Below are 42,852 nucleotides of genomic sequence, written 5' to 3'. Positions count from 1 at the left end.
CCTTTTGTGGTTAAATTTCAAATTAGTTTAAACAGCTTTGTTATCTATTTCAAATCGATTAGTTCAAAAACTCAGAAGTGTTGATTTTTACACAATATTCGCTCCCAAGATATAATGGATCACCGTGCTTCTCTGACCAGAAACCATCCAACACATTCTCATTAATACAGCGGTAAACAGCAACTCCTTTATAAAGATGAGAGTCTTCACCTTGGTAATTAAAATTGATAACTAAAATGTCATTTTTAAAAAATCCAGTTCCGTTCTGCTCGTGGTCGCCAATCAGCCACTGTGCAATAATTCGTTTGTTTTCATCGAGAGATAATGTTAATATACCGTGATAACTGATATTTTCACTCGCCTCTTGATTGCTTCCCTGAACAGAATAGTTGCCCACTAAATCCTCTATTGTCATTGATTTATTTTTAAGGATAACAAATGTAGAAACTTTTTATCTTGTTAAGATCAGAAGGTAAACTGTTTGATATTTATTTTTGTTTTAGATTTGCCGTTATGTTGTATGTATTTTTAATAATGAATCTCATCGCTTTCACTATTTTCGGAGTAGATAAATGGAAGGCAACCCAACACAAAAGAAGAATCTCAGAGTTTTCTTTGCTGATTCTCACGTTTTTTGGAGGAACGGTTGGTGCTATTTTAGCCATGATGATTTTCAGACATAAAGTGTCAAAAAAAAGTTTTCTGTGGAAATTTGGAATTATTATTTTAATACAGATTTTTATTATTTTATTTTTTAAATTAAAATATTGAATATTAAAATGTGTTGATACTTTAACATTTTTTAAATACCACATCACCCTTTCACGGCATTATATTTTCTTGGTCATTAGTATATAACACCAAAAATAAAATATTATGTCAAAGAAAATTGCAATTTTAGCAACGCACGGATTTGAAGAAAGCGAATTAAAATCTCCAAAAGAACATTTAGAACAACAGGGTTGGACAACTCATATCGTCAGTCCAAAGTCAGGAACCATCAAAGCTTGGGCAGAAAAAGACTGGGGAAAGGAATATAATGTTGATAAAATTTTAGATGAAGTTTCCGCCTCAGAATATGATGCATTGGTACTTCCGGGCGGAGTTATTAATCCGGATCAGTTAAGAACAAACGAAAAAGCTTTGTCTTTCGTTCAGGATTTTTTCAAACAACATAAACCTGTAGCTGCCATCTGTCACGGTCCACAAATTCTGATCAACGCAGGTGCTGTTGAAGGTAGAAATTTAACTTCGGTCAATTCCATCAGTATTGATCTTAAAAATGCAGGAGCAGTTTGGGAAGACAGTGAAGTGGTTGTAGACAATGGTCTGGTTACAAGTCGTACGCCGGAAGATCTTCCGGCTTTTAATGCTAAAATGGTTGAGGAAATTAATGAAGGGAAGCATGAAGATCAGAATCTTTAATTAATTTGTCCATTAGACTCGTTACAGTCATCGAACCACTTCGTTAGGTTTTGACTTGATGCAAAACGAACCAAAATCAAGACTCGAAGTATTAGCTAAAATTTAAATTAGTATTAGAAGCTTTTTCCCGCTTTCCACTATATCTTTTGTTCCGCTTTGCTGCACAAAAGGATGTCGTTGCAATCGGGGCTAAGATTTTCGTTGTTCTTTAAAATGTTTTTAAAATATCTAAAGAGGACAACAAATACGAAATGGAAAATAAAAGACGTAAAGCTTTGTGTGAATGAAGTTGGTGATGAGTTTTAAATGCAGCGAATATAAAGTCACAAAAACTACTTTAACGTATACTGTTTTGAATTCAGAAATTATTTATACTGGTAAATAATACATTTTAGTAGATAACTTATTAAAAATAAAAATGCCCGAAAAAATTCGGGCATTTGTTTTATAAATATATAATTAAGTTTACTTCAAAGTAAACTTTACCTTAGTTTTAATTGCATCAGAAGAATTCCCGATTTGCGCTTCAAAATCTCCAGGTTCTGCAACCCAGTCGTGCTTTTGAGCATCGAAATAACTTAAAGCAGTTTTATCGATAGTGAAAGTTACCTCTTTTTGTTCACCAGGATTTAAAAATACTTTTTCAAAACCTTTTAATTCTTTTGCAGGGCGCTCAACTGATGATTTTACATCGGTAATGTATAACTGAGCTACTTCTGCACCAGCTTTTTTACCTGTATTTTTTACAGTAACAGTGAATGTGATTTTATCATCCTGATTCATGCTCGTTTTGTCGGCTTTTGCTTTTCCAAACTCGAAAGTGGTATAACTTAAACCATGACCAAAGCTGAACAAAGGTTTGATCTTTTTGGTGTCGTGCCAACGATAACCTACGAATATTCCTTCGTTGTAAGTAATGTTAATCGGGTTCTTCTGATCTTTACCTTTTCCGGCAGCCAATTCTTCTTTGTTTCCAGGATATTCACCCATTGTATGAGCCGAATTGTCTTCAAGCTTTACTGGGAATGTAAACGGTAATTTTCCTGAAGGATTGGCATCACCTGCCAAAATAGAAGCGATAGAGTTTCCTGCTTCAGAACCCAAATACCAACCTTGAACTACAGAAGGTACATCTTTAATCCAAGGCATTGCTACTGCATTTCCTGTAATCAAAACAACGGTAAAGTTCTTGTTAGCTTTTGCTAAAGCTGAAATCACATTATCCTGATTGTAAGGAAGTCCATAACTTTTTCTGTCGTTTCCTTCGCTATCCTGAAAATCGGCTTTGTTTAATCCACCTACGAAAATAACGTAATCAGATTTTTTTGCCAATTCAACAGCTTCGTTCAGCAATACTTCCGGAGAACGCGTGTCTTTCAAATCCTGACCAGATTTTACACCGTTGTATTCTCCACCGATATCTCCTACATAACCTCTTGCATATTGTACGTCTGAATTTTTACCGAATTTAGCCTTAATTCCATCTAAAGGTAACGTTTCATATTTTACTTTTAATGAAGAAGAGCCACCACCAACTGTCATTACTTTGATTGCATTCTCACCAATTACCGCAATTTTCTTTGCCTTATTAATGTCGATTGGTAGTACGTTTTGGTTTTTCAACAAAACAATTCCTTCTTCACCGATTTCTTTTGCTACCGCTTTATGTTCTTCAGAAGCAATGTTTCCAAAAGGTTTTTTGGTGTTCATCGTAGTTTTATACGCTAAACGTAAAAGCCTTGTCACTTTATCGTCAAGCTCTGCAGTACCTACTTTCCCAGATTTAATAAGGTCTAAATATGGTTTTGCTAAATAGTAGTTGTCGTATGCATTTCTTGTTCCTGCAGAAAGACCGTTTGTCCAGCTTCCGAATTCTACATCCAATCCGTTATGAATGGCTTGTTCGGTATTGTTTACTGCACCCCAATCTGAAACCACAACCCCTTTATATTTCCATTCTCCTTTAAGAATATCATTTAAAAGATACTGGTTTTGGCTTGCATACTGATTTTTGTACATATCGTAAGCTCCCATAATCGTCCAGGAATCTCCTTCAGTTACTGCTGCTTTGAAAGGCGGAAGGTAAATTTCATACAAAGTTCTGTCATCAACAATAACGTTGCTTGTATGACGGAACATTTCCTGATTGTTTAGTGCGAAATGCTTTACAGAAGTTGCCACTCCGTTAGATTGTACTCCCTGAATATAAGGAACTACCATTTTAGAAGTTAAGTATGGATCTTCACCCATGTATTCAAAGTTTCTTCCGTTTAAAGGAGTTCTGTAAATGTTTACTCCAGGTCCTAAAAGAATGTCTTTCTTTCTGTATCTTGCTTCTTCACCCAATGCTTTACCATAGTTCCAAGACATTTTCTTGTTCCATGTTGCTGATAAAGCGGTTAAAGCAGGGTAAGCGATAATGGAGTCATTCGTCCATCCGGCTTGGTCCCATTCATCCCACATTACTTCGGGGCGAACTCCGTGTGGACCATCGGTTGTCCAAAATTCAGGGATTCCTAATCTTGGAACACCAGGAGAACTGAATTTTGACTGTGCGTGAAGCATTGCTATTTTTTCTTCCAGGGTCATTCTGGAAAGTGCGTCCTGAATTCGCTGTTCAACAGGTTTAGATTCGTCTAAATAAACAGGAGTCGTATTGTTTTGAGCCATTGCAGAGGCAGATATTAACGTAAACAAACTTAGAAGTACAGTTTTCTTCAACATAAAAAACTTTTTATTGATTGTTTACAAAAATAGGTAAAATATTTATTATCTCAAATTGAGAAAATGTGTTTTTTGAGAAATGATTAATTTTAACTAACAGTTTATAAAATTCGGAGGTTTTGAAAGTTTATTACTTGTGTTAAATTCGAGCCAGAAGAGTATTAAGTTGTTAAGATTGATTAAGAAACATCAAAGATATTTTTTAGAAAGCACAATGTTTGGGCTTTATTTTGACTAATTAAATTTCTATCATTTTTCTGAGTACTTCAAAATAAAAAAATACCGCTCCGGAGGCAAAGGTTTTTCCGAAGCGGCATCGCATATAATAATAGAATTTTTTTGTAGGAATAGGAAATCTGAACTACCCCGTCTTTTTGCTGGTGCAAAAATCCACCCCTTCAGGGAAGGGGAATTTAACCATCAACTGACAACTATCAACTAATAGCTCCATTAATTCCAGCCTTTCACAGCACCGCCTTTGAAGATCTCTTTGGCTTTATCTTCAACTTCTTTCGACTGATAAGCTTTCAGGAAATTTTTCACTTTATCTGTATTTTTATTGTCTTCTCTTGAAACCACAACATTCATGTAAGGAGAATCTTTATCTTCTTTGAAAATTCCATTTTTATCGGCATCCAATCCGGCTTGAGCAGCAAAATTATTGTTGATGATGGCAATGACAACTTCTTTATCATCTAAAACTCGTGGCAATTGTGGCGCTTCTATTTCAAGAATTTTCAATTGTTTAGGGTTTTCAGTAATATCAGTTACTTTGGGCAATAAACCAATCCCATTTTTTAATTTTAATAATCCGTTTTTTTGTAAAAGTAGGAGAGAACGACCGCCGTTTGTAGGGTCATTTGGAAGGACAATCGTACTTCCATTTTGAAGTTCACTAATATTTTTAATCTTTTTTGAATACGCCACAATCGGATAAACAAAAGTATTTCCAATTACGGCTAATTTATAACCGCGCTGTTTCGACTGCTCGTTAAGATAAGGAACATGCTGAAAAGCATTTGCATCAATATCTCCATTATTCAAAGCTTCGTTAGGAATGACGTAATCGTTGAAAGAAACGAGTTCTACTTCCAAATTATATTTTTCTTTAGCTACTTTTTTAGCGGTTTCGGCAATTTCTTGCTCAGGTCCGGAAGTGATCCCTATTTTGATGAAATTTGGGTCATCTTTTTTAGGAGAATTACACGCTCCGAATAACAACAAACCCGCTGTTAATCCTAAAATTTTTATTTTTTTCATTGTAAATTATTTTTTATTTTTTTAAGTTGGATGTTGGATGATGGAAGTTGGATGTTTATTCAGTAATACCGTAGGATTAGAGATTGTATGATTAAAAATTTTGTTAATCGACTTTTCATTCTCCATACCGCTAAAACTCTCCAATACTCTAACACTCAAACTCACCTATGGTCAAATCTCTTCGCCAATCGATCACCTGAAAACTGAATGATAAATACCAAAGCGACCAACAAGCCAAGAACAAGATTCATGATTAATGCATCATAACCGATATATCCGTATTGATATCCTATTTGTCCCAATCCACCGGCTCCGACAGCGCCACCCATTGCAGAATATCCTACAAGAGTTATTAAAGTAATTGTTGCATTATTGATGAGCGATGGTAAAGCTTCGGGTAACAAAACTTTTTTAATAATCTGAAACGGAGTTGCCCCTAAAGCTCTTGCAGTTTCAATTAAACCATTCGGAATTTCCAAAAGACTGTTTTCAACCAATCTTGCAATAAATGGTGCTGCTCCAATGCTTAAAGGAACGAGTGCAGCGTTCATTCCGATAGAGGTTCCTACCAAAGCTCTTGTGAAAGGGATCATCCAGACGATCAAAATAATAAAAGGGAGCGACCTGAAAATATTTACTAAAATTGACAGAATTCTGTTATAAATTGTGTTTTCTAAAAGCTGTCCTTTTCGGGTTACAAAAAGCAGAACTCCAACAGGAAGACCCAAAACAAAACCGAAAAATCCTGAAACAAATGTCATATAAACCGTTTCCCAAATTCCTTTTGATAGAAGCGAAATTACCGTATTACTAAGCATAACCTTTTACTGTATTTTGAATGTTATTCTGATTAAAATAATAAATCGCTTTTTGGTTTTCATCAGCTTCTCCCTGTAACTGCAAAAGAAGTTTTCCGAAATTGGAATCTCCCAAATATTCTACATCCGCTTTCAGAAGTTTGTACGGAATTTTATATTGATCGTAGATCACAGAAAGCAGCTTTTCTACGCTGATACTTTCGTTCAGTTCGATTTCAACCAACGGAAACAAACCATCTTTTGGCTCTTTCTGTAGTTTTTTGTTGAGTTCTTGCGGTATGGTCATAACACCTGAGTTTAAAAATTGTTTGATGATAGGATTTTCTTTGTTGGAGATAATTTCACTCAAAGTTCCTTTTGATATTAATTGTCCTTTATCGATGACAGCAACGTGATTGCAAACGGTTTTAATAACATCCATTTCGTGGGTAATCAGTAAAATAGTGATTCCTAGGCGATTATTAATGTCTCTCAATAATTCTAAAATAGATTGCGTTGTTGCCGGATCGAGCGCGCTTGTCGCTTCATCACAGAGCAGGAGATAAGGATCATTGGCTAAAGCCCTTGCAATCGCAACTCTTTGTTTTTGCCCACCTGAAAGACTTTTTGGATAATCATGGGCTTTATCCTCAAGAGCTACAATCTTTAAAAGTTCATTTACTTTTTCTCTGATCTCATCTTTACTTAAATTGTCCAATTCAAGCGGAAGTGCAATGTTTTCAAAAACTGTTCGTGATGAAAGAAGGTTAAAATGCTGAAAAATCATTCCGATTTTTTTCCTTTCGTGGGCTAACTGTTTGGAATTTAATTTTGTAAAATCTTTCCCGTTAATAATAATTTGTCCTTCATCAGGTCTTTCCAATAAATTAACGGTTCGGATTAAAGTACTTTTTCCGGCTCCCGAAAAACCGATAATTCCTACAATATCACCCTTTTCAATAGTTAAATTGATATTATGTAAAGCTTTAAAAGCTTGTTTTTTCTGATGAAATGTTTTTGAAATATTCTTTATTTCTATCATTTTTTCTCTGTAATTTTTAATAAAAAAAGGCTCTACAACGTGGTAAAGCCTTTAAAAATATGTTATAATAAAAGTAAGGTCAGCCACTAAAATTTTCACACAAAGGCATACAGCAATACATCATCATATAATTGATGTTTATCTTCGACATAAAATTGCAGGTGAATTTTGATTTCATTTCCATTTCCTAACTTGAATACGATTGCAAATATAAAACATATATTTTTATTAGTCCACTAAAGTAATAGACTTTTTTAAATTTTAATTTTAAATATGTGTTTAAGTGATTGTAAATCAGTGTTTTATTTTTGTGTTTTAATTTGGTTAGATTGAAAAATGTTTTAATTCTTAGAATAATCTTATTTTAGCCCTCATGAAAATTCAGATCATCAGCGATTTGCATCAGGAATTCGGACTATCTGATTTATCTTTTGATAGAGCAGATGTTGTTGTATTGGCGGGAGACATTAATTTAGGGACAAAAGGAATTGAGTGGATCAAAACTAAAATTCCTGATAAACCGGTGATTTATGTGTTAGGAAATCATGAATATTACAAAGGTGCTTACCCGAAAACTTTAAATAAAATAAAAGAAGCCTCAAAAAACTCCAATGTAAAGGTATTGGAAGATTCTTACGTTGACATTGAAAATATTAGATTTCACGGTGCTACTTTGTGGACAGATTTTTCGTTATTTGGAAGTCCGATGGCTTATGGAAGCCTTTGTCAGACTCAAATGAATGATTATAAAATGATCAGAAGAGATCCTTCTTATTCAAAAATGCGAAGTATTGATACCTTTAAGATTCATCAGTTTTCAAGACAATGGCTCAAAGAATGTCTGGAAAATTCACAAGGATTAAAAAACATTGTGGTTACGCATCACGCTCCAAGTTTACAATCGGTTCCTGAGCATTTTAAGAAAGATCCGGTGACTTCGGCTTATGCTTCGAATCTTGAAGATTTTATTTCAGAATATCAACCTCTTTACTGGGTTCACGGTCATATTCATACTCCTTCGAGATATAAAATAGGAGAAACAGAAATTATCTGCAATCCGCACGGTTATATTACTGAAAAGTATAATGGCTACGATAAAGAATTAATTATCGAAGTTTAATTTAAACTTTCCTTAATTCCACAACATCCATCCTTAATTCTGTAACAGCATTTTTCATCAATGAAGGATATTTGTAAAATATTCAAAATTATGAAAGGGAAAATATTAATTGTTGGCGGTTACGGTGTAGTGGGAAGCTTTATTGCAGAATGTTTAATGAAAATGTATCCGCATCAGGTTATTATTGCAGGGAGAAGTTTTTCGAAAGCTCAGGCAAAAGCTGAGGAGTTTCAAAATAAAGTTATTCCACAGCAGTTGGATATCAATAATTTGAAAGATTTTTCAGTTTTAAATGAAGTAGAGTTGGTTATTATGTGTTTAGATCAACAGAATACTGATTTTGTTGAGTATTGTATTTCAAAAGGAATTTCATACATTGATATTTCCGCAGATTACCAGAATTTACAGGAAATTGAAAAGTTGCATTGTTTAGCAGAGCAAAATAATTCAACGGTAGTTTTAAGTGTAGGCTTAGCTCCCGGAATTACCAATCTTTTAGCACAATATGTCGTTTCCCAAATGCAAAATGTAGAATCAATTGATATATTTGTTCTTTTAGGTTTAGGTGAAAAACATGGTGATCATGCCTATCGATGGACATTTGATAATGTAGATTCCAATTATACACTGAAAATACATGATGAGGAGAAAACCCTAAAAAGTTTTACCCAGCCTCTGAAAACCAATCTTTCAGGAAGCAGAAATTTTTATCTTTTTAATTTTTCAGATCAACACGTTTTGCTCAATACTTTGGATGTTCCGAAAGTGCAGACCAGAATGGCTTTTGATGTAGAATGGTTTACAGAGCTTACAGCATTTCTCAGAAAATTAGGGATTACCAGACTTTTTAGAAATAAAAAAGTTCAGGATCTTGCAATTCAGAGTTTTAAAAATTTTCCGATGGGAACAGATGTTTTCGGAGTAAAAGTCATAGGTAAAAACAAAAATGGAAACTCAAAAGGGGTAAGCGTTACAGGAAATAATGAAGGTAGAATTACAGCATCCGTTGCTGCAGAAATTGCAATTTTAATTCTTAATGAAAATCTTCCAAAAGGTGTTTTTCACAGCCATCAATTGGTGAAAGATATTCCGGTGTTTTTAAATAAGCTTAAAAACTATGATTCTGGTTTTCAATTAAACTTATGAAAAATAGAAAATTTTAATCGTTAATTTTGCTGAAATTTCTTCTACATGCAACGAAAATCAAATTCTGGATCAAAAAATTTTATCTCGCTTTTCACCTTTGAGGAGCTTCTTCAGGAGGTAGAATTCGATTTACGAATAAAAGAATTCGTGGTCATGGAAATCGAGACTGTAAATCACGCGGTAGAACTTAATAAGCCTTTCCGCTCAGATTATTTTGCTATTTTTTTGATTCAAAAAGGAAACATTGGTTTTAGATTAGAAAATACCAGTTACGAAGCGAAAAAAGGAGATATCATCTTTTCTCCTATTTCAGAAACCGTGTGTATTGAGAAGGTTTCGGATGATTATAAGGCAAAATATATTTTCTTTTCTCACAATTTTATTTCAGAAGCTGGTTTCAATTATAAATCAAACGATGTTCTGAAAAGTCTTTCTTCGGATCCAATCCATGTTATTCGAAACGAACAGGATGTATATCGAAGATTAAACTTTCATCTGGATGAATTAAAGGTTTTAAACGACACAGAAAAAGAGAATTATTATTTCAATGAAATGATTTGGCATCACTTTTCTCTGGTCATTTACGAGATCGACAATTATTTTAAAAAAATCGACAGACAAAAGCCTGTTACTTATCGCGAAGATGATATTACGACGAGCTTTTTCATTCTTGTCCGCGAACATTTCAAAGAACAGCATAATGTGCAATTTTATGCTGATCAGCTTTTTATCAGCCGAAAATATTTAACAAAAGTCATCAATAAAACGATGTATAAATCTCCCAGAGATATTATTCATCAGGTTTTAGCTGTAGAAGCGAGAATGTTGCTTCGGAATTCTAATTCCAATGTCAATGAAGTTGCTTCACAATTGAAATTTTCTGACCAGGCTTCTTTCAGTAAATTTTTTAAAAAACACGTTGGAAAATCTCCGTTAGAATATAAAGGAAGTGATTTATATTAAGGTTTAATTTTTAAGATGTCTTTTCGGAAAATTAATACCATTTCTTTCATTAACTTACTGTCTGATTATGAGCGCTCTATTTTATCTATTACTCATATTAAAGATAACTATTGCTAAAATTTTATTCTTAAAAATTTTGTTTTAAGAAAATAAATTGTAGATGTCTTTTTGACAAATTAAGTCGTTTTTTGAATATCTTCCTTCGCTTTTTTTTGGACGAATTTTGCACTGAAAATTTAATTGAAAATTGTTATGCAAAGATTCTCTATTCAGAAATCATCTATGCTTGGCGTGGCTTTATTGGTCTTGGTCGGGTGTAAAAAAGATAATCAGGGGCAGGCTTATCAGCAACAAGCTCCACAACTTCCGGTAGAAACAGTAAAACAGGGAAATGCTTCCGTAGAAAATGAGTACGCTGCTTCTGTAGAAGGTATTTCCAATGTGGAAATCAGACCACAGGTTACAGGATATTTAAGCAAAATTTTTGTGGATGAAGGCGATTATGTGAGAGCCGGACAACCTTTGTTTAAAATTGAAGACCAGATTTTCCGTGAGCAGTTGAAGTCGGCTCAGGCGACTTTGATTTCGGCTCAGGCAGGTCTTGCCAATTCTAAAATTGATTTGGAAAGAAAAAAGGAATTGTTGAAAAACAAAATGGTTTCAGATATTCAGGTAAGAGAAGCGGAGGCAAATTATAACTCAGCGAGAGGTTCGGTAAGTCAGGCAACTGCAACCATCGAATCAGCAAAAATTAACCTTAATTTCTCTACCATCAAAGCTCCGGTTAGCGGATATATCGGGAGATTCAATTACCGTTTGGGAAGTCTTTTGACGCCATCCAATCAGGCGGCGATTACTTTATTGTCAGATATTCATCAGGTTTATACGTATTTCAGTTTAAGCGAAAATGATTTTAATAATTTCCAGAAACAAAATCCGGGAGGCAATATTGATGAGGTTTTAAAGAACACGCCAGCAGTTTCTCTATTACTTTCAGGCGGAGAAAAATTTTCTGAAGTCGGAAAAATAGATGCCGTTGAAGGTCAGTTTAATAAAACAACCGGAGCCATCACTTTAAGAGCGAAATTCAACAATCCAAATAATATTTTGAGAAGCGGAAATACCGGAAAAATTTTGATGAAACAGGATTATTCAAACGTTGTTTTATTACCGATTGCTTCTACACGTGCGATTCAGGATAAGACTTTTGTATTCACGATTAAAGACGGAAAAGCGGTTATGCTGCCTCTCGAAATCAGCGGAAAAGCGGGTGATAATTTCATTGTTTCTAAAGGTCTGAAAGCAGGCGACCAATACATCGTGACAGGTTTCGACAGATTACAGCCTGGAACACCTGTAGTTGCTCAAAAGCAAAATTCTCAAAAGCAAAAATCGTAAGACAAAAATTATGTTAAAGACAATTATAAAAAGACCCGTTCTGGCGACGGTTATCTCCGTATTGCTTGTAATTTTGGGGATTGTCGGTATGACGAGTCTGCCGATTACAAAATTTCCGGACATTGCACCACCAACAGTAATGGTGACTGCAGCGTATCCCGGAGCCAATGCCGAAACCATCGCAAGGTCAGTTGCGCCACCTTTGGAAAACGCCATCAATGGGGTAGAAAATATGGATTACATTACTTCTACAGCGAGTAATGATGGTTCATTATCGATTACAGTAATTTTTAAATTAGGAACCGACCCAGACCAAGCGGCGATTAACGTTCAAAACCGTGTTGCACAAGTAACGAATCAGCTCCCTTCCGAAGTAGTTCAGGCGGGAATTACGACGGTAAAAAGACAGAACAGTATGATTGCAATGGTTTCATTGACCAGTAAAAACGGGACAATGGACGACCTTTTCCTTGAAAATTATGCTAAAATCAACATCGTTCCGGAACTTAAAAGAGTAAAAGGAGTTGGTGACGCAATGGTTTATGGAAACAAAGATTACTCGATGAGGGTTTGGCTTGACCCGAATAAACTGACTTCATATAATCTAACCCCGGCTGAAGTTTCAAGAGCGATTCAGTCGCAGAACTTGGAAGCTGCGCCGGGAAGATTCGGGGAGAGAACTAAAGAAGTGATGGAATATGTTCTTCGTTATAAAGGAAAATTTACCGAGCCTCAACAATACGAAAACATTACGATTAAAGCTTTGAGCGACGGTTCTGTTTTAAAATTAAAAGACGTTGCGAAAGTAGAATTTGGTGCATATAGCTATAATGTCGCTTCGAAATATAATAAGAAACCATCTGTAACGATGGCGATTTTCCAGATGGCGGGTTCTAATGCGAATGAAGTTCAGATTGCACTTCAGGAAAGAATGAAAGAACTTGAAAAATCCTTCCCAGACGGAATGGCTTACGAAATTCCGTATGCAACAAAAGATGCGCTTGACCAATCTATTGACCAGGTAATTCACACGTTGATTGAAGCGTTTATCCTTGTGTTCATAGTGGTTTATATCTTCTTACAGGATTTCCGTTCGACTTTGATTCCGGCAATTGCGGTTCCGGTTTCGATTGTGGGAACGTTTTTCTTTATGAATATTTTCGGATTTTCGATTAATATTTTAACGCTTTTCGCTTTGGTTTTAGCCATAGGAATTGTGGTGGATGATGCAATTGTCGTTGTGGAAGCTGTTCATGCCAAAATGGAACATAAAAAACTCAACGCAAGAGCAGCAACAATGTCTGCGATGAGCGAAATCACGGGAGCGATTGTTTCGATTACTTTGATTATGTCTGCGGTTTTCGTTCCTGTGGCGTTCATGAGCGGTTCTACAGGGTTGTTTTATCAGCAGTTTGCTTTGACTTTAGCGATTGCGATTGTAATTTCTGCGATTAATGCATTGACATTGAGTCCGGCTTTGTGTGCTTTGTTTTTAAAACAACATCACGCCGATTCTCACGAAAAAATGAGCTTCAAAGAGCGTTTCTTCGCCGGATTTAATGCAAGTTTCAACAAATTGACTTTCCGATACGGAAAAGCAGTTTTATTCTTATTAAAAAGAAAATGGATTGCAGGAATCATTGTTTTGGTTTTCGGAGGATTGTTTGTGTGGATGTCGATGACTACTCCAAAAGGATTTATTCCCGATGAAGACCAGAGTTTCATTATCGTTACAGCAAATTTGGCTCCAGGCGCTTCAAAAGACAGAACTTCAAAAGTGGTTTCTGATACAGAAGATATTTTAATGAAAAATCCTGCGGTTGACAAAGTGATTTCTGTGGACGGACTGAATCTTTTCAGTGGTTCGATGTCGTCTTCAGCAGCGTCGATTTTCGTTAAATTAAAAGAAGGAGGAAAAAGAGGACAGGTCAATAGCATCAATGATATTATCGGACAGGTTCAGGGAACACTTTCTCAAGATAAAAGAGCCAATTTCTTGGTAATTAATACGCCAACCGTTGACGGATTTGGTAACACCAGCGGAATGGAACTCGTTCTTCAGGATAGAACTAACGGCGAACTTCAAAACCTTGGAAATATCTCTTACGGAATGATGGGAGCGCTGATGCAAAGACCGGAAGTTGCTTTAGCTTACACAACTTTCGATGTTTCTTATCCTCAGTTTGAAGTGGTAGTTGACGAAGTGAAAGCCGCACAATTAGGAGTAAGTGTTTCTGATGTTTTAAGCGTGATGCAGGGTTATTATGGAAGTATACAGTCTTCAGATTTTAACAGATTCGGGAAATATTACAGAGTTTTGGTACAATCTACTCCGGAAACGAGACAAGACAAAGCATCATTAAACGGAATTTTCGTTAAAAACAGTTCCGGCGAAATGGTTCCTGTGAATACTTTGGTGACTTTAAAACAAGTTACAGGAGCGGAAGTGGTTGACCGTTTCAACTTATTTAATTCATCAAATCTTACGGTAATGGCAGCTCCGGGATATTCTTCAGGTCAGGCAATGGCAGCAATTGAAGAAGTCGGAAAACAGGTTCTTCCTCCGGGTTACACCTACGATTACAAAGGTATGAGCCGTGAAGAAGCCAATTCTAGCTCGCAATCGGTAATGATTTTTGGGTTGTGTATCGTGTTTGTATTCTTCCTTTTATCAGCGCAATATGAAAGTTATATTCTTCCTTTTGCAGTATTGATCGCTATTCCGGTTGGTTTATCTGGTGTATTTGTCGGAATTACTTTTGCGGAATTATCCAATAATATTTATGTTCAAATCGCAATGGTAATGTTGATTGGACTATTAGCTAAAAACGGAATTCTAATCGTGGAATTTGCCATTCAAAGAAGAAGAGCTGGGAAAAGTTTAATTGCTTCAGCAGTGGAAGGCGCAAAAGCCCGTTTCCGCCCGATCCTGATGACTTCTTTGGCGTTTATCGCAGGGTTAATTCCTTTGATTTTCGTAGTAGGCCCGTCTGCAATGGGAAATCTTTCTATTGGTTATGCAGCGATTTCGGGGATGTTATTCGGAACCATTTTAGGGGTTTTCGTAGTTCCGGTTTTGTTTGTGGTTTTCCAGGCTTTACACGAGAAAATCAATGGAAAAGTAATCACAGACGCCGATTGGGAATATTAATTCAAATGATTTTTTTAAAATGAATTCAATTAAAAATATAGCATATATCGCATTAATCTCGGGAACAGCAATCGCCTGTAAAGTTCAGAAATATGAACAACCCGAAATCCAAATGCCTGAAGCTTTCAGAAATGATAGTATCGCAACCGATAACAACGAAAATATTGCTAAAATCAGTTATAAAGATTTCTTCAAAGACCCAGTTTTGGTGAGCTTAATTGATAAAGCAATAACTCAGAATAATGATTTGCAGGTTGCTTTGAAACAAATCGAATTTGCGTCTTTAGCTTATAATCAAAGTAAATGGGGAAATGTTCCGACGGTGAGCGCAACAATTGCCAATGCAAGTGTGAATCGACCTTCCGACAACAGTATGAACGGAATGATGGCGGGACAATTTATGGGAAGTCGGTATATGCAGGATTATACCACTTCCATCAATATTTCTTGGGAAGCGGATATTTGGGGTAAAATAAAAGGTAGAAAAGAGCAAGCTTTATCAGATTATCTCAAAACTCAGGAAGCAGCAAAAGCGGTAAAAACACAATTGGTAGCAACTGTTGTTCAGGGCTATTATAATTTGTTGATGCTCGATACTCAGCTTGAAATTACAAAATCAAACCTGACTTATTCTGATAACACTTTGAAGTTTTTAGAGAAACAGCAGGAAGTTGGTTTGACAACAGCTTTGGCGGTTCAGCAACAGGAAATCGTGAAAGACCAGATCTTAAAATCAATTCCAGCTATTGAAAGTTCGATTGCAATTCAGGAAAATGCGTTGAGCATTCTTATAGGTTCGATGCCCGATAAAATCGAGAGAAGCGCAAGTCTGAATAATGTGCAGTCTCCTGATAATATCGCAACAGGAATTCCTTCCGAACTGCTGAGTTACAGACCCGATATCAAAAGCGCAGAATACGAGGTGAGAAAAAGTGTTTCCGCAATCAATGTTGCAAAAGCGAATATGTATCCGTCTTTCAACATCACGGCTCAAGGTGGTTTAAATGCTTTTAAAGCAAGTAATTGGTTTAATATTCCGGGTTCACTTTTCGGTTCTGTATTGGGAACTTTAGCGCAACCTGTTTTAAATGGAAAACAATTGAAAACCCAGTTCGAACAATCGAAAATCGTTTCTGAGCAGGCTGAAATTAATTTTAAACAATCGGTTTTAAAAGCGGTTGGCGAAGTTTCTGATGCATTGGTTCAAATTCAAAAACTGGAAGAACAACAGAAAATTGTGGAGGGCTTGGTGAGAAAATCCACTGAGGCAGTTCATAAAGCTGATGTTTTATTTAAATATAATTCAGCGACTTATATTGAAGTGATTTTGGCTCAGACCAACAAATTACAGGCAGAGCTCGATTTAGCTTCGTTAAAAGCTCAGCGATTGAATGCGATTACTACGCTCTATCGCTCTGTTGGTGGTGGATGGCAATAAAGTAAAATGAAACCTGCTTCGTCTATGGAGGTAGCAGGTTTTTAAACCCAACTAATTATGGAGAATACAAACATCAACAGCGGAATTATTTTGATTCCCGACTTCAGTGGATTTACTGAATTTGTGTTCAATACAAAACTTTATACCGGTGAATATATTGTAAAACAACTACTTTCTATTTTGATTGATGTAAACAATCAGTATTTTGATATTTCGGAAATTGAAGGCGACGCGATTTTATTTTATCGCTACGACAACCAACCTTCGTATAAAAAGATTTCAGGAATGCTAAGAAATATGAGAAAGGCTTTCAATATGAAAATTCAGGAACTAAGCGAAATGTTGAATACCACCATCGAATTATCATTAAAATTTATTGTTCATTACGGAAAGTTTTCACAATACAACATCGGAAGTTTCAGAAAACTATACGGAAAACCCATCGTAGAAGCTCATCAAATGCTGAAGAATGACTTTGCCGAGCAACCTTCTTATGCCTTGTACAGTCATTCTTTTCTGGAAAATTCTCAGAATAAAGAATATGTTTTAAACGAAGATGAAATGTATGTTTCAGATGTTGGTGCGATTCAATATTTTGGAAATATAGATTAGCAAATTTATTATTAATTCCTTGTTATTTGCTTTTGTTAATGGACGGAGAAATTCGAGCGTTTTTAATTTCTAGAATGTCATTCTGAGCGAAATGAAATGGAGTGAAGAATCTCGTTATTTATTTAAGAGATTCTTCCTTCGTCAGAATGACAAAATCTTAAAGTTAATCACGTGCTTTGAGTATAAAAAAGTTATAAGGTTTTTAAATATGAACTAAATTTGGATGAATCCAAAAAAAATCCCGACTTTTGCAACCCTCCCAATAATCCCGATTATTCATGAAACTTTGTATTGCCGAAAAACCCAGCGTTGCCAGAGATATTGCCAAAGTATTGGGCGCAACTATGCCTAAACAAGGCTATATGGAAGGAAACGGCTATTGTGTGACATGGACTTTCGGACATCTTTGTACCCTAAAAGAACCTCACGACTACGGTCCGCAATACAAATCCTGGAATTTGTTTTTACTGCCGATTATTCCCCAAAGTTTTGGAATCAAATTAATACCGAATAAAGGTGTTGAAAATCAGTTTAAAGTAATCGAAAGATTGGTAGCCGAATGTGATGAGGTCATCAATTGCGGGGATGCCGGTCAAGAGGGAGAACTTATTCAAAGATGGGTTTTGCAGAAAGCAAAATGCGACAAACCTGTACAGCGCTTGTGGATTTCATCATTGACAGAAGAAGCAATTAAAGAAGGTTTTGAAAAATTAAAACCAGCCGAAGATTATAAAAATCTTTATCTCGCAGGAAATGCAAGAGCGATAGGAGACTGGTTGTTGGGTATCAATGCAACGCGACTTTTCACCAAAAAATTTGGCGGAAATAAAGCGGTTTTGTCCATTGGAAGAGTACAGACTCCGACTTTGGCGATGTTGGTTCAGCGTCAGAAAGAAATTGATGCATTTTCAACTGAAGAATATTGGGAACTGAAAACCAAATATCGTGACGTAATTTTCAATGCTGCAATTGACCGTCTCAAAACTTTAGACCGAGCCGAAAAAGGTTTGGAATACCTAAAGGTTAATCCTTTTGAAATTCTTTCATTTGAAATTAAAGAAGGAAAAGAAAAAAATCCAAGACTGTTTGATTTGACCGGACTTCAGGTGGAAGCCAATAAGAAGTTTGGATATTCTGCAGACAGCACTTTAAAATATATTCAGAGTCTTTACGAGAAAAAGCACGTGACCTATCCTCGTGTTGATACAACTTATCTATCAGAAAGCTTGTATCCGAAAATTGGAGGAATCCTTCAAAGTATGGCCATTTACAAAGATTTGATTTCACCTTTGCTGGAACAACCGATTCCAAAATCAAAAGCGGTGTTTGATGACGCAAAAGTGACCGATCACCATGCGATTATTCCGACAGAAATTCCGCCTTCTCCAAATTTAACAAGAGAAGAGAAAATGATTTATGATTTGATTGCGAAGCGTTTTATTGCCGTTTTTTATCCGGAATGTAAAATTTCAAATACTTTGGTTGAAGCTCAGGTTGGAACAATTCCTTTTAAAACAAGTGGAAGACAGGTTCTCGAACCGGGTTGGAGAGCAGTGTATGCTAAAGACGCTAAAGAAGAACCGACTGACAAGGAAAAAGATAAGGAAGAAGAACAGACGATTCCTGAATTTAAAGTTGGGGAAACAGGACCACACGAACCGATGATTCATCAGGGAAAAACTTCGCCACCAAAACCTTATACCGAAGCAACCTTGCTTCGAGCGATGGAAACTGCCGGAAAGCAAGTAGATGACGAAGAACTTCGTGAAATGCTCAAAAATAATGGAATTGGAAGACCTTCAACGCGAGCAAATATTATCGAAACACTTTTCAAGCGAAAGTATATTGAGAAGAAAAGAAAAAATCTGATTGCTACCCAAACCGGAATTCAGTTAATTGATACGATTGAAGACGAATTGCTGAAAAGCCCGGAATTAACAGGGGAGTGGGAATTAAAACTGCGGAAAATTGAAAGTGGAGAATATGAAGCCAATCAGTTCAAAGATGAATTGATACAAATGGTGACCGAACTCACCAAAAAAGTGGTTGACGGAAAAGCAAAAGTTTTCACCTTGCATGAAGAAAAGGAGGAAGTCAAAGAAAAGAAAAAACGTGAGCCGGCTGTAAAAAAAGAATTACAGTCTTGGGAAGAAACACAATGTCCGAAATGCAAATCACACAATTTGATGAAAGGAAAAACCGCAGTCGGATGTTCCGATTTTAAAAACTGCGGCTTTAAAGTTTCATTTGATATTTTCGGTAAAAAACTTTCAGATAAACAATTGATGGATTTAGTTTTAAAAGGAAAAACCTCAAAATTAAAAGGATTCACAACACATCCCGAAAGTTTAACGGAAGGAGTTGTTTCTCTATCACCTGAATTTGTGACAGTTTTAGTATGAGTGAAAAGTAAAAAGAGCCAAGTAAAAAGTAATTTTGCAACTATCAACTATCAACTATCAACTATCAACTATCAACTATCAACTATCAACTATCAACTATTTCAAATAAAGCCTCATTCTCGCTTCATATTCAGGCTTAGTTTTCAATAGCTTCCAAATCTTTTTATCATCGGGATTGCTGATTCTGTAATAAATAATTTTATCTGCGGAATATTTGAAATACGGATGATTTTTCAGCCATTCTTCGGGTGCGTCGACCAAAGTATGTCGCTCAACTTTTGAATTATCGAGTGGAGCAATACTTAATAGTTTTTGAACCAATTCTTTATCAATATTATAGGTCTCCAAAATTTGTTCTTTGGTCATGAATCCGCCCAGTTTTTTTCTGAAACCGATCATTGAACCTGCGCTTTTTTCATCCAACCCAAATTCTAAAAGCTGTTTAAAAGTAATAGAATTCATATCTGTTTTTGAAAAATCAGTTTTCTCCTGTTTGAATTCGGGCTTTTTATCTTCAGCGTTTTTCGCTATTGTAGAAGCGTTTAATTTGATGAAAGGTTTTAATTCTTCAAATTTTTCTGCGGAAATGACAAAGCAGTTTTTAATATCCTCCAAATTTTTAAAACTTCCTTTCAAGTTTTTGTCACGATAATTAACAATCACATTCGCTTGCTTTTCTGAGAATCCTAAAGCCATCCAACCTTGCACATCCAATATATTCGGATCAAAAGAAGTTTGCAGCGTTTTAGATTTGAATGAACTGGATTTTCCGGCATAAGCATTAAAATTGGCAGGAGTTTTTGCCGGAAGAATTAAGTAAGGTTCAAGTTTCGCATAATTTTCTTCATTGATGATAAAGCATTCTTTGAATTTTTCTTTACTCACAAAACTTCCTCCTAGATAATTTTTATATTTTAAAATTGCCGCAGCTTGTTTCTCAGAAAATCCGATGTTTTCCCAATCGACTTGTGAAAGTTGGTCAGGATTAAATTTCCGGGTGATGTTTAAAGATTTCTTCTCATAACTTTTAAAATCTGAATTTCCGGATTTTGCTTCCAAATTGGTTTCAGGCAATAAAATAAAAGAATTGAGCTGGGAATATTTTTCTTCTGAAATTGCATAACATTTCTTGAACTGTTCTTTTGACAGAAATTTTCCGCCGACAATTTTTTTGTATTTTAAAATTGTTGCTGCTTGTTTTTCGGAAAATCCGAGCTTTTGCCATTGATTTTCATCTAAATCGTTTGGATCAAATTCTGAGAATGATTCTAAAGGTAAACTTTCAGAAATGAATGTGACTTCAGGAAAAGGTTTGTCAGATTTGTCTGTGTATTTTTGAAACCCAAGTAGCACAAGCAATAACATTCCGAGAAATGCCATCTTTTGATAGTAATTTTTTTTCATCGTTGTCTATTTATGTTTTGGTTGACTTCGATTTACCGAAATCAGAATACAATAAAGTTATGAATTAATTTAATTCACAAGCTCATAAAATGAAAAAAAAGAATAATTAAATAATTGTTTTACTGTGAATTGTAAGCTGTGATTGCTGTTTGGGGGAAATAGATTTTTTCTGAATTCTTTTCTACAAAAAAATCAGTTAACTTTAATATAATAAAGCCAATATCTTGAAAGTTTTTGAATTGATTGTGAGCGTATTTATATAAAAATAAACTTAAGAACCATTTTTTTTGTGATTGAAAATTTGGAAAATTGACACGACAAAGATTCCAATCAAAGCGGCCATTAAGTAGGTGTTCACATTAAAAATAGCTCCGACAATTATAAGAAATAATGAGATTCCAGCCAGAGTTTTTAAATGTTTTCGGTGTTTTACTTTAATCATTTGACATTACGTTTTTATTCAGAATCTTTTTCTACCAAAGAATCTTTGAGCTTAAGTAATTCAGCTTTTACGAATTCTAAACGGTCAATTAATGTAACCGTTTCAGAAATTTTCGAATTCGTTGTCAGTGCAATTTTAGCTCCGTCAAGCGTATATCCTTTTTCTTTTACCAAATGATAGATGATTTTCAGGTTTTTAATGTCATCGGGAGTGAAGTATCGGTTTCCCTTTTTGTTTTTTTTAGGTTTGATAATAGGGAATTCTTGTTCCCAATATCTTATCAATGAAGCGTTTACGTCGAATGCTTTTGCAACTTCTCCTATCGAATAATACAGTTTGTCGGGTAAATTTGTCTTCATTATAAAATCCTGAAAAATCAAAGATAAATATTTTTTAAGCTTTACTACAAATACACTTTGTAAAATGTGCAGTTTAAGTGTATTTTTGTTCTCTTTCACACTTAATCAATCAGGATGAATTCTATCTCGGTATTGCATATCAATCTTTTTCAGTCAGAGAAAAACGCTCCGGATTTTTATTTTAATACGCTAAGAAATCATTTGGTTTCCAGCCATAAACATATCGAGAAACCACATCGTCATGATTTTTATGTCACCGTTATTTTCACTAAAGGAAGCGGAATTCACGAAATAGATTTTCAAAAATACGAAGTTTCTGCAGGAAGTCTGTTTTTTCTTTCTCCGGGACAGGTTCACAGTTGGGAGCTTTCTCCGGATACTGATGGCTATATTTTCTTTTTTTCTCAGCCTTATTACGAAATGCATTACGTTAATCAAAAGCTGAAAAATTTTCCGTTTTTTAATTCTCCAAGTTTTCCGAGAAAACTTCAGCTTCAATCTGATGAATTGATAAACATGATTCGTCTTTTTGAGGCTATTGGAAGCGAGCATGAGTCTCAGAATGTAATGAAACAAGGATTTATTCTTTCTCTTATTTCTCAAATTTATATTCAGTCGGTAAGAGAGTTTTCTAAAGATGATGAAAAAAGGTCAGCGGGAAGTGTATCTTATTTTAAGCATTATCAGGATTTTGAAAACTTATTGGAAGAACTTTTTACCTCTCAAAAATCAATTGCATATTACGCATCACAAATGAATATCTCGGCAAAGCATCTCAACAGAATTACCCAAACTGTTATGCAGAAAACAGCTTCTGAGATTATTACCGAAAGAGTGATTCTGGAAGCTAAAAGAATGCTCATGTATCTTGATGAAGGCCTTGTGGAAATTGCTTTTAGGTTGGGATATGAAGAGTATTCTTATTTTGCGAGGATGTTCCGTAAAAATTCAGGAATTACACCCTCGCAGTTTATTAAAAGCCATAAACATTGATACTTTTACAAAGTGAGTTTAAAAGGTCCTTCAAAGGTTGTTTCAAAAGTATCTAAAACTTCATTTTTTTCATCTAAAACAACGATGGTTAAATTTTGTTTGGACGATTTTATTTCATTTTCCGGGAAAGCAATGCTAATTGAACCTTTAAGAATTTGGTCGCCTTTTAAAACGATTTTACTCGGTCCTGATGAAATAATTTCAGCATGACTAGGATGCATCACTTTTATGGTAATTACTTTTTTCTCATTAGTTTTATTTAAAAAAGTATAGGTAAAATTATTGATGATTTTTCCGTCTCTCACAAAGAATGTAGACCCCGCGGGTTTTATGAATTTCGCTTCCATAGAACCTCTATCGTTTAATAAAAACCCTAAGAACCCTATCAATAAAGCCAGAAAAATTGTGGTAATGATCATTCTTGAAGTTATTCCAAGTTTTTTTCCGGTTTCAATTTCTGATTCTGTGGCATAACGCACCAATCCGGTTGGTAAACCTACTTTTACCATTACCTCATCACAAGCGTCGATACAGGCAGTGCAGTTGACGCATTCTAGTTGCTGACCGTTTCTGATGTCAATTCCTGTTGGGCAAACCACTACGCATTGTCCGCAATCGATACAGTCACCTTTTCCTGAAGATCTTCTGTCTTCTCCGTTTCTCCATTTAGCACGACCTTCTCCTCTTTTTGTGTCGTAATATACATTGATGGTCTGCTTGTCGATCAACACACCTTGCAGTCTTCCATAAGGACATATCAAGGTACAAACCTGCTCACGCAACCAAGTGAAAACAAAATAAAAGACCAAGGAAAAAGACAGCATTGCCGTAAAATGCAAAGGATTTTCTACCGGACCTTCCTGAATGATTTTAAAAATATTTTCGTACCCGACAATGTACATAAACATAAAGTGGGAGATGATCAATGAAATAATAAAGAAAACAGACCATTTTAGGAGTCTTTTTCTTATTTTTTCAGAATCCCAGCTTTGTCTGTCGAGTTTCATTTGTTTGTTACGGTCGCCTTCGATCCAATATTCTATTTTTCGGAAAACCATTTCCATGAAAACGGTTTGTGGGCATAGCCATCCACAAAATATTCTTCCGAAAACTACGGTGAAGAGCATCACAAAAATGACAGAGATCACCGCTCCTAAAGCTAAAATAAAAAAATCCTGAAGGTAAAATGACTGACCAAGAATAAAGAATTTTCTATCGATAAGATTAATTAGAAGAAACGGGTTGTTGTTAATTTTTAAAAATGGAATTGCGAAAAATAAAGCTAATAAAACATAACTTGTATAATCTCTGTAATTGGTAAACTTACCTTTTGGCTTTCTTGGAAAAACCCATTTTCGTTTTCCTGTATCGTCCATTGTTCCTACAGAATCTCTGAAAGCCTCACCATCACTTCCCGGAATTTTTATATTGCCTTGCTGAATGCTCATCTTTTGAATTTTATTGAATTAAAAGGACTTTTTTAGATAATTAATAGCTCATTTCTGAAATAATTATGAGCCTAAATTTTCCTCATTAAAGATGATACAAAGCTCCTGATTTTAAGGTTCAATAAATAATATTAAACACTTACAGAATAGTACAAAAAGGACATTTCGTTATTTGTAGTTAAACTAAATAAATGATTCTGTAAAATTGGCTAAGCTTTTTACAAATCGTAAATTGTATGCCTTAAATTTATAGAAATGAAAAATATTTTGAATGCAGGTCTTGTTGGTTTGGTTTTGGCATTTCTCAGTTGTAAATCGCCAAATTACAATGCAATGCTTGAAAATACCGAACCAAAATTAATATCAAATCAGTTTTCTTTTACCGAAGGTCCGGCAACAGATAAAACCGGAAATGTTTATTTTACTGATCAGCCCAACGATAAAATTTATTTCTGGGACTGGAAAACCAATAAAGTATCTTTATTTTTAGATAAAACCGGACGGGCTAATGGAACTTATTTCGATGAGAATGATAATTTAATTACCTGTTCAGACAATGAAGGTGAAATTTGGAAAATTGACAAAGACAAATCGATTGAGATTTTATCAAAAGGTTTTGAAGGGAAAAGATTAAATGGACCCAATGACCTTTGGTTAGATGGTAATGGTGGAATTTATTTCACTGACCCTTTGTATAAACGAGAGTATTGGCAAAATTTTAAAGTAGAAATTCCAGAGAAAAATCTGTATTACAGAAATAAAGATGGCAAAATTTCAAAACTTGAAACTTTTGTACAGCCCAATGGAATTATTGGAAGTGTAAAGTTGAAAAAGCTGTATGTTTCAGATATTGATGCAGGAAAAACCTATGTTTATGATATTCTGGGCGACGGAAAATTGTCTGAAAAGAAACTTTTCTGTGAAATGGGATCAGACGGAATGACGCTTGATCAGGATGGAAATCTTTATATTACAGGAGATGGTGTGACTGTTTATAATACCAAAGGTGAAAAAGTTCATCACATTAAAATTCCTGAAGACTGGACAGGAAATGTAACTTTTGGAGGGGAGAAAAACGATATTCTGTTTATTACCGCCTCAAGATCAGTTTACACATTACAAACAAAAACAAAAGGATTGAAGTAGGCTAAGGTTGATCTTTATTAGTATCAACCTTAGCCTCAGCCTCAAATTAATAAGCGACTTCTATTTTTACTTTCTTGCCTTTCAGTTTTTCAGTGCTTAGTTTTTTAAGTAATTCTCTTACTTTATTTCTGGAAACCGCTACGTAAGAAGTGGTATCTTTTACTTCGATCAAACCTACATCTTCTTTCTGCAACTCGCCTTTCTTTATTAAATATCCTACAATATCTACTTTATTGACCTTGTCTTTTTTTCCGGCGCTAATGTAGATTGTCTGGAATGGTGAGTTTCTAGGAACAGTAGAAAATTCGGTTACAGACTCTTCAGGAGTATCTTTTTTGATAAACGGAAACTTTTCACTTTCAGTCATGATCAAATAAACAGAACCTTTTGCATTCATTCTTGCTGTTCTTCCGTTTCTGTGGATAAAAGCATCTTCCATTGTTGGAAGTTGATAATGTACAATCGATTCTATTTCCGGGATGTCAAGACCTCTTGCCGCCAAATCTGTGGTGATCAATACTCTTGCTGTATCGTTTCTGAATTTCAGTAAGGCTCGTTCTCTTTCGTCCTGTTCCATTCCGCCGTGGAAAGTTTCACGGTCAATGCCTTTTTCGCGTAAAAGCTCAGAAATACGGTCTACGGCTTCTCTGTGATTACAGAAAATAAGCATTCTTTTATTTCCAATTTTACAGATGAGATGAAATAGTGTATCTAATTTTTCCTCAGCGGTAGTCATCACCTTTCTTAATTGAATGTCAGGTTTATTATCTCCTAATTTTAAGAAATCAATTACTTTTTCATCTTTTAAACCCGTGAACTTAGGAATTTCATCCATTGATGTTGCAGAAGTAAGCATTCTTTGGTAAAGATTGTACATGTTTTCGATAATGTATTCCATATCATCATGAAAACCAAGCTCTAAAGCTTTGTCAAACTCATCCAAAACCAAGTTTTTTATGGTTTTTACATCAAGATTTTTATTTCTCATATGATAGGCAACTCTTCCCGGAGTACCTATTAAAACTGCCGGAGCCTCTTTAAGATTGTTTACTTCAATTTTTTTATCGTGTCCTCCGTAGCATACAGTCACTTTAAAATCTGTTCCCATCGATTTGAAAACCTGCTCTATCTGTAAAGCTAACTCTCTTGCCGGAACCAAAATCAAAGCCTGAATTCCTGTAGATTCTTTCTTTAAACTTCTAAGAACAGGAAACAAAAAAGCAAGTGTCTTTCCTGAACCGGTTGGTGAAAGTAAAACAACATCGGTGTTGTTTTCTGTAGTTTTGTATGTAGATTTCTGCATCTGATTCATATCCTGAATCTGCAGTTTTTTGTAAATAGATTCTAATTCCATTTTGCAAAGGTAGGGGATTTGGATGAAAATTTATTTTTAAATTAAATGGAAGTATTAGTTGAGGTTATTTGTTAAAAGGAGTAAATGACTATTTGATTATAATTATTTCAGAAGTAAGTCTTCTATACATGAATATTTTATCAAAATTTGTTATAATTTCATTTTTAATATTTACATCGCCTATATAGCTATAAAAATCCCATCCCTCTACTATAAGTAACCACTGCTGATCGCAATTATTATATTTTAATAAAGCCTCATGCTTTTTAGATAAAATTCTATTTAATTCTTTATCAGTAAAATCAGGAACAATTCCAAATTTTGATTCAAAATGTGTTGACTTTTTGAGATTGTCGTTTCTTGTCATACATAGATTTAAGATTCCTTTCGGTAATTTCCTATAGCCTAAAGCAAGAATAGAATCTTTTATTATCATACTTAAATTAGTCCATTCTATATCAAGGTTTTCATAACGAATAGATTCATAAGATTTTAAATTAATAAACTCTTCATTGCAAAACTTTATTAATTTATCGATAACTAACTTTCTTTGATTTTGTTTAATTGGAAATTCATTATCTAATTCAATATCTAAGGTAAATTTAAATGGAATGTAACCCGCAAGCTTTTCGACTACATCATTATTGAATTTGATTTGGAATTCACTTTTCCCCATCATATTTTGATCATAAATACATTCAGTCAATTCAATCCCAATAACATCTGAATTTTCCGATGTAAAAATTATATCGGGTTTGTCACTGAAGTCAGGAATTCCTTTAGGCATATTTTTATAAGTTTCCTGAAATCTCTCAAAAATGTATTTTTCTTCAGTTTTGGTCATAAATAATATTGAAATTTTACGAAATAGCTAATAGTTTTAATTTTGTTAATGCTGCAGATATCAAATTTCTGAATTTCTTGTTTTAACAATTAAAAATAGATAATAATCCTTAAAAAAATAAAACTGTTTAACATATTTAAAATAATTTAAAGAAATTTGCATAAACTCAAACACTCAAACACTCAAACACTCAAACACTCAAACACTCAACATGACTCGCGAAAAAACAAAACTCATGACCGATAGTTTCGCTCGTTCTGAAACTTTAAAGTTCTATAAAGCCGAATTATTAGAAATAAATACCGATTTTGTTTCGATTAAAATTCCTAAAATGGAATTAATGACGAGAAAAGCGGGGATGTTCAACGGGGCAATGATTGCTTCTTTGGTTGATGTTTCTTCAGGATATGCCGCGGTAAGTCATTACGAAGAAGATTGCTATGTAGTAACGGTGGAGTTGAAGGTTAATTATCTTCGTCCTGCAATGGGTGATGCATTGGTTTCAAAAGCTTATGTAGTGAAAGGAGGTTCTAAAATCAGTGTCATCAGAACTGAAATTTATACGGTTGACGAAAACCGTACTTCAGAAAGTCATGTAGCAACCTCTTTGGTAACAATGATGAAAATTAAATAGATTTACAGCAAAGAAAACTTAGTATTCATCATCAATTGAATGTGATTGGAATAAGTTTTGTTTATAAAGACCGATAATATAAAAATTAAATACTATGAACTTAATCATTCGACTATTGATTACGGCTATTGTAGCTTTTTTACTCACCAAAATTTTACCGGGTGTGCATTTTGACGGTTTTTCAACGGCAATTATTTTTGCAATTGTTTTAGGACTTTTAAATCTTATTGTAAAACCTGTTTTAAGTCTTTTTGGTTTGCCGCTTACAATTATTACTTTGGGCTTTTTTGCTTTGGTAATTAATGCTATTATTATTCTTATCGCAGATTATTTTATAGATAGTATGATGGTAGATGGTTTTTGGTGGGCGTTTATTTTTAGCATAGCGCTTTCTATAGTGACATCGCTTGCCAATTCGATGTTTTCAGATGGAGATTAATTAAATTAAATTCTTAAAAATAAAAAAGTGGAAATTCAAAAGATTTCCACTTTTTTTATGAGATAGAGTATTCTTAAGATTTAAAAATGAATATTGTGGAGATTGTGTGGTAATTTGAAATGAAGATAATGCTTTGATATCCGATTATTATTATAGTATTAATTAATTTTTAATAATTCATAAATAATTAAAAATTGGTAAGTATTTTGTATTTAAAAATTAATATTTTTAAAATATATTTATTAGTAAATTGTTTTTGATTAATTAATAATTTATTTACACCAAATTTCCATGACAAAATATTTACAGATTTACCTACTGTTGATCAGTTGTTATGCCTTTTCTCAGGCTCCCATCAATGTAAAAGTAAAAGACGCTTTTGGGAATGAAAATTTTCATGTAACATGTACCAATGATCTTGATGCCAATGGCTGTATTCCGCTTCATGTAGAATACCCGGAGCTGAAACAATCCACAACATACCAACTTACCCAAGGAACGTATAATCCGCCCATTCCGATGAACCAAGGAACTGCGCTGAATGCTAATTTTGATGATATATTTACACCAAAAATAGATTTACCATTTAAATTTTGTTTTTTCAATCAGTATTTTGATGCTATCGTTATTGGCTCAAACGGGATGGTTACTTTCGATTTAAGTCAACAGGGAAATATTAATTACCCTAATGTTCTTTGGCAAAATCCCAATACCGGTTTGCCTAAGAATTCTATTTTCGGGGTGTATCATGATATGGTGTTTTCTGCTGCAGACGCATCAGAGATTTACTATTCTACAGTAGGAACGGCGCCTTACCGAAAATTTGTCATCAGTTATTATGATGGAAGAGTTGCAGGATGTACCGACCGTTCTTCGTCACAAATTGTTTTGCATGAAACTACAAATGTTGTAGAAGTTTTTGTCGACAAAAAATTGACACCGTGCCCAACCAGAAAGTTTGAAAATGCTTTGATTGGAATTATAAATGATACAGGAGCTCTAGGATATTCTCCACCCTCAAGAAATACTGGAAATTGGCAGGCATTACAGGAATCTTGGAAGTTTACGCCCAATGGAAGTGCAATTCAGCCAACGGTAACGTGGACTAATTCTTCGGGGCAAACTGTAGCATCAGGAATTCAAGCTACTTTGTGCCCTACTCAGAATGAAGTGTATACCGCCAATGTTGTTTTTGATATTTGTGGAAATAGTAATTTGACATTATCTGATGATTTCACTCTTGATTTTGATCCTTCTTATCCTATTTCAAGAAATCATACCCAGAATTTTTGTGGAAATGCCCCGATTCAACTTAATTTAAATGATTTTAAACCCAATGTAACTTCACAAAATCCTGCAAATTTTAACTTTACTTTTCATCAATCTTTAGCTGATGCGCAGAATAATCAAAACAGTATTTCTACAAATTATACCCTAAATGCCAATAAGGTTTTATACGTAAGAATTCAGAATCCCAATGTTCCCGGATGTTTCAGAATAGCGGTTCTTACATTGAACTTCCTTACCAAAACTCTTTTAACAAATACGATTTCGCTTTGTGATACCAATAATGATGATATCGAGCAAAACTATGATTTAAGTTTCTTAAACAGTCAGCTTTTTCCTGCAGGAACATCTGGATTTTCATATTATCTCTCTCAGTCGAATGCTCAAAACAATACGAATGCTGTAACGACGGCAAATATTACCACGAGCACTACGCTTTGGGTGAGAATACAAGATGCAACGTGTACTTATATTCTTGGGCCCGTAAGTTTTACTTTTAAAACAGGAGTTAATGCTAATTCGCCGATTAATTTTCCATACACCATGTGTGATATTAATGCAGATAATAATGAACCATTTGATTTCGCTTTAAATATTGGGCCTTTAATTACGACACAGCCAGGAGCTGTTTTTACAGCGTATCAAACCTTTGCAGATGCTTACAATAATTCCGGAACGGTGGTGGGAACAATTAAGGAAGGGCAGTACACGGTTTATATAAGGGTTCAAATTCCGGGAGGATGTTTTGCGGTGGTTCCCGTCAATCTGAATATTACTTTTACAAAGATTCTGGTTAATGATAAAAATGAATATATCTGTTTCAACGGAACCGATGATATTACCGTTAATCTCCAAACGTTGTCTGCCAATATGCTTATTGCTCCGGCAACAGTACCTGTTATAAAGTTTTACGATAATTATTCGGCTGCATTAGACGGAGCAGGTTCTATTTCACCCATTCAAACCATTACAGAAAATGGCAACTTTGTAAGCAAGACTTTCTATGTTCGATTTGAGGAAAGCGAAACATGTTATACCGTCAAAGCAATCAATGTACATTTGGTTCATCCGGTTATTGTAGATTCTAATTTTACGGTGTGTGATTTTAATAATGATAATGCGGAAGTTGTTCCCTTAGCTCAGTTTTCTGGCGCAATTATCGGAAATCAGAACGCTACGACAACTTTCTATCTAACACAAGCTGAAGCTCAGAACGGTACCAATCCTGTAACGAGTGTAAATGTTGTTGGTACAAGACAGCTTTTCGTGAAGATCAATTCTTACAATTGTACTCAGGTCTATCCGGTGACCATTAGTTTGGTATCAACTCCTGCTGTAAATAATGTTGTGAATATTAACCTTACTAATATTTGCGATAACAATAATGATGGAGTAGAGCTATACAATCTTTTATTAGCTCAACCTCAAATCTACAGTGGTTCGAATGTTACATTTACCTATTATACTTCTTACAATGCGGTAACTCACGTATTTTCTGGTCCCATTGCAAATCCGGCTGAGTTTCCTGTTCAGGGAAGTGCAACGGTTTATGTGAAAGTGAAATTTAATAATAATGAATGCTTTTCTGCATCACAATTGAATATTCAGATGACCTTTTTACCAGTAATTGTGCTAAAGAATGCTGTTTTAAATACGTGTGATGAAGATTTTAATTTAAATGAAACCTTTCAATTAAATGATGCCGTTTCTCAAATGTTTTTAGCTTCTCAGAATACGTATCCGCTTTCTGATATGACGATTACTTATTACAATACTTTAGCAGAAGCCAATGCAGGAGTTCCTTCCACTCAGATTGGGAATAGTATTGTAACAACAGTTTCTACGGTGCAGGTTTGGGCAAGGTTTCAGTCGAAAACGAGCGGTTGCTTTTCAGTTGCGCCAATTGAGTTGAATACATATTTTCCTCCAAAAGCAATTAATTCTACGATAACAGTTTGTGATGATAATCTGGATGGTGTTTATGAAGTCAATCTGATGAATTACACCAATCTTTATGTAGATATTCCGAATACAATCAACACTTTCACGTTTTATCTTACTCAAACTGATGCACAAAACGGAACCAATGCGATTGCAAATCCTCAAAACTTTACCGCAAATCCCTTTCCACAGCAGATTTGGGTGAAAGTGATGAACATTCCGGGTTGTGATGATATCGCAACAATCAATTTCATTATTGGAACTAAAGTGGTGCTCCAAAATTCAGGGCCATTCCTTCTGAACAATGTTTGCGATACCTTAAATGACGGAATAGAAAATGTAGATCTTACCCAATTCCAGTCACAGATTTATTCAGGAGCCAATGTTACATTTACCTATTACTCATCTTTGGCTGATGTAAACTCGGGAAGCAATGCAATCACAAATCCCACAACCTATTCATTCAATCAAAACTTAGGTTTCGATACTGTTTATGTAAAAGTAAGCGTTCCCGGATTTTGTCCTGAAATAGCAACGATTAAAATCTCTCTGAAAAGAGTTCCTATTTTTGAGATTCCTACCCAGTATTTCTGTCCGGATGGAAAATTTAGTTATACTTTAGAAGTAGAAGGATTCAATATTATAAGTTATGTTTGGACAAACCCTTCAGGACAGGTAGTTTCCAACACCGATACAATTACGAATATGAATATGGTAGGAACGTATTCTGTGACGGTGACAGCAGATAACGGATGTTCTTACACGGCGACTTTTGAAGCAAAATATTATGATGTTCCGGTTATTCAGAATATGATCGCGAGCGGTAATACCTATACAATAATAGCTACCGGTTCACAGCCGATCCTCTATTCAATTGACGGAATTAATTGGCAGGCAACAAATGTTTTCTATAATTTACCGACAGGAATTACAACTTTTTACGTAAAATATGTTGAAGGAACATGTATTGTAAAACAGGACGGTGTTATTCTAGATATTAAAAATGCAATTACACCAAACGGAGACGGGCAAAATGATAAATGGATTATCAGAAACCTTCATGTTTTCGGAACCAAAATGACGAATGTAAAAGTATTTGACCGTTATCAATATTTAATTTTCGAGCAAAATACAAATACTCAAATTATTTGGGACGGAACGATTGCCGGAAGACCGATACCTACCTCAAGTTATTGGTACGTCATTACACTTCCGGATGGAAGAACGTTTACAGGATGGGTTTTAGTGAAGAATAATAATTAAAGCTTTAAAAATATTTTAAATAATGAAACCTCGCTGACTTTCAGTGAGGTTTTGTTGTATTTAAATCATTTTGTTTCCAAAGTATTCATACTTCACACAATTAAAAAATATCCCTATCTTTTCATAAACACAAAAATGATGAATGAAATCTTAACAGAAATCAACGGAACTAAAATCCAAAAAAATCATGTTGAAAAGCTTCCGTATAATCCTAACTTAAAAAAACTATTATCCGGAAAACGAAAAGCTGGAATTTTAAGTGAAGTTATTTTTTGGAAAATGGTTCGGGCAAAAACATTTCACAATATAGATTTTGACCGTCAAAGAATTATTGGAAACTATAGTGTAGATTTTTATGTAAAAAATTTAGGATTAGCCATTGAAATTGATGGTTGGAGCCATGATACTAAAGAAATTTACGATGAGGTAAGACAAAAATATCTTGAATCTTTAGGTTTAAAAGTTTTCAGAACCACAGATTTTGATGTTAAAAATAACTTGTCTATTGTAATGAAAGATTTGGAAAAATTTATTATTGAAAATTATGGTTTTTAAATTCCCCTCCTTTGGAGGGGTGGATTAATTTTTTAAGAAAATTAAGACGGGGTGGTAATACAACCAAGCAATAAAATAATGTTCTAAAAAAAATGCTTGCTAAATACCACCCCGTCAAAAATTCTTCCGAATTTTCGCCACCCCTCCAGAGGAGGGGAATTCTATTATATTGGATATTTTCTCACATTAGTTGCACGACTTTTCTAATTTGAATATCTTTAAAACCACAAAAATCTATCAATTATCAACAAATAACGACCAACTATAAATGACTTTCCAAGAACAGATACAACAAGGTATTCCTAATCAATTACCTCAGCCAAAACCATACGAAACCAATATCAATCATGCTCCGAAACGTAAAGAAATCTTAACGGATGAAGAGAAAAAACTCGCTCTGAAAAACGCTTTACGTTATTTCGAACCAAAGTTTCATGCAGAATTAATTCAAGAATTTAAAAAAGAACTCGACGAGTTCGGAAGAATTTATATGTACCGTTTCCGTCCTGATTATGAGATGAAAGCGAGAGATATTGCAGAATATCCCGGAAGATCTGAGCAGGCAAAAGCGATCATGCTGATGATTCAAAACAATCTGGACTATGCAGTGGCTCAACATCCACACGAATTGATTACTTACGGTGGGAATGGTGCGGTTTTCTCCAACTGGGCGCAGTATCTTTTGACGATGAAATATTTGTCTGAAATGACAGACGAACAAACATTGACAATGTATTCAGGGCACCCGATGGGATTATTTCCTTCTCATAAAGACGCACCGAGAGTGGTTGTGACCAACGGAATGATGATCCCGAATTATTCTAAACCGGATGATTGGGAAAAATTTAATGCTTTAGGTGTGACGCAGTACGGACAAATGACGGCAGGATCTTATATGTATATCGGTCCGCAGGGAATTGTTCATGGAACAACGATTACGGTTTTAAATGCTTTCAGGAAAATTAATAAAGAACCAAAAGGAGGTTTGTTTGTTACTTCAGGTTTAGGCGGAATGAGTGGAGCGCAGCCAAAAGCAGGAAATATTGCAGGTTGTGTTACCGTAATCGCGGAAGTGAATCCGAAGATCACCAAGATACGTCATGACCAAGGATGGGTGAATGAGATTCATGAAAATCTTGATGAATTGGTTGCGAGAGTAAGAAAAGCTCAGGAAAATCAAGAAGTGGTTTCTCTGGCTTATCTTGGAAACATCGTTGAAGTTTGGGAAAAATTCGATCAGGGAAATTTAAGAATTGATATCGGTTCAGACCAGACCTCGCTTCACAATCCTTGGGCGGGAGGTTATTACCCGGTTGGACAAAGTTTTGAGGAATCAAACACGATGATGGCAGAAAACCCTGAATTATTCAAAGAAAAAGTTCAGGAAACTTTGAGAAGACACGCTGCAGCAATCAATAAACATACAGAAAAAGGAACCTATTTCTTCGATTACGGAAACGCATTTTTATTGGAAGCTTCAAGAGCCGGAGCTGATGTAATGTCTGAAAATCCAACGTTGGGAAGAGAGTTTAAATGGCCTTCTTATGTTCAGGATATTATGGGGCCGATGTGTTTTGATTATGGTTTTGGGCCGTTCCGTTGGGTTTGTACAAGCGGAAAACCTGAAGATCTGCAGAAAACAGATGAGATCGCGTGTCAGGTTTTAGAAGAAATGATCCAAAATTCTCCTGAAGAGATTCAACAGCAGATGAAGGATAATATTCAGTGGATCAAAGGAGCGCAGGAAAATAAATTGGTGGTCGGTTCACAGGCGAGAATTTTGTATGCCGATGCGGAAGGAAGAATGAAGATCGCTGAAGCTTTCAACAAAGCCATTAAAAATGGAGAGATCGGAGCGGTAGTTTTGGGTAGAGATCATCACGATGTTTCGGGAACGGATTCGCCTTACAGGGAGACTTCCAATATTTATGACGGTTCGAGGTTTACGGCAGATATGGCGATCCACAATGTGATTGGTGACAGTTTCCGTGGAGCAACATGGGTTTCTATTCATAATGGAGGCGGCGTTGGCTGGGGCGAAGTGATCAACGGTGGATTCGGGATGCTATTGGATGGAAGCGATGATGCCGACAGAAGATTAAGATCAATGCTTTTCTGGGACGTCAACAACGGAATTTCCAGACGAAGCTGGGCAAGAAATGAAGGTGCTGTTTTCGCGATTAAAAGAGCAATGGAAGCGGAGCCGAATTTGAAAGTGACGTTGCCGAATTTTGTGGATGAGAGTCTTTTTTAATTTTAGAATTTGAAAATGAGTTAATTTGAAAATGATAAAGCAATCCGTCACTTCGAGTAGCTTTTGAAAAAAAAGCGTATCGAGAAGTTATTGTATTGAAATATAAAAACCTGCCTCACAGCAGGTTTTTATATTTATGATAGCGCGGATCTTTAATCCGTGCTTTATTCTTGCTCACGGATTGCAAATCCGCGAGATCGGGAAAAAATTATCCATATTTTATTCCGATACTTAAAAATAATTCCTACTTTTGGGAGCAATTAATTTTTAACCCAAAATGGTCAACCTATTTTGGAATATGACACAAAAATAGAAATGAAAATGAAAAAAATAGTATTCAGCATAGTAACTGCTCTTGTTTTAATAATATCAATATTCCTTTATATGAACAGGGATAAATTTGTCTATGTAGGTTCAGTAGATATTATTGAAGTCGATTGTAGCAAAAAACGTCAAATCCTGAGCGAAGTTTTAGAAAGTGACCAAAGGATTAGAAAAGCAAATGAACCTATCAAATATGCTAAAGAAGATCATAGGAATCAAGAATTAGTGATTAGCATTATTGAAAAGTGTGGTATGCCAACATTAAAGGAGGTGAATCAAAGACAAATGGATGCAATCTGGTTGGGACTGCAACATAGTACTGAAGAAAAAATCAGAAAAAAATATTTTCCGCAAATAGAGAAAGCGGTTAAAAATGGAGACTTATCTAAAGGACAGTACGCATTGATGAAAGACAGGATTTTAATGGACGAAGGAAAACCTCAAATTTATGGTTCACAAATAAAAAATGGTAAATTGTATAAAGTAGAAAATCCTGCAACGGTGAACAAAAGAAGAAAAGAAATGGGATTGGAACCAATAGAGGATTATTTAAAGTATTTTAATATTCAGTTCAATCCGAATTAACAACACAATATATAATCACGTAGACAACTCCGGTCATAATTAAATGGAGTGTGTCTCTACCCATTGATGCGAGCATCTTGCTCGTATTCACTCAATTTAGTTTAAGACACGAGATTGAAGCTCGCGCCAGCGAAGTATAACGCAGAAATATTCATTTTCAAAAAAACCTTAGAAAGTATGGAAAAACCTGCTGTGAGGCAGGTTTTTTTATTCCATTTATCTATTATTAAATATATTCTTCAAAAATTTCTGACATTTTTGCTTTCCAGTTTTCTGGTAAATCATCCCAGTTATCATCCCACTCCAATGTTTTCTTATATGCTTTATATGGTTTTTCTGAATTTGCTTCATATCCAAGTTCTTCTTCGACATTATTATTCATTAAAATAATTTTTCCATTGCCATCTAAAGCATTTGATATTGGTTCATTATATTTTTCAGCATTTGGTTCAGTAGAATCCAAATCGTGAACAACAATTGGCTTTATATCCATCGATGTTAAATATTTTACTAATCCAATAATAGCAGCTTTACCACGAGCTTTAACAATTTCAAAATCTGATAAAATTTTAAAATATTTAGTTTTATCTAATCGTTTTAGAGTTTCTTTTATTAAAATGTCTTCTGTATCTCCTTCTACAATAACAACTTTTTTTGTAAAAAATATTCTGGCTACATGGCTGTCAATTTTTAAAATCATTTTCACGTAAGACTTATCATCCTCTTGAAGCTTTATAAACTTTTCGGTTACATTAAATATATCGCATTCTACATGATTACCACAATTATATAGCCTATTTAATATTTGCTTTGGTTTACGAGATAAATCAATAATATAAGGAGAGTGTGTTGATGCTATTATTTGGGATGAACTTGAGCTTAATTCATAAATAGCTTCTCTCATTTGATTTGCTGCACTTGGATGTAAGTAAGTTTCTGGCTCTTCAAAACAAACAATTAAGGAGCGTGCATGATCATCTTCTTTTTTTGACAGCCATAATTGCCTGTATCTTAACATTCCAAAAACAGTAGCTCTAATCATTCCAGTACCTTGATTATCAATAGATGTTTTTATATTACTTGACATCTCAACATTGAAAGATGGTTTTAAGCTTGAGGGATTACTCAGACTTGTTGTCGCATGTAATTTAGAATCGGGGAAAACGGTTGATAAAACAGAATTTAGATCAATCATCATTTTTCCAAATTCAGATTCTTCATCTTGCGGATCTAATTCTTTAGCAAGACTATCTAAATGAATTTGTGCATTTTTAAAATTTTCTGAATTTTCTCTAACAGTTTGAAATAGTTCTCCTAAAGTCGTACTAAGAACTCCAGTTCCCGAACCTTGAATCTCATGTAATCCAACATCAACAGGAATTAGTAAAAATCTTGGCAGCATCTTTAAAACATTTCCAGGAATTCCACCTGGATTTTGAAACCATATCTCTTCATCTGAAATATCCCAAATCTCATCGATTTCTTCTAATTTTTCTTTTTGCTTGGCTGTTAAGTTTTTATCTAATTCTGGAAAATAATCATTAATTAATTCAGCATTTATACCTTTATCTATATACTCTTGAGGTTTCTTCAAATCCTTAAATTCATCTTTAATAATCCTAACTTTTGATTTAAATTCAATAACAACATCTTTACCTAGCTCATACGTTTTACGGTAAGTGACAGATAATCCTGTGTCTTCAGAATTTTCATCTACATCATAACTGAAAATTCTACCTTTGAAACCTCTCCAGGTTTTGGCTTCTTCTGGAAGATTTCTAAATTCAGCTTCAATTATAACAACATTAGTATCAACTTTTACTTCGTTGGTTTCTTCATCAATAATTGAATGATAATCAGAACTTGTTAATTGTTTCTTAGCAGATAATAAAGTTTCAATTGCTTTTATTGCAGAACTTTTCCCGCAATTATTTTGCCCAATAAGAAAAGTTGCATCTCCAAAAAGAATATTTACTTCTTTTAATCTTTTATACCCAGAGATTTTTAATGAATAAAGTTTCATATTTATTAGTTTTTAATTTCACTAAATATATAAAAACAATAAAAATTTACATTATGGATTTCCGTAATGTAAAAAACCTTTCTTTCAATATAATGTGTTTATAACCTGCATACATTTTACATTAGTTTAAAACAACTTTGTTTATAACTAAATACAACTTACATTTCGGTAAAACAAGCTTGTTTGTAACCAAATACACTTTACATTTCTTTAAAACAAGGTTATTTGTAATCAAATACAATTGTATTTTGTTTCCAACAATATTGTTTGTGAGTTAATACTAAGTTTTTATATTTGTTTTAAGGATTTAATTAAATTATTAACAACAAAAACATATTTTTACTGATGAAAATTACATTAGTACGTCTGAGTACTAAAGATCTTGCGACTTTGGCTCAGAGAATTATCAGCAACATTCAATTAGGAAAATATCCTGTGATTTCCAACCATCCGCTTACCGCAACTTTGTAGACTTCCTATACCGAATACGATGTGGTCTACACCAAACAGATCTACAGCGGAAAAGGAAAAGATGTTGCCACAGCAGACCACGAAAGGGATGTTGCTTATACCAATCTGAAAGCTTTTCTCAACGGTTATCGAAAGCTTCAGACAGCACCTAATTATCAGTCGGCGGAAGATTTGTACAGCGTTTTCAAAACTTTCGGACTGAACCTCGACCGTTTAAGCTATTCTTCACAATCAGCACAAATGAAAAAGCTAATCGAAGTTTTGGAAAACCAAGAAAATCAGCATAAAATAGCTCTTCTTTCCCTGGATCTTGCTTTTATGGAAATGAAAACAAAGCATGAGGATTTTGAAGCTCTATTTGCATATTAGGCGGAAGCGAATGCCGACCTCCGACAGATGACCAGCGCATCAGCTATTCGCAAAGATTTGGAGAAAAACCTGAAAACCTATCTCAATCTTCTGACCGCAATGAAAGACGTTCCCGATTGGAAACTTCTCTACAGCGATACCAATGAGCTGGTAAAAGCCGCCAAAAATTCGGATATCAAACCGGAGCCACCTCAAGACAATAAATCATAAATCAAAAACTCAGCAATCCTGCTGAGTTTTTTTGTTACACTAATCCCTTTCTCGCCCCGTCAATTCGAGTGTTTTTCTGCAACAAAGTGAAAGAAAAATGTATCGAGAATCAGCGATGTGTTAGCATAATTTGTCATTAGCTGAACAACTTCTCGATACGGTTTTTTTTCAAAAACCTACTCGAAGTGACGATTTTTCAGAAAGGAAATCTCTTTGCTCAAACGTTATCAATGGTCTTTTGCCGCCCCGTCAATTCGAGTGTTTTTCTGCAACAAAGTGAAAGAAAAATGTATCGAGAATCAGGTGATATCTTAGCATAATTTGTCATTAGCTGAACAACTTCTCGATACGGTTTTTTTTCAAAAACCTACTCGAAGTGACGGTTTTTCAGAAAGGAAATCTCTTTGATGAAATCGGTAACTAAATCATAGGTTCGTTATATTTTAAGAGATTGATAAATCTTATTATTTCAAAATACTGCTTTTGCAGCAATTGAGGCTATAGATTTGGAGTTTCATTCACGATAGAAGGGTACAAAAAAAAAGGAGACCAAACTGATTGGTCTCCTTTTCGGTAGTATGTTATTATATTTATAGTTTGTTATTCACATCCGTATAAGTTCCCGTAATAGTTGAAGCTCCGTTTTTGGTAACCGTTCCGTGAATGGTAATAGATGAATTGCTTCCGATAAACTCAATTTTAGATCCTTGGTTGATGGTCAGGTTTCCGAAGATCGTTACATTCCCTTCAATTTTCCATTTGGCATTGCTGTTAAGGATCATGTGTCCGTAAGTCGTCAGATTTCCTTTCAGGTTAAGAAGTGCACCGCTATTGATGTTCAGCGAGTTCCAAGGGTTGCTCTGTGCACCCTGATACAGCTGTCCGTACATATTAAAGGTAGCATTGCTGTTAATATTAACGGCTTGTGAAGCGGTAAGAGCACCACACCATGTCAACACCTGATTAACATTGATCCCCTGAAGACTTTTTGTTCCGAAATATTCAAGAGTCTGCCCAGAATTAACATTCAGCCATTCGCTTCCAGTGTATGCTGCATAACCAGAGCAGTTTACCGCACCACTAGCAGGCGCTACTGTTTTGATGATCTTCAGTCCTCCCGTTCCTGTAGCAACGAAGATATATTCACCTCTACTCACTACGAAGTTAGAAGATCCGGTAAGATCGATGGAACCCATCAGTTTCAAGTCATTATTGTCAGGGGTGTATACATAAATACCTGCACCTCCGTTAGCCACAAATACACGTCCGGAATTTACCGACACCGCGTTGCTTACAATATCCGCAGGGTTTACATTTGGAACCTGGGTAGGTACAGAAAGTTTCTGCAGCTTGGCACCTGTTGATAGATTATATACTCCTACACCGTTGTATCCTTCAGAAACCAATAATTTTCCGTCGATAAAATCGATTGTTCTTTTAGCCTCTGCTACGTCAGATGAGGTAGTGAAAGAAGTAAGAAGATTTAATCCGTTGGCGTCATAAATTTTCACACCTTCGGTACCGCTAAGCACCACGACTTTATTATTGTTAAATCCTAAAGCTCTAAGGTCGCTCAAAGGAATAGATATTTCCACTTGCTGACTTGTTTTGTTAAGCTGTGCCAAAACGCCTGTAGCTCCTGAAACAGCATAATATTTTGAACTGCTTGAAGTAACATCTGTTCCCACTTTCCCAGTCAGAGCGGTTTGTTGAAGAGTATTGGTCAACATACCACCACTAAGCGTCATGCTTCCTACAAAAGCAGGTGTCTGAGCACCTGAAGCATAGATGTCTTTCGCTCCGGCAATGTATAATTTACCATTGTCGTATCGTACCGAACTTACATCGGTATCGGGAAGGATCGCCTGCATTACAAGCTGCGGAGCATTGGGGTTGGTAATATTCAATACTTCAATGGCTCCTAAATAGGTTTCTCCCTCCGTATTATAAGATACATACGCATAGTTTCCTTCTACTGTAACGTGGGTGGCGCGAAGTGTTTTTCCATTATAAACCGGTGGTGCTACTTCTGCTACCAATACCAATGGGAAGTTACCTGCTGTTGTTGTTTTTCCTTCGAAACCCGGCTTCATATCTAGAACCCCTGAATGAGTAAAATCGATCCTTTTGCTCAGAGCATTAACATCAGAACTTAAAATAGGTCCTTTTTCCTGTTCATTCTGAATATCCATGTCATCATTTTTACAAGATACAACAGTTAAAAATGAAAGTGCCGAGAGGTACAGTAAAATTTTTCTCATAGAGATGTTTTTAATATGATTTATTGATGATTTTATATTTTGCAAAGAAATTAATTTTTATTGAAAATACCCAATAAACAAAGCCCTTTTGATAAGTTTGTAAAGTTATTAAAGGCTATAAATTGTTTAAAGAAATATTTTTGCGAATAGATGCTTCTTTATATTTTTAAATATTACTCCCTTATTTTCAACCTTATATTTGTTACAATTTCGTCTTTAAAATATAGTGATAACGATGTAAGGGTGTTTCCAAATTTATCTGATTCTACAGGATAAGACCATGTCATGGAAGCATACATATGGGGTTCATGTCCAAAAAGTTCACGTATTTCTTTTTTGCTTTTCCCAATAGGAATTTTAAATTTGAAAATATCATCAACAAGGGTGTTTCTTTTTTCTGGACGGGTTTTCCAAAGGATACTATCAAATTGATGATTACCAATTTCAAGTAAAAACAATAGCTTTTTTATTAGGTTTGGCATGTTATCTAGTAGTTATTTAATTATTATTTGAAATATCTTGTAAATTCATTAAAAAGTTAATTTTTTAACGATACGCATCATGTTTTATTATAAAGCAGTGGCAGTATAAGTTACTGTTTGTGTATAAGTTCCGGCAGGTTTACCTAAGATATCTGAAGAAGAAGATTTCGATGCAGGAATGGTGTAATCCAAATTCAGTGTTAATGCACTTCCAAGTGGAGCATTTGTAACTAAAGTTTGATCAGTTGCAGATAAAACAACCGCGCTTTTTGTTCCGCCCATTGTT

Annotated in this window: 34 protein-coding genes and 1 pseudogene; 21 read left to right on the top strand and 14 right to left on the bottom strand. The window is 34.8% G+C overall.

Annotated elements, in window-relative coordinates:
* Window positions 1-58: 58 nt before the first annotated feature.
* Complete coding sequence (locus AB671_RS03265) at window positions 59-415, bottom strand: hypothetical protein (RefSeq protein WP_066677710.1); 357 nt, start codon at window positions 413-415, stop codon at window positions 59-61.
* A gap of 98 nt (window positions 416-513) precedes the next feature.
* On the opposite strand from AB671_RS03265, the gene AB671_RS03260 reads away from it, so the two are divergent.
* Together AB671_RS03260 and AB671_RS03255 are read left to right on the top strand one after the other, a co-directional pair.
* The gene (locus AB671_RS03260; RefSeq protein WP_066677709.1) at window positions 514-771 is read left to right on the top strand and encodes a DUF1294 domain-containing protein; all 258 of its coding nucleotides are present in this window, start codon (window positions 514-516) and stop codon (window positions 769-771) included.
* Between the two features lie 105 nt (window positions 772-876).
* Window positions 877-1,425, top strand: coding sequence for a type 1 glutamine amidotransferase domain-containing protein (locus AB671_RS03255; protein WP_066677708.1), 549 nt, complete (start codon window positions 877-879; stop codon window positions 1,423-1,425).
* Window positions 1,426-1,890: 465 nt separating this feature from the next.
* Here the strand turns inward: AB671_RS03255 and AB671_RS03250 are convergent, their stop codons facing one another.
* The 4 genes from AB671_RS03250 to AB671_RS03235 form a co-directional block, all read right to left on the bottom strand.
* Window positions 1,891-4,149: a glycoside hydrolase family 3 C-terminal domain-containing protein gene (locus AB671_RS03250; protein ID WP_066677706.1), complete on the bottom strand. Its 2,259-nt coding sequence runs from the start codon at window positions 4,147-4,149 to the stop codon at window positions 1,891-1,893.
* 450 nt (window positions 4,150-4,599) lie between these two features.
* Complete coding sequence (gene metQ / locus AB671_RS03245; protein WP_066677704.1) at window positions 4,600-5,409, bottom strand: methionine ABC transporter substrate-binding lipoprotein MetQ; 810 nt, start codon at window positions 5,407-5,409, stop codon at window positions 4,600-4,602.
* A 161-nt stretch (window positions 5,410-5,570) separates the two neighbouring features.
* A complete protein-coding gene (gene metI / locus AB671_RS03240; protein ID WP_066677702.1) occupies window positions 5,571-6,227 on the bottom strand; it encodes a methionine ABC transporter permease MetI in 657 nt (218 codons plus the stop codon).
* Window positions 6,220-7,248 (bottom strand): methionine ABC transporter ATP-binding protein, encoded by a 1,029-nt coding sequence (locus AB671_RS03235; protein ID WP_066677700.1) that lies wholly within the window; start codon window positions 7,246-7,248, stop codon window positions 6,220-6,222. The genes metI and AB671_RS03235 overlap by 8 nt, the downstream gene beginning before the upstream one ends.
* A gap of 373 nt (window positions 7,249-7,621) precedes the next feature.
* On the opposite strand from AB671_RS03235, the gene AB671_RS03230 reads away from it, so the two are divergent.
* From AB671_RS03230 to AB671_RS03195, 8 genes are all read left to right on the top strand, one after another.
* Complete coding sequence (locus AB671_RS03230) at window positions 7,622-8,368, top strand: metallophosphoesterase (protein WP_066677698.1); 747 nt, start codon at window positions 7,622-7,624, stop codon at window positions 8,366-8,368.
* A gap of 90 nt (window positions 8,369-8,458) precedes the next feature.
* Window positions 8,459-9,514 (top strand): saccharopine dehydrogenase family protein, encoded by a 1,056-nt coding sequence (locus AB671_RS03225; RefSeq protein ID WP_066677696.1) that lies wholly within the window; start codon window positions 8,459-8,461, stop codon window positions 9,512-9,514.
* A gap of 45 nt (window positions 9,515-9,559) precedes the next feature.
* Window positions 9,560-10,477, top strand: a complete 918-nt coding sequence (locus tag AB671_RS03220) for a helix-turn-helix domain-containing protein (protein ID WP_066677694.1) — start codon at window positions 9,560-9,562, stop codon at window positions 10,475-10,477.
* A 252-nt stretch (window positions 10,478-10,729) separates the two neighbouring features.
* The gene (locus AB671_RS03215; protein WP_066677692.1) at window positions 10,730-11,875 is read left to right on the top strand and encodes an efflux RND transporter periplasmic adaptor subunit; all 1,146 of its coding nucleotides are present in this window, start codon (window positions 10,730-10,732) and stop codon (window positions 11,873-11,875) included.
* A 10-nt stretch (window positions 11,876-11,885) separates the two neighbouring features.
* Window positions 11,886-15,026, top strand: a complete 3,141-nt coding sequence (locus AB671_RS03210; RefSeq protein ID WP_066677716.1) for an efflux RND transporter permease subunit — start codon at window positions 11,886-11,888, stop codon at window positions 15,024-15,026.
* Between the two features lie 19 nt (window positions 15,027-15,045).
* Window positions 15,046-16,464: an efflux transporter outer membrane subunit gene (locus AB671_RS03205; protein ID WP_066677690.1), complete on the top strand. Its 1,419-nt coding sequence runs from the start codon at window positions 15,046-15,048 to the stop codon at window positions 16,462-16,464.
* A 57-nt stretch (window positions 16,465-16,521) separates the two neighbouring features.
* Complete coding sequence (locus tag AB671_RS03200) at window positions 16,522-17,076, top strand: DUF2652 domain-containing protein (RefSeq protein WP_066677688.1); 555 nt, start codon at window positions 16,522-16,524, stop codon at window positions 17,074-17,076.
* Between the two features lie 278 nt (window positions 17,077-17,354).
* Window positions 17,355-19,478, top strand: coding sequence for a type IA DNA topoisomerase (locus tag AB671_RS03195; protein ID WP_066677686.1), 2,124 nt, complete (start codon window positions 17,355-17,357; stop codon window positions 19,476-19,478).
* 96 nt (window positions 19,479-19,574) lie between these two features.
* Here the strand turns inward: AB671_RS03195 and AB671_RS03190 are convergent, their stop codons facing one another.
* Window positions 19,575-20,882, bottom strand: a complete 1,308-nt coding sequence (locus AB671_RS03190; protein ID WP_066677684.1) for a helix-hairpin-helix domain-containing protein — start codon at window positions 20,880-20,882, stop codon at window positions 19,575-19,577.
* A 456-nt stretch (window positions 20,883-21,338) separates the two neighbouring features.
* Window positions 21,339-21,683 carry a MerR family transcriptional regulator gene (locus tag AB671_RS03185; RefSeq protein WP_066677715.1) on the bottom strand — a complete coding sequence of 115 codons (345 nt, stop codon included), beginning with the start codon at window positions 21,681-21,683 and terminating at the stop codon, window positions 21,339-21,341.
* A gap of 114 nt (window positions 21,684-21,797) precedes the next feature.
* Here AB671_RS03185 and AB671_RS03180 point away from each other — a divergent pair, with 114 nt between their 5' ends.
* Window positions 21,798-22,676 carry an AraC family transcriptional regulator gene (locus AB671_RS03180; protein WP_066677683.1) on the top strand — a complete coding sequence of 293 codons (879 nt, stop codon included), beginning with the start codon at window positions 21,798-21,800 and terminating at the stop codon, window positions 22,674-22,676.
* A 5-nt stretch (window positions 22,677-22,681) separates the two neighbouring features.
* On the opposite strand, the gene ccoG is transcribed toward AB671_RS03180, so the two are convergent.
* The gene (ccoG, locus tag AB671_RS03175) at window positions 22,682-24,124 is read right to left on the bottom strand and encodes a cytochrome c oxidase accessory protein CcoG (RefSeq protein ID WP_066677682.1); all 1,443 of its coding nucleotides are present in this window, start codon (window positions 24,122-24,124) and stop codon (window positions 22,682-22,684) included.
* 255 nt (window positions 24,125-24,379) lie between these two features.
* On the opposite strand from ccoG, the gene AB671_RS03170 reads away from it, so the two are divergent.
* A complete protein-coding gene (locus AB671_RS03170; RefSeq protein ID WP_066677680.1) occupies window positions 24,380-25,270 on the top strand; it encodes an SMP-30/gluconolactonase/LRE family protein in 891 nt (296 codons plus the stop codon).
* A gap of 46 nt (window positions 25,271-25,316) precedes the next feature.
* Here AB671_RS03170 and AB671_RS03165 read toward each other — a convergent pair whose 3' ends face one another.
* Together AB671_RS03165 and AB671_RS03160 are read right to left on the bottom strand one after the other, a co-directional pair.
* Window positions 25,317-26,624, bottom strand: a complete 1,308-nt coding sequence (locus AB671_RS03165; RefSeq protein WP_066677679.1) for a DEAD/DEAH box helicase — start codon at window positions 26,622-26,624, stop codon at window positions 25,317-25,319.
* Window positions 26,625-26,712: 88 nt separating this feature from the next.
* A complete protein-coding gene (locus tag AB671_RS03160) occupies window positions 26,713-27,468 on the bottom strand; it encodes a hypothetical protein (protein ID WP_066677678.1) in 756 nt (251 codons plus the stop codon).
* 211 nt (window positions 27,469-27,679) lie between these two features.
* On the opposite strand from AB671_RS03160, the gene AB671_RS03155 reads away from it, so the two are divergent.
* The 6 genes from AB671_RS03155 to AB671_RS03130 all read left to right on the top strand — a co-directional run bounded on the left by AB671_RS03155 (window position 27,680) and on the right by AB671_RS03130 (window position 36,750).
* Window positions 27,680-28,102 carry a PaaI family thioesterase gene (locus tag AB671_RS03155; protein WP_066677677.1) on the top strand — a complete coding sequence of 141 codons (423 nt, stop codon included), beginning with the start codon at window positions 27,680-27,682 and terminating at the stop codon, window positions 28,100-28,102.
* 94 nt (window positions 28,103-28,196) lie between these two features.
* Window positions 28,197-28,541 carry a phage holin family protein gene (locus tag AB671_RS03150; protein ID WP_066677675.1) on the top strand — a complete coding sequence of 115 codons (345 nt, stop codon included), beginning with the start codon at window positions 28,197-28,199 and terminating at the stop codon, window positions 28,539-28,541.
* A 291-nt stretch (window positions 28,542-28,832) separates the two neighbouring features.
* Window positions 28,833-33,032: a T9SS type B sorting domain-containing protein gene (locus tag AB671_RS03145; RefSeq protein ID WP_066677674.1), complete on the top strand. Its 4,200-nt coding sequence runs from the start codon at window positions 28,833-28,835 to the stop codon at window positions 33,030-33,032.
* Window positions 33,033-33,170: 138 nt separating this feature from the next.
* The gene (locus AB671_RS03140; protein WP_066677714.1) at window positions 33,171-33,587 is read left to right on the top strand and encodes an endonuclease domain-containing protein; all 417 of its coding nucleotides are present in this window, start codon (window positions 33,171-33,173) and stop codon (window positions 33,585-33,587) included.
* Window positions 33,588-33,855: 268 nt separating this feature from the next.
* Complete coding sequence (locus AB671_RS03135) at window positions 33,856-35,841, top strand: urocanate hydratase (protein ID WP_066677673.1); 1,986 nt, start codon at window positions 33,856-33,858, stop codon at window positions 35,839-35,841.
* Window positions 35,842-36,162: 321 nt separating this feature from the next.
* On the top strand, window positions 36,163-36,750 hold the full coding sequence (locus tag AB671_RS03130; RefSeq protein ID WP_157444110.1) for a DUF6624 domain-containing protein: 588 nt from the start codon (window positions 36,163-36,165) through the stop codon (window positions 36,748-36,750).
* A gap of 226 nt (window positions 36,751-36,976) precedes the next feature.
* On the opposite strand, the gene AB671_RS03125 is transcribed toward AB671_RS03130, so the two are convergent.
* Entirely contained in the window at window positions 36,977-38,773 is a 1,797-nt protein-coding gene (locus AB671_RS03125; protein WP_066677670.1) for an ATP-dependent nuclease, read from the bottom strand.
* A 345-nt stretch (window positions 38,774-39,118) separates the two neighbouring features.
* On the opposite strand from AB671_RS03125, the gene AB671_RS22900 reads away from it, so the two are divergent.
* From AB671_RS22900 to AB671_RS22690, 3 genes are read left to right on the top strand one after another with little or no spacing between them, the layout of a single operon-like run.
* Window positions 39,119-39,244, top strand: a complete 126-nt coding sequence (locus AB671_RS22900; protein WP_262484061.1) for a hypothetical protein — start codon at window positions 39,119-39,121, stop codon at window positions 39,242-39,244.
* A gap of 21 nt (window positions 39,245-39,265) precedes the next feature.
* Entirely contained in the window at window positions 39,266-39,613 is a 348-nt protein-coding gene (locus AB671_RS22695) for a DUF6261 family protein (RefSeq protein WP_228390919.1), read from the top strand.
* A gap of 27 nt (window positions 39,614-39,640) precedes the next feature.
* Window positions 39,641-39,823, top strand: coding sequence for a hypothetical protein (locus tag AB671_RS22690; RefSeq protein WP_228390918.1), 183 nt, complete (start codon window positions 39,641-39,643; stop codon window positions 39,821-39,823).
* A gap of 590 nt (window positions 39,824-40,413) precedes the next feature.
* On the opposite strand, the gene AB671_RS03115 is transcribed toward AB671_RS22690, so the two are convergent.
* The 3 genes and pseudogenes from AB671_RS03115 to AB671_RS22440 form a co-directional block, all read right to left on the bottom strand.
* Window positions 40,414-42,084 (bottom strand): hypothetical protein, encoded by a 1,671-nt coding sequence (locus AB671_RS03115; RefSeq protein ID WP_066677712.1) that lies wholly within the window; start codon window positions 42,082-42,084, stop codon window positions 40,414-40,416.
* A 173-nt stretch (window positions 42,085-42,257) separates the two neighbouring features.
* Window positions 42,258-42,566, bottom strand: coding sequence for a hypothetical protein (locus tag AB671_RS03110; RefSeq protein WP_066677668.1), 309 nt, complete (start codon window positions 42,564-42,566; stop codon window positions 42,258-42,260).
* Between the two features lie 87 nt (window positions 42,567-42,653).
* Window positions 42,654-42,852: pseudogene (locus AB671_RS22440) on the bottom strand (peptidoglycan-binding protein LysM); the annotation flags it as partial.

This window comes from Chryseobacterium sp. BGARF1, assembly GCF_001677955.1.
In the GTDB taxonomy this organism is placed as follows: domain Bacteria; phylum Bacteroidota; class Bacteroidia; order Flavobacteriales; family Weeksellaceae; genus Chryseobacterium.
Note: the sequence above shows the minus strand (reverse complement) of the source record. Positions and strands in the feature narration are given on the sequence as shown.

Coding starts and splice junctions, on each gene's coding strand:
- AB671_RS03265 (WP_066677710.1), bottom strand. CDS start 415: ATGACAATAGAGGATTTAGTGGGCAACTATTCTGTTCAGGGAAGCAAT.
- AB671_RS03260 (WP_066677709.1), top strand. CDS start 514: ATGTTGTATGTATTTTTAATAATGAATCTCATCGCTTTCACTATTTTC.
- AB671_RS03255 (WP_066677708.1), top strand. CDS start 877: ATGTCAAAGAAAATTGCAATTTTAGCAACGCACGGATTTGAAGAAAGC.
- AB671_RS03250 (WP_066677706.1), bottom strand. CDS start 4,149: ATGTTGAAGAAAACTGTACTTCTAAGTTTGTTTACGTTAATATCTGCC.
- metQ (WP_066677704.1), bottom strand. CDS start 5,409: ATGAAAAAAATAAAAATTTTAGGATTAACAGCGGGTTTGTTGTTATTC.
- metI (WP_066677702.1), bottom strand. CDS start 6,227: ATGCTTAGTAATACGGTAATTTCGCTTCTATCAAAAGGAATTTGGGAA.
- AB671_RS03235 (WP_066677700.1), bottom strand. CDS start 7,248: ATGATAGAAATAAAGAATATTTCAAAAACATTTCATCAGAAAAAACAA.
- AB671_RS03230 (WP_066677698.1), top strand. CDS start 7,622: ATGAAAATTCAGATCATCAGCGATTTGCATCAGGAATTCGGACTATCT.
- AB671_RS03225 (WP_066677696.1), top strand. CDS start 8,459: ATGAAAGGGAAAATATTAATTGTTGGCGGTTACGGTGTAGTGGGAAGC.
- AB671_RS03220 (WP_066677694.1), top strand. CDS start 9,560: ATGCAACGAAAATCAAATTCTGGATCAAAAAATTTTATCTCGCTTTTC.
- AB671_RS03215 (WP_066677692.1), top strand. CDS start 10,730: ATGCAAAGATTCTCTATTCAGAAATCATCTATGCTTGGCGTGGCTTTA.
- AB671_RS03210 (WP_066677716.1), top strand. CDS start 11,886: ATGTTAAAGACAATTATAAAAAGACCCGTTCTGGCGACGGTTATCTCC.
- AB671_RS03205 (WP_066677690.1), top strand. CDS start 15,046: ATGAATTCAATTAAAAATATAGCATATATCGCATTAATCTCGGGAACA.
- AB671_RS03200 (WP_066677688.1), top strand. CDS start 16,522: ATGGAGAATACAAACATCAACAGCGGAATTATTTTGATTCCCGACTTC.
- AB671_RS03195 (WP_066677686.1), top strand. CDS start 17,355: ATGAAACTTTGTATTGCCGAAAAACCCAGCGTTGCCAGAGATATTGCC.
- AB671_RS03190 (WP_066677684.1), bottom strand. CDS start 20,882: ATGAAAAAAAATTACTATCAAAAGATGGCATTTCTCGGAATGTTATTG.
- AB671_RS03185 (WP_066677715.1), bottom strand. CDS start 21,683: ATGAAGACAAATTTACCCGACAAACTGTATTATTCGATAGGAGAAGTT.
- AB671_RS03180 (WP_066677683.1), top strand. CDS start 21,798: ATGAATTCTATCTCGGTATTGCATATCAATCTTTTTCAGTCAGAGAAA.
- ccoG (WP_066677682.1), bottom strand. CDS start 24,124: ATGAGCATTCAGCAAGGCAATATAAAAATTCCGGGAAGTGATGGTGAG.
- AB671_RS03170 (WP_066677680.1), top strand. CDS start 24,380: ATGAAAAATATTTTGAATGCAGGTCTTGTTGGTTTGGTTTTGGCATTT.
- AB671_RS03165 (WP_066677679.1), bottom strand. CDS start 26,624: ATGGAATTAGAATCTATTTACAAAAAACTGCAGATTCAGGATATGAAT.
- AB671_RS03160 (WP_066677678.1), bottom strand. CDS start 27,468: ATGACCAAAACTGAAGAAAAATACATTTTTGAGAGATTTCAGGAAACT.
- AB671_RS03155 (WP_066677677.1), top strand. CDS start 27,680: ATGACTCGCGAAAAAACAAAACTCATGACCGATAGTTTCGCTCGTTCT.
- AB671_RS03150 (WP_066677675.1), top strand. CDS start 28,197: ATGAACTTAATCATTCGACTATTGATTACGGCTATTGTAGCTTTTTTA.
- AB671_RS03145 (WP_066677674.1), top strand. CDS start 28,833: ATGACAAAATATTTACAGATTTACCTACTGTTGATCAGTTGTTATGCC.
- AB671_RS03140 (WP_066677714.1), top strand. CDS start 33,171: ATGAATGAAATCTTAACAGAAATCAACGGAACTAAAATCCAAAAAAAT.
- AB671_RS03135 (WP_066677673.1), top strand. CDS start 33,856: ATGACTTTCCAAGAACAGATACAACAAGGTATTCCTAATCAATTACCT.
- AB671_RS03130 (WP_157444110.1), top strand. CDS start 36,163: ATGAAAAAAATAGTATTCAGCATAGTAACTGCTCTTGTTTTAATAATA.
- AB671_RS03125 (WP_066677670.1), bottom strand. CDS start 38,773: ATGAAACTTTATTCATTAAAAATCTCTGGGTATAAAAGATTAAAAGAA.
- AB671_RS22900 (WP_262484061.1), top strand. CDS start 39,119: ATGAAAATTACATTAGTACGTCTGAGTACTAAAGATCTTGCGACTTTG.
- AB671_RS22690 (WP_228390918.1), top strand. CDS start 39,641: ATGACCAGCGCATCAGCTATTCGCAAAGATTTGGAGAAAAACCTGAAA.
- AB671_RS03115 (WP_066677712.1), bottom strand. CDS start 42,084: ATGAGAAAAATTTTACTGTACCTCTCGGCACTTTCATTTTTAACTGTT.
- AB671_RS03110 (WP_066677668.1), bottom strand. CDS start 42,566: ATGCCAAACCTAATAAAAAAGCTATTGTTTTTACTTGAAATTGGTAAT.